General features: G+C 56.0%; 61 protein-coding genes (1 of these 61 cut by a window edge). 38 read left to right on the plus strand and 23 right to left on the minus strand.

What is annotated here, in order from left to right; all coding sequences use genetic code 11:
• A protein-coding gene (locus AUQ43_RS15530) for a YifB family Mg chelatase-like AAA ATPase (protein WP_062957361.1) crosses the window boundary here: on the plus strand, positions 1-14 show its final stretch. 1,498 nt of this gene lie to the left of the window's left edge; the window shows 14 of its 1,512 coding nt (coding positions 1,499-1,512); the start codon falls outside the window, past its left edge; its stop codon occupies positions 12-14.
• A gap of 44 nt (positions 15-58) precedes the next feature.
• Here the strand turns inward: AUQ43_RS15530 and AUQ43_RS15535 are convergent, their stop codons facing one another.
• Positions 59-973, minus strand: coding sequence for a LysR family transcriptional regulator (locus AUQ43_RS15535; protein ID WP_062957099.1), 915 nt, complete (start codon positions 971-973; stop codon positions 59-61).
• A gap of 112 nt (positions 974-1,085) precedes the next feature.
• Between AUQ43_RS15535 and AUQ43_RS15540 the strand changes: the two genes are divergently transcribed.
• Complete coding sequence (locus tag AUQ43_RS15540; protein ID WP_062957100.1) at positions 1,086-1,862, plus strand: SDR family NAD(P)-dependent oxidoreductase; 777 nt, start codon at positions 1,086-1,088, stop codon at positions 1,860-1,862.
• A gap of 12 nt (positions 1,863-1,874) precedes the next feature.
• Positions 1,875-2,861 (plus strand): aldo/keto reductase, encoded by a 987-nt coding sequence (locus AUQ43_RS15545; RefSeq protein WP_062957101.1) that lies wholly within the window; start codon positions 1,875-1,877, stop codon positions 2,859-2,861.
• A 95-nt stretch (positions 2,862-2,956) separates the two neighbouring features.
• On the opposite strand, the gene AUQ43_RS15550 is transcribed toward AUQ43_RS15545, so the two are convergent.
• The 5 genes from AUQ43_RS15550 to AUQ43_RS15575 form a co-directional block, all read right to left on the minus strand.
• The gene (locus AUQ43_RS15550; protein WP_062957102.1) at positions 2,957-3,556 is read right to left on the minus strand and encodes a class I SAM-dependent methyltransferase; all 600 of its coding nucleotides are present in this window, start codon (positions 3,554-3,556) and stop codon (positions 2,957-2,959) included.
• Positions 3,557-3,718: 162 nt separating this feature from the next.
• Positions 3,719-4,015: a hypothetical protein gene (locus AUQ43_RS15555; RefSeq protein WP_062957103.1), complete on the minus strand. Its 297-nt coding sequence runs from the start codon at positions 4,013-4,015 to the stop codon at positions 3,719-3,721.
• A 68-nt stretch (positions 4,016-4,083) separates the two neighbouring features.
• Positions 4,084-4,377, minus strand: coding sequence for a hypothetical protein (locus AUQ43_RS15560; protein ID WP_062957104.1), 294 nt, complete (start codon positions 4,375-4,377; stop codon positions 4,084-4,086).
• A gap of 116 nt (positions 4,378-4,493) precedes the next feature.
• Entirely contained in the window at positions 4,494-4,997 is a 504-nt protein-coding gene (locus tag AUQ43_RS15565; protein WP_084272121.1) for a GNAT family N-acetyltransferase, read from the minus strand.
• Between the two features lie 258 nt (positions 4,998-5,255).
• Positions 5,256-5,996, minus strand: coding sequence for an SDR family oxidoreductase (locus AUQ43_RS15575; protein ID WP_062957106.1), 741 nt, complete (start codon positions 5,994-5,996; stop codon positions 5,256-5,258).
• A gap of 126 nt (positions 5,997-6,122) precedes the next feature.
• Here AUQ43_RS15575 and AUQ43_RS15580 point away from each other — a divergent pair, with 126 nt between their 5' ends.
• On the plus strand, positions 6,123-7,040 hold the full coding sequence (locus tag AUQ43_RS15580) for a LysR family transcriptional regulator (RefSeq protein ID WP_062957107.1): 918 nt from the start codon (positions 6,123-6,125) through the stop codon (positions 7,038-7,040).
• On the opposite strand, the gene AUQ43_RS15585 is transcribed toward AUQ43_RS15580, so the two are convergent.
• From AUQ43_RS15585 to AUQ43_RS15595, 3 genes are all read right to left on the minus strand, one after another.
• Complete coding sequence (locus tag AUQ43_RS15585) at positions 7,026-7,532, minus strand: SRPBCC domain-containing protein (protein WP_062957108.1); 507 nt, start codon at positions 7,530-7,532, stop codon at positions 7,026-7,028. The genes AUQ43_RS15580 and AUQ43_RS15585 overlap by 15 nt on opposite strands.
• 149 nt (positions 7,533-7,681) lie before the next feature.
• Entirely contained in the window at positions 7,682-8,629 is a 948-nt protein-coding gene (locus AUQ43_RS15590; RefSeq protein ID WP_062957363.1) for a glyoxylate/hydroxypyruvate reductase A, read from the minus strand.
• Positions 8,630-8,797: 168 nt separating this feature from the next.
• On the minus strand, positions 8,798-9,226 hold the full coding sequence (locus AUQ43_RS15595; protein WP_062957109.1) for a VOC family protein: 429 nt from the start codon (positions 9,224-9,226) through the stop codon (positions 8,798-8,800).
• A gap of 119 nt (positions 9,227-9,345) precedes the next feature.
• Between AUQ43_RS15595 and AUQ43_RS15600 the strand changes: the two genes are divergently transcribed.
• Entirely contained in the window at positions 9,346-10,293 is a 948-nt protein-coding gene (locus tag AUQ43_RS15600) for a LysR substrate-binding domain-containing protein (RefSeq protein WP_062957110.1), read from the plus strand.
• 48 nt (positions 10,294-10,341) lie between these two features.
• Here AUQ43_RS15600 and AUQ43_RS15605 read toward each other — a convergent pair whose 3' ends face one another.
• The 10 genes from AUQ43_RS15605 to ade form a co-directional block, all read right to left on the minus strand.
• Positions 10,342-10,809 carry a DUF6314 family protein gene (locus AUQ43_RS15605; protein ID WP_220149756.1) on the minus strand — a complete coding sequence of 156 codons (468 nt, stop codon included), beginning with the start codon at positions 10,807-10,809 and terminating at the stop codon, positions 10,342-10,344.
• A gap of 83 nt (positions 10,810-10,892) precedes the next feature.
• A complete protein-coding gene (locus AUQ43_RS15610) occupies positions 10,893-11,264 on the minus strand; it encodes a histidine triad nucleotide-binding protein (protein WP_062957365.1) in 372 nt (123 codons plus the stop codon).
• 285 nt (positions 11,265-11,549) lie between these two features.
• Entirely contained in the window at positions 11,550-11,888 is a 339-nt protein-coding gene (locus tag AUQ43_RS15615; RefSeq protein WP_062957111.1) for a phosphoribosyl-ATP diphosphatase, read from the minus strand.
• Between the two features lie 4 nt (positions 11,889-11,892).
• Entirely contained in the window at positions 11,893-12,654 is a 762-nt protein-coding gene (gene hisF / locus AUQ43_RS15620) for an imidazole glycerol phosphate synthase subunit HisF (RefSeq protein ID WP_008888819.1), read from the minus strand.
• A 22-nt stretch (positions 12,655-12,676) separates the two neighbouring features.
• Positions 12,677-13,405 carry a 1-(5-phosphoribosyl)-5-[(5-phosphoribosylamino)methylideneamino]imidazole-4-carboxamide isomerase gene (hisA, locus tag AUQ43_RS15625; RefSeq protein WP_062957112.1) on the minus strand — a complete coding sequence of 243 codons (729 nt, stop codon included), beginning with the start codon at positions 13,403-13,405 and terminating at the stop codon, positions 12,677-12,679.
• The gene (locus tag AUQ43_RS15630) at positions 13,402-13,956 is read right to left on the minus strand and encodes a GNAT family N-acetyltransferase (RefSeq protein WP_062957113.1); all 555 of its coding nucleotides are present in this window, start codon (positions 13,954-13,956) and stop codon (positions 13,402-13,404) included. The genes hisA and AUQ43_RS15630 overlap by 4 nt, the downstream gene beginning before the upstream one ends.
• Positions 13,953-14,603, minus strand: a complete 651-nt coding sequence (hisH, locus tag AUQ43_RS15635) for an imidazole glycerol phosphate synthase subunit HisH (RefSeq protein WP_062957114.1) — start codon at positions 14,601-14,603, stop codon at positions 13,953-13,955. Before hisH ends, AUQ43_RS15630 begins: the two co-directional genes overlap by 4 nt.
• Positions 14,600-15,043, minus strand: coding sequence for a DUF2628 domain-containing protein (locus AUQ43_RS15640; protein WP_062957115.1), 444 nt, complete (start codon positions 15,041-15,043; stop codon positions 14,600-14,602). Before AUQ43_RS15640 ends, hisH begins: the two co-directional genes overlap by 4 nt.
• 82 nt (positions 15,044-15,125) lie before the next feature.
• Complete coding sequence (hisB, locus tag AUQ43_RS15645) at positions 15,126-15,725, minus strand: imidazoleglycerol-phosphate dehydratase HisB (RefSeq protein ID WP_062957116.1); 600 nt, start codon at positions 15,723-15,725, stop codon at positions 15,126-15,128.
• A gap of 167 nt (positions 15,726-15,892) precedes the next feature.
• Positions 15,893-17,620: an adenine deaminase gene (ade, locus tag AUQ43_RS15650; protein ID WP_062957117.1), complete on the minus strand. Its 1,728-nt coding sequence runs from the start codon at positions 17,618-17,620 to the stop codon at positions 15,893-15,895.
• Positions 17,621-17,866: 246 nt separating this feature from the next.
• Here ade and hslV point away from each other — a divergent pair, with 246 nt between their 5' ends.
• Complete coding sequence (hslV, locus tag AUQ43_RS15655) at positions 17,867-18,427, plus strand: ATP-dependent protease subunit HslV (RefSeq protein ID WP_062957118.1); 561 nt, start codon at positions 17,867-17,869, stop codon at positions 18,425-18,427.
• 59 nt (positions 18,428-18,486) lie between these two features.
• Positions 18,487-19,797, plus strand: a complete 1,311-nt coding sequence (gene hslU / locus AUQ43_RS15660) for an ATP-dependent protease ATPase subunit HslU (protein WP_062957119.1) — start codon at positions 18,487-18,489, stop codon at positions 19,795-19,797.
• Between the two features lie 82 nt (positions 19,798-19,879).
• On the opposite strand, the gene AUQ43_RS15665 is transcribed toward hslU, so the two are convergent.
• The gene (locus AUQ43_RS15665; protein ID WP_062957120.1) at positions 19,880-21,289 is read right to left on the minus strand and encodes an ATP-binding protein; all 1,410 of its coding nucleotides are present in this window, start codon (positions 21,287-21,289) and stop codon (positions 19,880-19,882) included.
• A 284-nt stretch (positions 21,290-21,573) separates the two neighbouring features.
• The gene (locus tag AUQ43_RS15670; RefSeq protein WP_062957366.1) at positions 21,574-22,155 is read right to left on the minus strand and encodes a malonic semialdehyde reductase; all 582 of its coding nucleotides are present in this window, start codon (positions 22,153-22,155) and stop codon (positions 21,574-21,576) included.
• 254 nt (positions 22,156-22,409) lie between these two features.
• Here AUQ43_RS15670 and AUQ43_RS15675 point away from each other — a divergent pair, with 254 nt between their 5' ends.
• The 9 genes from AUQ43_RS15675 to AUQ43_RS15715 all read left to right on the plus strand — a co-directional run bounded on the left by AUQ43_RS15675 (position 22,410) and on the right by AUQ43_RS15715 (position 30,274).
• Positions 22,410-23,555, plus strand: a complete 1,146-nt coding sequence (locus AUQ43_RS15675) for a polysaccharide deacetylase family protein (RefSeq protein WP_062957367.1) — start codon at positions 22,410-22,412, stop codon at positions 23,553-23,555.
• Between the two features lie 191 nt (positions 23,556-23,746).
• A complete protein-coding gene (gene coaBC, locus AUQ43_RS15680) occupies positions 23,747-24,973 on the plus strand; it encodes a bifunctional phosphopantothenoylcysteine decarboxylase/phosphopantothenate--cysteine ligase CoaBC (protein WP_062957121.1) in 1,227 nt (408 codons plus the stop codon).
• Between the two features lie 84 nt (positions 24,974-25,057).
• Complete coding sequence (dut, locus tag AUQ43_RS15685) at positions 25,058-25,522, plus strand: dUTP diphosphatase (protein WP_062957122.1); 465 nt, start codon at positions 25,058-25,060, stop codon at positions 25,520-25,522.
• Positions 25,523-25,615: 93 nt separating this feature from the next.
• Positions 25,616-26,071: an Rrf2 family transcriptional regulator gene (locus AUQ43_RS15690; RefSeq protein ID WP_008888834.1), complete on the plus strand. Its 456-nt coding sequence runs from the start codon at positions 25,616-25,618 to the stop codon at positions 26,069-26,071.
• Positions 26,072-26,274: 203 nt separating this feature from the next.
• Positions 26,275-27,225, plus strand: coding sequence for a cysteine synthase A (gene cysK / locus AUQ43_RS15695; RefSeq protein ID WP_062957368.1), 951 nt, complete (start codon positions 26,275-26,277; stop codon positions 27,223-27,225).
• A 129-nt stretch (positions 27,226-27,354) separates the two neighbouring features.
• Entirely contained in the window at positions 27,355-28,395 is a 1,041-nt protein-coding gene (locus tag AUQ43_RS15700) for a hypothetical protein (RefSeq protein ID WP_062957123.1), read from the plus strand.
• Positions 28,396-28,422: 27 nt separating this feature from the next.
• Entirely contained in the window at positions 28,423-29,226 is an 804-nt protein-coding gene (locus AUQ43_RS15705) for a molybdopterin-synthase adenylyltransferase MoeB (protein WP_062957124.1), read from the plus strand.
• Positions 29,216-29,647 carry a DsrE/DsrF/DrsH-like family protein gene (locus AUQ43_RS15710; protein ID WP_062957125.1) on the plus strand — a complete coding sequence of 144 codons (432 nt, stop codon included), beginning with the start codon at positions 29,216-29,218 and terminating at the stop codon, positions 29,645-29,647. The genes AUQ43_RS15705 and AUQ43_RS15710 overlap by 11 nt, the downstream gene beginning before the upstream one ends.
• A gap of 75 nt (positions 29,648-29,722) precedes the next feature.
• Positions 29,723-30,274: an MgtC/SapB family protein gene (locus tag AUQ43_RS15715; protein WP_062957126.1), complete on the plus strand. Its 552-nt coding sequence runs from the start codon at positions 29,723-29,725 to the stop codon at positions 30,272-30,274.
• A gap of 42 nt (positions 30,275-30,316) precedes the next feature.
• Here AUQ43_RS15715 and ddpX read toward each other — a convergent pair whose 3' ends face one another.
• The gene (gene ddpX, locus AUQ43_RS15720) at positions 30,317-30,877 is read right to left on the minus strand and encodes a D-alanyl-D-alanine dipeptidase (protein ID WP_062957127.1); all 561 of its coding nucleotides are present in this window, start codon (positions 30,875-30,877) and stop codon (positions 30,317-30,319) included.
• Positions 30,878-30,896: 19 nt separating this feature from the next.
• On the opposite strand from ddpX, the gene tsaB reads away from it, so the two are divergent.
• Positions 30,897-31,697, plus strand: coding sequence for a tRNA (adenosine(37)-N6)-threonylcarbamoyltransferase complex dimerization subunit type 1 TsaB (gene tsaB / locus AUQ43_RS15725; protein ID WP_062957128.1), 801 nt, complete (start codon positions 30,897-30,899; stop codon positions 31,695-31,697).
• Positions 31,694-32,212: a ribosomal protein S18-alanine N-acetyltransferase gene (gene rimI, locus AUQ43_RS15730; RefSeq protein ID WP_062957129.1), complete on the plus strand. Its 519-nt coding sequence runs from the start codon at positions 31,694-31,696 to the stop codon at positions 32,210-32,212. Before tsaB ends, rimI begins: the two co-directional genes overlap by 4 nt.
• Positions 32,213-32,379: 167 nt before the next feature.
• Here rimI and AUQ43_RS15735 read toward each other — a convergent pair whose 3' ends face one another.
• Positions 32,380-32,628, minus strand: coding sequence for a sulfurtransferase TusA family protein (locus tag AUQ43_RS15735; protein WP_062957130.1), 249 nt, complete (start codon positions 32,626-32,628; stop codon positions 32,380-32,382).
• A 252-nt stretch (positions 32,629-32,880) separates the two neighbouring features.
• On the opposite strand from AUQ43_RS15735, the gene AUQ43_RS15740 reads away from it, so the two are divergent.
• From AUQ43_RS15740 to AUQ43_RS15840, 20 genes are all read left to right on the plus strand, one after another.
• Positions 32,881-33,303: a Fur family transcriptional regulator gene (locus AUQ43_RS15740; protein WP_062957369.1), complete on the plus strand. Its 423-nt coding sequence runs from the start codon at positions 32,881-32,883 to the stop codon at positions 33,301-33,303.
• Positions 33,304-33,465: 162 nt separating this feature from the next.
• Complete coding sequence (locus AUQ43_RS15745; protein WP_062957370.1) at positions 33,466-34,260, plus strand: GNAT family N-acetyltransferase; 795 nt, start codon at positions 33,466-33,468, stop codon at positions 34,258-34,260.
• Positions 34,257-35,162: a 1-acyl-sn-glycerol-3-phosphate acyltransferase gene (locus tag AUQ43_RS15750; RefSeq protein ID WP_062957131.1), complete on the plus strand. Its 906-nt coding sequence runs from the start codon at positions 34,257-34,259 to the stop codon at positions 35,160-35,162. Before AUQ43_RS15745 ends, AUQ43_RS15750 begins: the two co-directional genes overlap by 4 nt.
• 169 nt (positions 35,163-35,331) lie before the next feature.
• Positions 35,332-36,723 carry a tRNA (N6-isopentenyl adenosine(37)-C2)-methylthiotransferase MiaB gene (miaB, locus tag AUQ43_RS15755; RefSeq protein ID WP_084272122.1) on the plus strand — a complete coding sequence of 464 codons (1,392 nt, stop codon included), beginning with the start codon at positions 35,332-35,334 and terminating at the stop codon, positions 36,721-36,723.
• Positions 36,720-37,823, plus strand: a complete 1,104-nt coding sequence (locus tag AUQ43_RS15760; RefSeq protein ID WP_084272123.1) for a PhoH family protein — start codon at positions 36,720-36,722, stop codon at positions 37,821-37,823. Before miaB ends, AUQ43_RS15760 begins: the two co-directional genes overlap by 4 nt.
• Positions 37,807-38,397, plus strand: coding sequence for an rRNA maturation RNase YbeY (gene ybeY, locus AUQ43_RS15765; protein ID WP_062957132.1), 591 nt, complete (start codon positions 37,807-37,809; stop codon positions 38,395-38,397). Before AUQ43_RS15760 ends, ybeY begins: the two co-directional genes overlap by 17 nt.
• Before the next feature lie 91 nt (positions 38,398-38,488).
• Positions 38,489-39,433, plus strand: coding sequence for a hemolysin family protein (locus AUQ43_RS15770; RefSeq protein ID WP_062957133.1), 945 nt, complete (start codon positions 38,489-38,491; stop codon positions 39,431-39,433).
• Positions 39,426-41,003, plus strand: a complete 1,578-nt coding sequence (gene lnt, locus AUQ43_RS15775; RefSeq protein ID WP_062957134.1) for an apolipoprotein N-acyltransferase — start codon at positions 39,426-39,428, stop codon at positions 41,001-41,003. The genes AUQ43_RS15770 and lnt overlap by 8 nt, the downstream gene beginning before the upstream one ends.
• A gap of 111 nt (positions 41,004-41,114) precedes the next feature.
• Positions 41,115-41,585, plus strand: a complete 471-nt coding sequence (locus AUQ43_RS15780) for a helix-turn-helix domain-containing protein (RefSeq protein ID WP_062957135.1) — start codon at positions 41,115-41,117, stop codon at positions 41,583-41,585.
• A 308-nt stretch (positions 41,586-41,893) separates the two neighbouring features.
• Complete coding sequence (metK, locus tag AUQ43_RS15785; protein WP_062957136.1) at positions 41,894-43,066, plus strand: methionine adenosyltransferase; 1,173 nt, start codon at positions 41,894-41,896, stop codon at positions 43,064-43,066.
• Between the two features lie 143 nt (positions 43,067-43,209).
• Positions 43,210-43,929 (plus strand): tRNA (guanosine(46)-N(7))-methyltransferase TrmB, encoded by a 720-nt coding sequence (locus tag AUQ43_RS15790; RefSeq protein WP_062957137.1) that lies wholly within the window; start codon positions 43,210-43,212, stop codon positions 43,927-43,929.
• Positions 43,930-44,437: 508 nt separating this feature from the next.
• Entirely contained in the window at positions 44,438-44,977 is a 540-nt protein-coding gene (rimP, locus tag AUQ43_RS15800; RefSeq protein WP_232310699.1) for a ribosome maturation factor RimP, read from the plus strand.
• A 9-nt stretch (positions 44,978-44,986) separates the two neighbouring features.
• Positions 44,987-46,543 carry a transcription termination factor NusA gene (gene nusA, locus AUQ43_RS15805; protein ID WP_062957139.1) on the plus strand — a complete coding sequence of 519 codons (1,557 nt, stop codon included), beginning with the start codon at positions 44,987-44,989 and terminating at the stop codon, positions 46,541-46,543.
• 18 nt (positions 46,544-46,561) lie between these two features.
• The gene (locus AUQ43_RS15810) at positions 46,562-47,152 is read left to right on the plus strand and encodes an RNA-binding protein (protein ID WP_062957140.1); all 591 of its coding nucleotides are present in this window, start codon (positions 46,562-46,564) and stop codon (positions 47,150-47,152) included.
• 93 nt (positions 47,153-47,245) lie between these two features.
• Complete coding sequence (infB, locus tag AUQ43_RS15815; RefSeq protein WP_062957141.1) at positions 47,246-49,915, plus strand: translation initiation factor IF-2; 2,670 nt, start codon at positions 47,246-47,248, stop codon at positions 49,913-49,915.
• A gap of 17 nt (positions 49,916-49,932) precedes the next feature.
• On the plus strand, positions 49,933-50,352 hold the full coding sequence (gene rbfA, locus AUQ43_RS15820; RefSeq protein WP_062957142.1) for a 30S ribosome-binding factor RbfA: 420 nt from the start codon (positions 49,933-49,935) through the stop codon (positions 50,350-50,352).
• A complete protein-coding gene (gene truB / locus AUQ43_RS15825) occupies positions 50,352-51,278 on the plus strand; it encodes a tRNA pseudouridine(55) synthase TruB (protein ID WP_062957143.1) in 927 nt (308 codons plus the stop codon). Before rbfA ends, truB begins: the two co-directional genes overlap by 1 nt.
• Positions 51,279-51,295: 17 nt before the next feature.
• The gene (gene rpsO, locus AUQ43_RS15830; RefSeq protein ID WP_062957144.1) at positions 51,296-51,565 is read left to right on the plus strand and encodes a 30S ribosomal protein S15; all 270 of its coding nucleotides are present in this window, start codon (positions 51,296-51,298) and stop codon (positions 51,563-51,565) included.
• Between the two features lie 210 nt (positions 51,566-51,775).
• Positions 51,776-53,899: a polyribonucleotide nucleotidyltransferase gene (pnp, locus tag AUQ43_RS15835; RefSeq protein WP_062957145.1), complete on the plus strand. Its 2,124-nt coding sequence runs from the start codon at positions 51,776-51,778 to the stop codon at positions 53,897-53,899.
• Positions 53,900-53,997: 98 nt separating this feature from the next.
• Complete coding sequence (locus AUQ43_RS15840) at positions 53,998-55,392, plus strand: nitronate monooxygenase family protein (protein WP_062957374.1); 1,395 nt, start codon at positions 53,998-54,000, stop codon at positions 55,390-55,392.
• The last annotated feature ends 42 nt before the right edge of the window (positions 55,393-55,434 follow it).

The raw sequence follows: 55,434 nt of genomic DNA on the forward strand, positions 1-55,434 counted from the left end.
TCTATCGGCGCTAGTCCATCGTCATTCATGCCTTCAATGCCGCTGACGTGACCTGTGATCATATGCGCGACAGGCCGTTCTGTTTGCGGATGATGTTGATCAGGCCGCGCAAGCCCGGATGATTGTTGTGGCGGCTGCTGTAATACATATGGAAGGGATCATCAGTTGATGCGTAGTCTTCCAGCACGATTTCCAGCTGTCCGTTGGCAAGCTCTTCGGCAATGCGCGATTCCAGCAGATAGGCCAGTCCAAGCCCGGCCTTGGCGGCGGAAATCGTCGTTGCCGTGTCCTGAATGGTGATATGGCCCGGCACGCGGTAGCTTTTCTGATCCGGGCCGGTGCCAAGTTCCCAGGGAAAACGCGAATTGTCGCCCAGAAGAAGTTGCAGGCATGTGTGATTGCCCAGATCTTCGGGGGTGTCGGGTTTTCCGTGCCGTGCAAGGTAGTTTGGTGCGCCTGCCACCACCCAGCGCTGGGGTCCGCTGAGTGCGACGGCAACCATGTCTTCCGGGACCAGATGCCCATACCGGATGCCGGCATCATATCCTTCTGCGACAATATCAATCGGTCGGTTTTCAACAACGATGCCGAGGTTGACGTCGGGAAAGGTTTCGGCAAATTCCGGCAGTGCGGGGGCGATCAGAAGGTGTGCGGCATCGGAAAAGGCGTTGATGCGGACCTCGCCAAAGCTGGCGGCACCGGGGGCATCAAGCGTCTGGAGCGCTTCATCAAGCTTGTCAAAGCCCTCGGCAAGCTTGTTGGCAAGGTCCTGGCCCAGCTCGGTTGCCATAATTGCGCGCGTCGTTCGATTGATCAGCTTTACGCCAAGGCGGCTTTCCAGACGGCGGATCGCGTGACTTGCTGCTGACGGCGAAAGTCCGAATTCAATGGCCGCAGCCTTGAAGCTCTGGCGGCGGACAATCGCCAGAAACAGGCGTAGATCAGCAAACTCTGCGCGGTCGATTCGAGCCAAGTTGATCTCTATTCACTTTGTGGATGATTTCAGTTCATGAAAAACCACACCACACGGATCGGTGCAACAAGTAATCTGGGCATAAGTCAGACAATTAAGCCGGAGGAATACGATGAGTGATATTCAGGCAATCAGGATTCCAGACCTGATGTCGCGGCGTGTTTTGGTAACCGGGGGCTCAACCGGGATCGGAGCCGAGATTGTCCGGGGGTTTGCCGCACAGGGTGCCAAGGTTGCCCTTCATTACAATGAAAGTCGTGAAGCAGCACTCGCCCTTCAGGCAGAGTTTCCCGAGCATGTCTTTCCTGTTCAGGGCGATATGAGTGACACCGGTACACCGACGAAAGTGGTCAGGGAAGCCGCCCGCATACTTGGTGGACTGGATGGCCTGATCAACAATGCTGGCGGCATGCTTGGGCGTGTGCCGACGACCGAGGTAGAGCCCGAGCATCTTGACCGTGTCTTTGCCCTGAACGGCAAATCGGTCTGGGAAGCCACGGTGGCGGCGTATCCCTACCTCAAAGAGTCGGAAAACGGTTTTGTCGTCAATACGACATCGATTGCCGCGCGCAATGGCGGCGGGGGTGGCGCTGTGCTGTATGCGGCGGCGAAATCCTTTGTCAGCAGCCTGACACGCGGACAGGCAAAGGAATTTGTGGCGGACGGCATTCGCGTGAACGCCGTTTCGCCGGGTCTTATCCAGACGCCGTTTCATGACCGCTATACACCGCCCGATGTGCTTGCCGCGCAAAGCGCAACAGTACCGATGGGCCGCGTGGGCCGCCCGGATGAATGTGTCGGGGCGTTCCTGTTTCTCGCCTCGAACGCCATGGCGGGCTACATCACAGGCCAGATCATCGAGGTCAATGGCGGCCAGTTAATGCCTTAGGAGCAAAGATATATGAACTACAGAAAATTTGGTAAGACAGGACGCACGGTTTCGGAAGTCGGTTTCGGAGCCTGGGCCATTGGTGGCGCCTGGGGCGATGTTTCAGAGGCTGACGCACGCGCGGCCTTGCATGCCGCCCTTGATAACGGCACGACATTCATTGATACCGCCGACGTTTACGGTGACGGCCGGTCGGAAAAAATCATCGCCGATGTCATGAGAGAACGCGGTGGTGAACGTCCGTTCATCGCAACCAAGGCCGGACGTCGCCTCGATCCGCATGTGTCCAAAGGCTACAACAAACAGAACCTGACGGCATTTGTTGAACGGAGCCTTAAGAACCTTGCGACGGATTGTCTTGATCTGGTGCAGCTTCATTGCCCGCCGACCGAGGTTTTCTATCGCCCGGACGTGTTCGAGGTGATGGAGGAAATGGTCACCGCCGGGAAAATCCGCAATTACGGTGTTTCGGTCGAGAAGGTCGAAGAAGGGCTGAAAGCCATCGAATATCCCGGGGTTGCGTCGGTTCAGATCATTTACAACATCTTCCGCCAACGCCCGTCCGGCTTGTTTTTCCGCGAGGCAAAAGCAAAAAATGTCGGGGTTATCGTGCGTGTACCGCTGGCGTCCGGCCTTCTGACTGGCAAGATGACCAAGGATACCGCCTTTGCCGCCGATGATCATCGTGCGTTTAACCGCAATGGCGAGGAATTTGACAAGGGCGAAACATTCGCCGGTGTGCCGTTTGATGTTGCGCTTGAGGCGGTCGAAGAAATCCGCCGCTTGGTTCCCGAGAACGTCACCATGGCGCAGTTTGCCCTGCGCTGGATTTTGATGGAAGAATCGGTGGGGGTTGTCATCCCCGGGGCAAAGAATGCCAAGCAGGCTGCGGCGAATGCAGCGGCAAGTGATGTTGCACCGCTGTCGCCAGAGGTGATCGGTGAACTGCGCAATATCTATGAGCAGCGCATCGCCCCGCACGTCCATCACTTGTGGTGATCAACCGTTTCCATCGGCCTTAAACGGCGATGATACAGATAAAGGGGTACCATGCCGTTGGTGCCCCTTTTTGTGTTACTAGGCTCACTGGCTAATCAGGCGGATTTGCGGACTTCGCTGACGATTTCCGGGCGGCGTTTGCGTTCGATCTTGTAGACCGACGAGGGCGGGACATTGCGGACCGTGGTGCCAATGCGCGTTGCCTGCAGGTCAAGGCGGGCAAGGATGGCCGCAGGCACCGGGCATCGGGGGCCATAAGTGAACTGATAAAACGCGCCGTCTTCGCGCAGATATTCAAAGCTGCCCGATAAAATCCCCATGATCTGGCGCGGTGTCATCGAAAGAAGCGGCAGACCACTGATTGCGCTTGCCAGCTCGCCGCGGCCAAACAGGCCATGGCGACCAAGGCGGCAGGCATCCATTTGCAGAATGCGGGCCTTTGGGTAGCGCTTTGACAAGAGGCGGGAAAAATCCGGTCCGGCTTCGATCAAGGTCAGGTCGTTCTGGTTGATCCCGCGATCCAGAAGCGCTCGGGTAAACACACCTGTCCCCGGTCCGAGTTCCAGAACCGGGGTGCGTTGGGCGGTGACTTCTGATGTGATCAACCGTGCAAGTGCCGGGCTTGAAGGCGAGATGGCTGATACTTTTCTGGGATCCGTGACCCAGGCACGAATGAACGGCAAAAGATCTGACATTGAGAGCCTTTTCCACTCAGGTTGCGATGGCGGCGAACAAAACCTGCCCGCTATTTATGTCGCTACAGGTGCATGTTTGTGTTCATTTTGCGAATTTCCACCCCGGTAGCGTCGATCTGCATCGCATTGCCAATCGGGCGGGGATCCCGGGCACCCGTCGGGTCAGGCCGCGCGCTTGCGGCGCAGGATATCAATGATTTCGGCCTTGTGCGGGTCAGCATGAAAGGCATCGGCCATGATCATGACACCCTTGGTGCCGTCATTGGCTTCGATCATGAACAGCGTTGCCTCATCACCCGGATCGGTGCCGTGATCGGTGCTGTTGGAATGAACAAGGCGCAATTCGTCCGGAGTATAAAGCTTGCCTGTGCCGTCACTGCGCACACCGTTTTCTTCAGCCATGAAATGGTGTTCAAAACCGTGGTCTTTGGCATTTTCCTGAAGATCAGCCAAGGTCATTGCGGCCTCCTTGATCAAAAAAGTGTCTGATAAGGGTAAAACGCAAGCCTTGGCCGCTTGTTCCGAATTCAGCCGTGCTTGCGGCGCAGATGGTCGATCAGGTCGGCCTTGTTGCGGTCGGTATCGAAACTGCTGGGCACAATCAGCATGCCGCGCGTGCCGTCATTGGCTTCGATCATGTACAACGTGGCGTCATCGCCCGGGTCGGTTCCGGCATCGACGGAACGGGAATCGATGATGGTCAGGTCATCAGGGCTGTATTTTGCCTGTTTGCCATCACATGTGACGTGGTTATCCGATGCACTGAACACATGCGAAAAGCCGCGTTCGCGGGCAAGGTCCTGCAACTCGATCAAATTCATGGAAGTCTCCGATCTTGTGCTGTGTGTTTCATAGCCCATCCTATCAGACTTTGACGCCGCTGTGGTTGCGTGTGCGAAAAATGACCGACCTGGGCCGCGCAATATTGCAAAAATCCCTAGGAAAGCTGAAGTTTCATGCCTTCGTGGCTGGCAATAAAACCAAGCCGTTCATAAAACCGATGGGCATCCTTGCGGGTCTTGTCGGTGGTGAACTGCACCAGGGCCGCACCAAGTGATTTCGAAATCGTAATGGACTGTGTGATCAGCTTTTCGCCAATCTTCTGACCGCGCGCGCTGCTGGCCACCCGGACCCCCTCGATCTGGGCGCGCAGTTGGCCGCGGCGCGACAAACCGGCAATCAGGGTCAGCTGCAAACAACCGACAATATCCGTGCCCTGAAGGGCAAGCAGGTATTTGTTGGGCAGGGCATCGGTTGATTGCGATTCCATGGCGTCAAACGCGGCGTAATAGGCGTCGGGCAGCGGAGTTGTGAATTCCTCGCGGGTTTTGCCTTTTTCATCATCGGCCAGAAGGGCGACAATGGCGGGCAGGTCATCGCGGGTGGCATAGCGAAACGTGATGTCAGCCGGGTGGTCCGATGTTTGGGTGGCGTTTGGCATGAATGTCCCTTTCCTGATGGCGGGACATGATGCGCAAAGCAAGGTATTTGCACAAGGTTTCAAAGCGCTATGCGCGTTCACCTTTGGTGCGCCGGGCAGATGCCAAATGGCAATGATGCCGCCTGTTTGCGTATCAGGCGGCATCATTGCGTGTCATGCAGGCATTATTGGCAGAAAACCGGCACGGGGATGGGGGATCACTGCCGATCACCGACCGATCAAGCCTGCAAATGCCCGGGATTGGGCCGTTTGGTCGATTTAGGCCAGGCCGCCATTGGCACGGATGGTCTGACCATCGACCCAACCGGAATCCGGCCCGGCCAGGAAGGACACAACACCCGCGATATCATCAGGTTCACCAAGGCGTTCAAGCGGTGGCATCTTTGCGAAATTGGCAACCTGTTCATCGGTCTTGCCATTGAGGAACAGTTCGGTTGCCACCGGCCCCGGGGCAACGGCATTGACCGTGATCTGGCGACCGCGCAGTTCCTTGGCGAAAACGCCCGTCATTGCCTCTACCGCGGCCTTGGTGGCGTTATAGACGGCGTAGCCCGGCAGTTTGAGGTGCAGGGCAGTGGTTGAAAAATTGATCACCCGGCCATGATCACGAAGATGTTTGGCACCTTCGCGCAGCATGTTGAATGTGCCGCGGACATTGATGTCCATCATCGCGTCATAGGTGGTGTCATCCATGTCGGCAATCGGGGTGGTCGTCATGACACCGGCATTGTTCACAATGACATCAACCCCGCCAAATTCGGTGATGGTCTTGTCAAACAGGGCGGTGACCGCATCGGGACGGGCGATATCGGCCTGAATGGCCAGCGCCTTGTGGCCCCGGGATTTCAGGGTTTCGGCCAGTTCTTCGGCAGGCCCGGCAGAGTTGGCATAGTTGATGACAACGGCAAAGCCATCTGCTGCCAGACGCTTGGCAAGGGCAACACCAATGCCGCGCGATGCGCCGGTGATGATGGCGGTTCTGTTTTGATTGGCAGACATGAAAAGTCTCCTTGGTGATTAAGGGGGCCGCAAGGGCATGGGCCGACTATGCCCAAGATGACTTTTCGGATAATTAGGTTATATTCGACATCATTATTCGAAATTGAATAACAATCAGGATGGCGAATGGACCGGTTTGAGGAAATGCGCAACTTTGTGCGCGTGGTGGAGCGCAAAAGCTTTACCAAGGCGGCCAGCGATCTCTTGATCCCGCGTGCGACCATGACCAATTCCATCCAGCGGCTTGAAGACCGGCTGGGCACCCGGTTGCTGGAACGCACGACACGCACGGTTAACCCCACCCATGACGGGGAGGCCTATTATCAGCGCTGTGTGCGGATTCTCGCCGATCTTGAAGAAGCCGATGGCAGCTTTACCAATGCCGATCCCAAGGGATTGCTACGCGTTAATTTGCAAGGCACGCTGGCGCGGACCTTTATCATCCCGGCCCTTGGTGATTTTCGGGGCCGATATCCGGGGATTGAACTGGTGCTGGCCGATGGCGATCGTTTTGTCGATCTGGTGCATGAAGGCTTTGATTGCGTCCTGCGCAGCGGTGATCTGGCCAATTCATCCATGATCGGGCGCAGGCTTGCCCTTTTGCACGAGGCCACTGTGGCAAGCCCGGATTATATTGCACGCATCGGCATGCCCAAAACCCTTGATGACCTTAAAAGTCAGGGCCATCAGATGGTTTGTTTCCTGTCAGGCGCGGATGATCAGCCAATCCCGCTTGATTTCACAATTGATGGCAAGGTGTGCGACGTCATGCTGCCCGCAAGCATTTCGGTGACCGGGGCGGACAGCTATGCCGCCTGTGCCGCGGCCGGATTGGGGATCGTGCAGATACCGCGTTATCGCGTGGCCGAGGACCTTGGATCGGGCAAGCTGGTCGAAATTCTGCCCGATTGCCCGCCTGACCCCATGCCGGTGTCGATCCTGTATCCGCAAAACCGCCAGCTTTCCGCTCGGGTACGGGTCTTTGTCGACTGGCTAAGCGCGTTGTTTGCGAAGATTGATTTTGCCGCATCAGGACGGGCTTGAGTCGTTTGAAAGTAGCTTGATCCGGTTTCGCAATGAAACCAGATGGGCCTGCCAGTAATGGGTCATCATCGGCTTGAAACGGTTGTCATTCAGGCCATTGCGGCCGGGATGGGCCATGGACAGCTTTTCAAGACCAAGATGTTCCAGCGTGATGCGGGTGTAATCGCCCTGCGCGCTAAATCGGATATCGACCAATGTTGCCGGTTCCTTGGGATCGGCCATCGGCCATTGCCATTCAAAGGCAAGGCGCTTGCCTGGTTCCCACCTGGTGACCTTACCTGCACGGACGATAAAATCGGCGCGGCGTTTATCGACTTCCTGCAAGTAGCGCACGCCGTCGCTTTCGCCAAATTCCATGACGCCCGGTCGATTGCCGATCAGGCGGTTGCGCGGCCCCTGCTTCCACCAGTGATCAATCTCATTGGTAAACTGATCAAAGGCGGTGGCGGCGTCACATTCAACGCGAAGCGCAACAAAGGTTTTGGCTGACATCAGAAATCCTGTTTAACAGCAACGCCACCGGTTTGGCGGGCAATCCTCCTTCTTTTGCAGAAAGCCGGCAGCTGGACAAGCAAAACCCGACCCGGCGGGACGTTTGCGCGGGGTCGGGTCTGACGGGTGTGTGTCCGCGATATAGCGGCTTAGTAGCCGGTTTCGCGATTGACCAAGCCGCGCGGGGTTTCGCCGCGTGCCAGACGATCCAGGTTTTCGGCAATCTGATCGACGGATTCCTCAAACCGGGTGGCAGCCGCAATATGCGGGGTGATGCGGATTTTCCCATGATCCCAGAACGGATGGCTTTCGGGCAGCGGTTCGGTCGCTGCGACATCCAGAAACGCCCCGCGCAGATGGCCGGTATCAATCGCGCGCAGCAAATCGGCCTCGTTGATCATGGCCCCACGGGCGGCATTGATGATTGCAGCCCCCTTGGGCAGGGAGGAAAGCGTGTCGCTGTTCAGGACATTTTCGGTCTCGGACGTGCGCGGCAGAAGGCAGATCAGGATATCGGACTGACCAAGAAACTCGGCAAGGGTTTCTTTCCCGGCATAGGTCGAAATACCTTCAATCGCCTTCATCGAGCGGCTCCAGCCCGATACGGTAAAGCCGAGATTGGAAAGCGATGTCGCAACCGCAGAGCCCAGCGCACCCAGCCCCATGACACCAACCCGGCATTGCGAAATACGCGCCACGTCATGCGGGGTCCAGTCGCAATTTGCCTGCTGGGCACTATAGACATCAAAGTCGCGCATGAAATGCAGGGCGGCATAAAGATGATACTGCACCATCTGATCCGCCATACCGGCATCCTCAAGCCGAATAACCGGCAAGTCGGTTGGCAGACTTGGCGATGAAATAACATGATCCACCCCCGCCCCAAGCGAGAAGATCGCCTTGAGCTTCGGAAGCGTCTTGATCAGGCCCTGTGGCTGTTTCCAGAACAGGGCATAATCAATTGTTTCAGGGTCGTAATTATCTTCTTCGGTTACGATATTGGCGTCCGGCAGGCGGTCAACCATCACGCTTTTCCACTTTTGATCATCGCCGACAGCGGAAATCAGAATGTTGAGCGGGGCGTTGGTGGTTGCCATCGGGGTCTCCTGGTCAATGCTTGGAAAGTCGGGACGATAAAAGGTTCTGTACATATCAAACGCGCCAGAGCGCAAAGCGTTCCGGCGCGTCAATTGGCGCGTCAATCACAGTCTGTCATGGACCGGCCCGCTTTCACAAGGCCGGTTACGTGCCATTAAATGCCCAACTCAGTGGGCAAAGATCATGGCCGGGTCGCGGAAGGTCTTGAATTCAAGACCATTTCCTGCCGGGTCTTCAACAAAGAAGGTGCCCTGCTCGCCCGGTTCGCCCTTAAAGCGGATCTTGGGTTCCAGCAGGAATTTGACATTGGCCGCCTTAAGCTTGTCGGCCAGTTCGTGCCATTTTTCCCATTCCAGAACCGCCCCGAAATGCGGGATTGGCACCGCATCGCCATCGACATCACCAGACCCCTTGTTCTGGCCGGCTTCGGGGCGGACATGGGCAGAAAGCTGATGGCCAAAGAAATCAAAATCAATCCAGGCTTCGGTCGAGCGGCCTTCATCACAGCCAAGAATGTCGATATAGAACGCACGCGTATCCGCAATCGATTTGATCGGGAAAGCAAGATGGAATGGCGGCAGGGATGGCGAAGACATGGTCAACCTCAAAGATTATCCAGATTATCTAACGATGTGTTGTTGGAACTACTCTAATACGTCAGAATGTGGCGGGTAAAATCAGAAGTTCTGGACTTTCCAATAGGAAAACTATTGCTATGGCGCTGCGCCCGACCACCCCGCCGCTCAATGCCCTGCGTGCGTTCGAAGCTGCCGCCCGGCTTGGCAGCTTTGCCCGCGCGGCTGCGGAACTTTCCGTCACCTCCGGTGCGATCAGCCAGCAGGTCGCCAATCTGGAAGCCAGCCTTGGCATGAGCTTGTTTGAGCGTAATGGCCCGAAACTGGCCCTGCGTGAAGCCGGTCGGGCCTATCTGCCCAGTCTGCGCCGGGCGCTCGACGAGATCGAGGCCGCCACCCTTGATCTGGTGACCCATGGCGCGGGGGAACGGAAACTGGTTATCGGTGCGCTGCATACCCTGGCCAGCAGCTGGCTTATTCCAAGATTAAATCGATTTCAAAACGAAAACCCCGATATCCGCCCGGTGATCGAAACCCTGGCACTTAATTTTGCCACCCCGGAACGCAGCCCGGACCTTGGCGCACGCCAGATGGATGTCGGGCTTTATTTCGGCGATGGTCGCTGGCCCGGCATGATGTGTGACAAGCTTTTTGATGAAATTCAAGTGGTTGTTGCCAAACCCGGATATGTTGCCTCAGGTGCCATGACGGACGAAAACAGCCCCAGGGACCCGGCAGAACTGCTTGGGCACTACCCGCGACTGGTCCATACCACCCGGCCCAAGGCATGGCATGACTGGGCGCAGGCCAACGAGATTGCCATCACCGGCGCGCCTGGACCGGCGTTTGAACACTTCTTCATGCTGATCGAAGCCGCCAAGGCAGGCATGGGAATCGCCCTGTTACCAAGGGTTTTGATCGAAGGACCCCTTGCCGAGGGCAGTCTTGAAATCGTCAGTGATGCGTGGCTGAAATCCAGCGGCGCATACTATCTGATCACGCCGGAAAGCCGTCAGGACGTGCCGGAAGTGCGCGCCTTTCGCGACTGGGTGCTTGGTTTGGCAAGTCAATCCGGTTTGTCAGAATGAAGCAGCAAGTATTTGAAATTATGGACGGGTGTCTCGTCCTTCGGGATGCTAGGCGCGGCGATAGATGCTGTGCAGCAGGTGATCCTTCTTGGGACCGGTGATTTTTATTTTTGTTTCGAAATGATCTGGCCCGTTCCAAATCATGCAATGGTGATAAAAGTCCTCCCCACAGGGATGAATGTCGCGGGCACAAACTCCCTCTTCTCCCTCTTCGCCAAATTGCAGCAGCACATAGCGATTGCCGAAACTCAAAGGGTCGCGAAACAGAAGCTCGATCGCGCCTAAGTCCTCGTGCAGGACAAAATCATATTCCCGATAGCCATCAAACCGCTTGCCATCCGGGCGGGTCAAAAACCCCTCTTCGCGATAGCGCAGCACATTGGGTTGGTCCGGGTCGGCAGCATGAAATGTGACATCGCCGGTAAACTGCCCGGCAGCCCCCAGATCGCGCACAAGCGTCCAGTTGCCTGCAAGGGCATGGAAAATCTCGGATGCGGTGGGGATGTTGGATGCCATCGGTAATTTCAGGTTCATGTTAGGACAAAAAAGGCAGGGCGCGGAATGCGGGGCCCTGCCTTTTGAATGGGGTTTCCAGTCGCTTAGGCGCCCGGCAGCATCCGCGGCAGTTTCTCGCCGCCCAGGATATGCACATGCAGGTGCGGGACGTCCTGGCGGCCGTGTTCGCGGGTATTGGCGATCAGGCGGTAGCCGTCTTCAACGACGCCAGCTTCCCTGGAGATTTTGCCGATTGCGCGGGTATAGGCGATGATTTCGGCGTCAGAGGCATTCTGCGCAAAGTCGTCATAGCTGGTGTAGGCACCCTTGGGGATGACCAGCACATGGGTCGGGGCCTGCGGCGCGATATCGTTAAACGCCAGCACGTGGTCATCTTCATAGACCTTGGTGCACGGGATTTCGCCGCGCAGGATTTTGGCAAAGATGTTTTCCGGATCGTAGGGCTGAACGGCCATCTTGGGGCTCCTGATCAATCTATTCTGACTATGAGTGCCATATTGGACAGGCTTGGCGTCCGGTGCAATTTCGATTTTGGAATAACGGGTGGATTTATGCTTTTCGTCATTCCGGGCGGAGCCATGCTGCGGCCCGGAATCCATGGTAGCGGTAGTCCGATATGGATGCCCGCCTGCGCGGGCATGACGGATAAAGAGGGTTGCCTCTACACATCGTCACCCCCGCGCAGGCGGGGGGCCATTGTAGGGATGTCGGGCGCGTGGCCGTGCTAATCGTCGCCTATCTTAGTCGGTTTTGCGCGATGCCTTTTCGGCAATACCTGAAATGCCCTGGCGTTCGGCCAGAATCTTCCAGACATCTTCGGGTTTCACACCCTGATCGGCCCAAAGGACGGTCAGGTGATACAGCAGGTCGGCACTTTCCGATGCGACCTTTTCCGGGCTTTCGGCAAGGGCGGCGATCACGGTTTCAACGCCCTCTTCGCCAACTTTCTGGGCGATTTTGGGCGTGCCCTTGGCAAGCAGCTTTGCGGTATAGCTGGTTTCCGGGTCTGCACCCTTGCGGGCAGAAACGGTTGCGTAAAGCGCATCAAGGATATGTTGGCTTTTATCCGTATCGGGCATGATTTCAGTCCTCGCGCACCGGAATACCGGCAGCTTTCATGTGGTCCTTGACCTCGCGAATGCGATAGGTGCCGAAATGGAAGATCGAGGCGGCCAGAACCGCTGATGCATGGGCGTCACGCACGCCTTCGACCATATGGTCGAGCGTGCCCACACCACCGGAGGCAATGACCGGCACATGGACAGCATCGGCAATGGTACGGGTCAGCGGAATGTTAAAGCCCGACTGGGTGCCATCGCGATCCATCGAGGTGACAAGAAGTTCCCCCGCGCCATATTCGACCATTTGTTTTGCAAACGAAACGGCATCAATTCCGGTGGGCTCACGCCCGCCATGGGTGAAGATTTCGAACTTGTCCGGGCCGGTTGATTTGGCGTCAATCGAGACCACAATGCATTGCGATCCGAACTTGCGCGCGGCTTCGCGCACGAAATCGGGGTTTTTGACGGCGGCAGTATTGATCGAAACCTTGTCCGCGCCAGCCAGAAGCAGCTTTCGGATGTCTTCAAGGGTGCGCACGCCACCACCAACGGTGACCGGCATAAAGCAGGCCTCGGCCGTGCGGGCAACCACATCAAAGATGGTATCGCGGTTATCGGATGAGGCGGTGATATCAAGGAAGCAGAGTTCATCCGCACCCTCTGCATCGTAGATGCGCGCCTGTTCGACCGGGTCGCCGGCATCGATCAGATCAACAAAATTGACCCCTTTGACGACGCGACCGTCCTTGACGTCAAGACAGGGAATGACACGGGTTTTCAGCATGGTCTGTTTCCTGTTGGGTCGGTTACGAAAGGGCCGCGATGGCCTCTGCCAGATCGATGCGGCCATCATAAAGCGCACGACCGGAAATCGCGCCATCAATGCCAGCAGCTGTGTGTTTCTTGACCGCGATCAGATCATCAAGCGATGAAACCCCGCCCGATACGATTACCGGGGTCGAGATTTCCGATGCCAGTGCAACGGTGGACTCGATATTCGGGCCACCCATCGCACCATCACGGTCGATATCGGTAAAGATGATCGCCGCCACACCGCAATCTTCAAATTTCCTGGCCAGTTCCAGCGCGGTGACCTCGGACGTTTCCGCCCAGCCTTCAACCGCGACATAGCCATCGCGGGCATCAATGCCAACCGCGATCCGGCCCGGCCATTTGGCACAGGCTTCCTTGACGAAGTCCGGATTGCGAAGCGCCACGGTGCCAAGGATCACACGGGTAATGCCCTTGTTCAGCCAATAATCAACCGTTTCCATGGTGCGGATGCCGCCACCAAGCTGCGTCTGGGCCTTGCCCGACACGGCGGCAAGGATGGAGTCCACAGCCGCACCATTGACCGGTTCACCGGCAAAGGCGCCGTTCAGATCAACGATATGCACCCAATGGCAGCCCGCTTGGACAAATTCACCGGCCTGTGCGCCCGGATCGTCGTTAAACACGGTTGCCTTGTCCATGTCGCCGCGAAGCAAGCGCACACATGCGCCATCTTTCAGGTCAATTGCGGGATAAAGGTTCACTGATCGGTGTCCTGTATTTTCTTGGTGTAGTAATAGCCTTCGACCATCTTGCCATCGACCATCGCGTAATAGGGATTGATACCCCAACGGACATATCCAAGCCCGTTATAAAGCGCGATGGCGGCCTGCTGGGTTTCGCGAAGGTCGAGTTTCAAAACGCTATAGCCCGCTTCACGGGCGAAATATTCAATCGAACGCACGATCGCCTTGCCGTTGCCGCGCCCGCGCGCCCAAGGGGCGACGAAATGGCCGGAAATCTGGGCGGAATGGCGCTGTGCTTCAAGGTTGGCCGGTGTTTCGATCAACTGGGCGGCACCGGAAATGATGCCATCCACGCGCGACACAAACAGATGACGACCGGGCATCAGCAACACACCGCGCCAGTATTTTTCCATGTCCGGGCGGTCTGGCGGTGTCAGCCAGCCAAAGCCGCCACCTTCGACAATCGCCTGCGTACAGGCATCGACGATATCGGAAATGTCGCCTGCGGTCAGTTCGGTCACGCGTTCGGCAATGACGCCCGGCTGAATGGTATCAGATGGTGCGATCATGGCTTCCACCCCAGGAAGTTCCCGATGATGGTCAGCCCCGTTTTCTGGCTTTTTTCCGGGTGGAACTGGGTGCCGATCATGTTGTCACGCCCGATCATCGCGGTCAGTTCCCCGCCATAGGAAACGGATGCCAGTCGCTGATCGGGGTTGGAGACATGCATGTGATAGCTATGCACGAAATAGGCGTGGTCGCCATCGGAAATGCCGTTGAGCACCGGGTGCGTCTTGCCCGCCGGATCAAGCACCAGTTCGTTCCAGCCCATATGCGGGATCTTAAGGCTTGGGTCGCTGGGCTCAATCGCAACAACTTCACCGGCGATCCAGTCAAGGCCGTCGGTGACGGCAAATTCACGACCGACGGTCGACATCAACTGCATGCCAACACAGATGCCAAAGAACGGCTTGCCGCCTTTGATCACCTGTTCGGTGAGGACATCAACCATGCCGGTAACAGCATCAAGGCCCGCACGGCAATCGGCATAGGCACCAACGCCCGGAAGCACGATATGGCTGGCGTTGCGGACCTTTTCCGGGTCATCGGTGACAATGATCTCGTCAGAAAAGCCGGTTTCACGCGCAGCCCGCTCGAACGCCTTGGCGGCAGAGCGCAGATTGCCGGAACCGTAATCAATAATCGCAACACTCATGGGTAGGATGGGCTCCCGGTTGAGGGGGTGGAGGTAAGGGCAGCTGCGGAGTGTGGGACGCGCAGCCGTGAATTCTTCGAACGCTCAAAGCAGCGATGTTCGGCATCGGTTTCATCGTGGCCCGCAACGATATCAACCATCTGCCAGCCGGATGCGGCCAGTTTGCGACGGCGAAGGTCATTGGCAATCAGGCCAAAACCGATGCCGGTCACAAGCGCCAGGGCAAAGTCCATTTCCGGCCCGCCGTTAAACAGCTCGACCGCAAAGGTGCAGAGAAATGAAACCGCGACAAGGCCGAAAAAGCCCAGCCAAAGCCGATGGTACAACGCCCAAAGGCCCGAGAGCAGAAAGGCCCAGAAATTGAAGCCTTCGCGGATCAGGATGGCGTTTTCCATCGGGTCGGCATCGCCGGGATGGGTATGGACTGTGTAAACCTTCATCGAAAACCGGTTTTCTGGACCGGTGGCAGAGTGTTGTCTGCTGTGCCACCGGTGTATTTTCGATCAGATCGAACTGACCTGCTTACAAGGAGCCGCCAAGCGTGCCCTTGGTCGAGGGGATGGCATCGGACTTGCGCGGATCAATTTCAATCGCGGTGCGCAGGGACCGTGCAAGCGCCTTAAAGGCACTTTCGATGATATGGTGGTTGTTCTCACCATACAGGTTCTCGACATGCAGCGTGATGCCAGCCGCCTGGGCAAAGCCCTGGAACCATTCACGGAATAGCTCGGTATCCATATCGCCCAGCTTGTCGCGGGTGAATTCGACATTCCAGATCAGATAGGGACGGCTTGAAATATCAAGTGCGACACGGGTCAGGGCCTCGTCCATCGGCAGCAGGCAGCTGCCATAGCGCGTGATACCCTTTTTATCGCCAAGCGCCTTGGCAAAGGCTTCGCCGATTGCGATGCCGCTATCTTCGGTGGTGTGGTGGAAATCAATATGCAGGTCGCCCTTGGCCCGGACTTTAAGGTCCATCAGGCTGTGACGCGAAAGCTGTTCGAGCATGTGATCAAGGAACCCGACCCCGGTCTCGACGTCATAAACGCCGGTCCCGTCAAGGTTCAGTTCGACCATGATCTGGGTTTCGTTTGTGTTACGCTCAACGCGGGCCTTGCGCATGCAAAGCTCCTTTCCTGCAGATATTGATGCATATGACGGGTCGTATGTAGCAATAAAGCTGTGGAAAAGCCAGTTTTAGGTGCCTACGTATTGGCCGCATAATCACATGAATTCATGCATCCGGTCGGCAAACCGTCTTCTACCCGCCATTGAAGGCTGTTTTGGCCCTATACAAAGTCGAACTTATCGACATCAAACAGGCCGCGGTCCGTCATTTTCAGGTGCGGGATAACTGGCAGGGCCAGGAAGGCGACCTGCAGGAACGGTTCGGGCAGAACACATCCCAGATCCTTGGCTGCCTTGCGCAGATCGATCAGGTGTTCCTCGACGGTTTCAAACGGCTCAAGGCTCATAAGGCCCGCAACCGGCAGGGCCAGTTCGGCGGTGACCTTGCCGCCATCGGCGACCGCAAAACCGCCGCCCATTTCAATCAGGCGATTAACCGCTGCTGCCATGTCGGCGTCGCTTGCGCCGACCACGGTGATGTTGTGGCTGTCATGGCCGACGGATGAGGCAATCGCCCCGCGTTTCAGGCCAAAGCCACGCACGAAGCTGCGTCCGATATTGCCATTGATGCCGTGGCGTTCGACGACGGCGACCTTGATCACGTCATTGTCGAGATCGGGTTTCAGGCCATTATTGCCGATTTCAAGCGTCGCCTCATCGCGGAAGGTCAGGATAAGGCCCGGTTTGACCTTGATCACCGGCGTCTGGTTCTGACCCGGTTTGGGATCGCAGGCAAAGGCTTCTGCCGAGACCGGGGTGGCCTTCATCGAGCTTAGACCGACCGGGTCGATGGTTTTGCGTTTGGCAAACAGATCCTTGGTGACAAGACGACCACCGGAAATGACATCGGTGACGTGGCAGGCATCGAGATCATCAAGGATGGCGATATCAGCCCGCCAGCCGGGCCCGATCAAACCGCGATCACGCAGGCCGAAAATGCGGGCCGCGGAATGCGATGCCGCGCGATAGGCATGATGGATCGGGCAGCTACGCGCCTTCAAATGACCGATGAGGCGCGCAACAAGACTATCAAGATGACCTTCTTCGCCGATATCAAGCGGGTTGCGGTCATCGGTGCAGAGCGCGACGAAGCTTGAGCTATTTTCATCGAGGATTTCAGCCAGTGCTTCAAGGTCCTTGGACACCGATCCTTCGCGGATCAGGATCGCCATGCCCTTGGCAAGTTTTTCGCGGGCTTCCTCGGCCGAGGTGGCCTCGTGATCGGTACGAATGCCGGCAGCCATATAACCATTGAGGTCCGACCCGCGCACCAGCGGCGCGTGACCATCAATATGACCATCCTGAAAGGCTTCGAGCTTGGCCATGATGCCCGGATCAAGGTTGAGCACGCCGGGATAGTTCATCATTTCCGCCAGCCCGACGACCTTTTCGTGCGACCGGAACGGCAGAAGGTCTTCGATTTCAAGCCGTGCGCCAGCGGTTTCAAAGGCGGTGGCCGGAACGCAGGATGACAGATTGACCCGCACATCCATCACGGTCTGTTCTGCGCAATCAAGGAAGTACTTGATGCCCTCGGCCCCCAGAACATTGGCGATTTCGTGCGGGTCGCACAGGACCGTGGTGACGCCATGGGGCAACACACAACGATCAAACTCCAGCGGGGTCACAAGCGAGCTTTCGATATGCAGGTGGGTATCGATAAAGCCCGGCACGGCGAATTTTCCGGTGCAATCAATTTCGGTCTCGCCAGCATAGCTGTCATGGGTGCCGACAATCCGGTCGCCAACAATGGCGATATCGGTTTCGGTGACTGTGCCGGTGATGACGTCAAGCAAGCCGATATTACGCAGTACCAGATCGGCCTTGATTTTGCCCTGACCGGCAAGAATGCATTTGCCAAGCTGGGTTTGGGTAAGATCGCTGCTCATGGGCTCTGGTCCTGTCTTCTTGAAATTCTTTTAGCATCAAATTCTTTTACCATCCCCAAGGGTAAAGCATGTGGCGCGGGTATGCCTTGAATTTTTTGGGTATCTTTGCGTTGAAACTGTGTTTGGGTCGACATGAAGGTCGCGCGGTCAGCGGAAGCGGCGGTTGCGGGTGGCTTCTGCCCTTGACCGGGGCGTCTGCCGTGCTAACTCTTGGGCGAAGCAATCGATGAGATTCAAGGATAATTCATGAGCGAACAACAAAGCTGGCATGGCACGACAATTCTGTCCGTGCGCAAGGGCAATGAAGTCGTGGTGGCCGGTGATGGTCAGGTCTCGCTTGGTCCGACGGTGATCAAGGGCAATGCGCGCAAGGTGCGCCGGATCGGCCAGAAGGGCGAGATCATGGTGGGCTTTGCCGGGGCAACGGCGGATGCCTTTACCCTGCTGGAGCGGCTTGAAGCCAAGCTGGACCGTCATCCGGGTCAGACGATGCGCGCCTGTGTTGAACTGGCCAAGGACTGGCGGACAGATCGGTATCTGCGCAAGCTTGAAGCCATGATGGCGGTGGCCGACAAGGATGTGTCGCTGGTTCTGACCGGCCAGGGGGATGTTCTTGAACCCGAAGATGGCATTATTGCCATTGGTTCGGGTGGCAACTATGCGCTTGCCGCGGCACGGGCCCTGATTGATCAGGATCTTGGTGCCGAGGAAATCGCCCGCAAGGCCATGGCAATTGCCGGTGAGATTTGCGTTTATACCAACGGCAATGTCCTTTTGGAAAAGATTGATATCGAGGAAGCAAAGTAGGGCGCTGGTTTATCCGGGCCTTCGCAATGCCTCCGTCGCAAAAAGATACGGAATAAATCATGACCCAACATTACAGCCCGCGCGAAATTGTTTCCGAACTGGACCGTCACATTATCGGTCAGAAGGATGCCAAGCGCGCGGTCGCCATTGCGCTGCGCAACCGGTGGCGCCGTCAGCAGCTTGACGAAACCATGCGCAATGAAGTTCTGCCGAAAAACATCCTGATGATCGGGCCGACGGGTGTCGGTAAAACCGAAATCGCGCGCCGCCTTGCCAAACTGGCAGAAGCGCCGTTCATCAAGATCGAAGCGACCAAATTTACTGAAGTCGGCTATGTGGGGCGCGATGTCGAACAGATCGTGCGTGATCTGGTGGAAGTTTCCATCGACCTGACACGCGAAAGCATGCGCAAGAAAGTCCATGCCAAGGCGGAAATGCAGGCCGAGGAACGTATTCTTGATGGTCTGGTCGGTGAGAATGCCTCGCCGGAAACCCGTCAGAAGTTCCGCAAGATGCTGCGCGAGGGCGAGCTTCAGCAAAAAGAGATCGAAATCAACGTTCAGGAAAGCAGTTCGGCGTCGATGCCGACCATCGATATCCCGGGCATGCCCGGTGCGCAGATGGGCATGATGAACCTGAACGACATGTTCGGCAAAGCGTTTGGCAACAATACCAAGCCAAAGCGCATGACGGTCGAAGAAGCCTTTGAGCGCCTGATCGATGAAGAGGGTGACAAGCTTCTCGATAATGACAAGGTCACCGCCGAGGCGATTGAAAATGTCGAACAGAACGGCATTGTCTTCCTCGACGAGATCGACAAGATCACTGCACGCCAAGAACGTGGCGGCGACGTATCACGCGAAGGTGTGCAGCGTGACTTGCTGCCGCTGATTGAAGGCACGAACGTTTCAACCAAGCACGGCACGGTTAAAACCGACCATATTCTGTTTATCTGCTCGGGCGCGTTCCATCTGGCCAAGCCATCCGACCTTTTGCCGGAATTGCAGGGTCGCCTGCCGATCCGCGTTGAGCTTAAGGCACTGACCGAGGGTGACTTCCGCCGTATCCTGATGGAACCGGAAGCATCATTGATCAAACAATATATCGCCCTGATGCAGACCGAGCACGTCAAGCTCGACTTCACTGACGATGCGGTTGATGAGATTGCCCGCATTTCGGCCAACGTAAATGAAACGGTCGAAAACATTGGCGCGCGTCGCCTGCATACGGTGCTTGAAAAGCTGCTCGATGACATCAGCTTTACCGCCACCGACCGGGGTGGCGAGACCTTCAAGGTTGATGCGGCATATGTGCGCGAGCAGGTCGAGGATCTGGCCAAGGATGCCGATCTTTCGAAGTTCATTCTGTAATCGAAACATTCGATCAGATCAGACATGCAAAAGGCCAGCACATTGTTGCTGGCCTTTTTTTGTTTGTGCTGGTTTTGATCGTTTAGGCGCTGTGGAGCTTTCGGACATTGTCGCCGGTTTTGGCCGGGAGATAGACCGTAAAGACCGATCCGACGCCCTGTTCGCTTTCGATCTGCATGGTGCCGCGGTGGCGTTGCACCAGATGTTTGACGATGGCCAGCCCAAGGCCTGTGCCGCCAACCGCGCGGGAGCGGGCGGTATCGACACGATAGAAGCGTTCGGTCAGGCGCGGCAGGTGTTCACGTGCGATGCCATCGGAATGATCGCGGATGGCCACCGCCATGATCCGGTCATGGCGGAAACGCGCCAGAGCACCCGGCGGGTTTTGGGCCAGACTGATCGAGACTTCGACATCGGAATTGGTATGGCCATATTTGATGGCGTTTTCGACCAGATTGACAAAGACCTGGGTCAGTTCCTTTTCCTCGCCAACCATGTCGGTGTCATCAAGCGTGCTGGTGACACGGATGTTCATGCCCTTGTCCTGCGCCTTCATGGCAAGGCTTTCGGCGACTTTGCCAATGATTTTTCCGACATTGCAGTTTTCGGAGGGCGGGGTGTGTTCGTTCAATTCAATCCGGGCAAGTGACAACAGGTCTTCGATCAGATGTTGCATGCGCTGGGCCTGATCACGCATGACCGGCAGGAACTGGTTTAACGCATCCGGGTCATCCTTGGCCGGGCCTTCAAGCGTTTCGATAAAGCCAAGCAGAACCGAAAGCGGGGTGCGCAGTTCGTGCCCGGCGTCCGTTGCGAAGTCCGCGCGCATCTGTTCGAGTTTGCGAAGCTCGGTCAGGTCGGAAAATGTCAGAACGAAGTTCCGGTCCCCGGCAGCGGCAGGCAGGCGGGCGGTCAGCACGTCAAAATGACGGTGGGCATCGGATGCCAGCACGAATTCCGCGTGCTTCATGATTTCGCGGTTGTTGGCGACATCGTCAAAGGCATCAAGCAGGATCGGGTCGCGAATGAAGCGGGTCAGATCACGGCCGGTTTCAAGGTTGTGAAACAGGCCATTTGCCGCACGGTTAAAACCGGTCACCACGCGCTGACGATTGACCATAACCACCGGATTGGGCAGGTGATCGAGGATTTCGGCATCCGTGCTGGTTTGTGCTTCCAGAAGGGCAATTCGATCCCGAAAGGCTGCGGCAATCTGGGTATAGAGCGATGACAGTTCCGACGCGGCCGAAAAGGAAATGTGTTGTGGCGGGGTGCCCTTATATTGATCGCGCAGGTCGGTGGCATAGCGGGCCACCCGACGCAGGTCCCCAAAATAAATGCGCAACATCGCTGCCACACCGACAAAGGACAGGACTGCCGACAGGATCGCCGTTCCCACGCCAAGCTGTCCCATCGACGCAAGGACGATGAAAACAATGGCGACCGGAAAGGCAACGGCCAAAGCCGTAAGTATCAATTGGCGGAAACCCAATTAACGCTCCTGTTTAAACGGGGTGACGGCGGTTTATCACGCGCGTGATCAAAAGTGGACCTAAAATGGTTATGGGCCAGTAAAGATCAAATAAAACTTTGATGACAGTTTTCTAAGTCCTGAAGTGATTGAAAAAAACTGTCGCAAGCGTTGCAAACGCGCCGTCTGCCAGAACGTGCCTGACAGCTGTTTCAGGTGGGGAGCGGATTGGACTCCGCCAACCAGCGGACCAGTGATTAATGGTCCGCCGGTTGGGACTGTATTTGTTGTTATTGCGTCTGTGATCAGATGATTTCAGCACCCTGATCGAAGCTCAGACGCGGTTGGCGTTCAAACAGTTTGCTGCCATCGCCATAACCGATATTGAGCAGGAAGTTGCTTTTATACGGGGTGCCAGCAAAGAATTCTGCATCGACCTTGGCGTTATCAAAGCCCGACATCCCGCCGCTATCAAGGCCAAGGGCGCGTAGGGCTAGGATGAAATAGCCTGCCTGAAGCGTGCCGTTGCGGAATGCGGTGGCTTTTATCGCCTCTTCCTTGCCGGCAAACCATGACCGGGCGTCGGTATGGGGGAACAGATCGGGCAGCTTTTCGTAAAATTCCATGTCATGGGCGATGATCGCGGTGACGGGGGCTGTCATGGTTTTTTCGACATTGCCCTCTGCCAGGCAGGGTTTCAGACGTGCCCGCGCCTCATCGGTGGTGACAAAGACAATACGCATCGGTTCGCAATTGGCGCTTGTCGGTCCCAGTACGGCCAGGTCCCACGCCTGTTTGAGCAGGTCCGGATCAACCGGTTTGTCCTGCCAGACATTGTGCGTTCGGCCATTGTGGAAAAGAAGGTCAAGTCCCTTGGAATCAAGCATGATGCCTCGTTGGTTGAATTGGGTGGATGAAGCTTCGATATAGTGATCCCGATGCTGGTCACGCAATGTGGGCTTGGCAGGGGTGCCATATGAACTGTGGAAAAACAAACAGTTCACTGGTATTTTCGGAGTCAAAATGACCCTGCGAAATGTAAAGCGTGGGGCAGAATGCGGGTTTTCTACTGTGGGGTAGATCCGAGGCGCAAATGGGTTGCGTCCCGGCGTGGGTGAATCGCAAGATACTGGAATCAGATATGGCAATTGAGACCAAAGGGCACAGCGCGATTTCTGCATTCATGCAAGTGATGCCGTTACGCAGATTGCAGGGCCTTATTCTTGGTGTCTCGTTCGTGGCTGGAATTACGCTTGGTGCGACAGCGGGCTTTGCCCAGACTGGTACGGACGAAGCACCCGCAACCGAAGAAAATGCGCAAAGCCATGATGAACAAGACGTCGCGATGAGCGGTGATGCGACATCGGCTGTGGTCTTTATGTATCATCGCTTTGGCGAAGGCGACTATCCGTCGACCAACATCGCGATGGAACAGTTCACCGCCCATGTCCAGGAGCTGACAAGCGGCCCCTATACCGTGATGGGTGTTCCCCAGATCGTGAGCGCCCTTTCCGATGGCAAGGGGCTGCCAGACCGTACGATCGGTATCACGATTGATGACGCTTATCGCTCTGTCTATGAGAAAGCCTGGCCGGTATTTCGCGAACATGAATTGCCTTTCACGGTATTTGTTTCCACCGAACAACTTGATTCCGGCTATGCCAACTACATGACCTGGGACATGGTGCGGGACTTGTCCGAGGCGGGCGTGACCATTGGTGGCCACAGCCAGCACCATTCACATCTGCCGGATCTTGATATCGAACAGGTCAAGGCAGAGCTTGCCCATTCCGCCAAGCGGTTCGAGGAAGAACTGGGCTATGTACCTGAAATCTTTGCCTATCCCTATGGCGAAGCCAATTCAGAGGTCATCGCAGCGGTTAAAGAAGCCGGCTACCGCGCGTCCTTTGGGCAGCAAAGCGGTGCGATGCATACCGGATCGGATTTCATGTATCTGCCGCGCTTTGCACTGAACGAACATTACGGGGCAATGGACCGGTTTAATCTGGCGGCGAATTCCCTGCCGCTTGTGGTCAGCGATGTTACGCCAAGTGATTACACCCTGACCCGCAATCCGCCAGCCTTTGGCTTTACGCTGGCGGAACCGGCCCCGTCGATGAATTGTTATCCGTCCGAAGGTGAACCCACCATGTCCCGGCTTGGTGAAGAGCGGGTTGAAATCCGCCTTGATGGCCCGGTTTCAAGCGGGCGTTGGCGGATCAATTGCACCGCCATGGGTGCGGAGTCACGGTGGCGCTGGTTCGGGATGCTTTACACCGTTCCATAACAACGGGACGGGTGCTGGAAAATCCCATGACGGATCATGGCCCGTGAAATCATAACTAAGTCAACGCCATGTCCGGATATCGGGCATGGCGTTTTTCGAAGATTGCGGCGGGCTTTATTGGGTTCTTGCGTGCGCTTGGGGGACAATGTAGGTTAACCACACTTCTTAACCGTAATTAATTGGTAATCACAGTGTCGGGTGACTTAAATCGAAAAACTGTCCTGCTGATCATCTCGGGCGGCATTGCCGCCTATAAGGTGCTTGAGGTGATCCGTCGGCTGCGTGATCGCGGTGTAAATATCCGCGCCATCCTGACCAAGGGCGGGGCAGAATTTGTTACACCGCTTTCGGTCGCGGCACTGACCGAAAACAAGGTTTATCAGGATCTGTTTTCCCTGACCGATGAAGCCGAAATGGGCCATATCCGCCTTTCGCGTGAGGCTGACCTTGTTCTGGTCGCCCCGGCAAGTGCCGATATTCTGGCCAAGATGGCCACCGGACAGGCCGGTGATCTGGCGACCACGGCCCTTTTGGCGACGGACAAGCCGGTGATGATTGCACCGGCAATGAATGTCGAGATGTGGAACCACCCGGCGACACAAGCCAATATCGCAACCCTTGAAAGCCGCGGTGTGCTGCGCGTTGGCCCGTCATCTGGTGACCTTGCCTGTGGCGAATTCGGATCGGGCCGTTTGGCCGAACCGGCCGAGATCATCGCAAGCGTGGTTGATTTCCTTGCGGCACAGGACGCGCCCAAGCCGCTTTCGGGAAAAAAGGCAGTCGTGACCAGCGGTCCGACCCATGAGCCGATTGATCCGGTGCGCTATATCGCCAACCGTTCCTCGGGCAAGCAGGGGCACGCGATTGCCGAGGCACTGGCACAGGCGGGGGCTGATGTGACGCTGGTGAGTGGCCCGGTGACCCTGCCCGATCCCGCTGGCGTGAAGGTCGTGCACATCGAAACCGCGCGCGAGATGCTGGGTGCCGTGCAGGCCGCCCTTCCCGCCGATATCGCGGTTTGTGCTGCTGCGGTGGCCGATTGGCGAACGGCTGATGAAGCGGGTCAGAAGCTTAAGAAAGACGGGTCGGGTGTGATCCCGGACCTGAAGCTTTCGGAAAATCCCGACATTCTGGCGACCATCAGCAAGGCCGGGCCACAGCGTCCGGGACTTGTCATTGGATTTGCCGCTGAAACCGAAAATGTCACCGCCCATGCGCGCGCCAAACGCTTGCGCAAGGGGTGTGACTGGATCCTGGCCAATGATGTGGCGGCCTCAACCGGGACCTTTGGCGGGGATGATAACGAGATTTGCCTGATTTCAGGCGCGGATGAAACGGCTGATGAACGCTGGGAACGCCAAAGCAAAACCGGGGTTGCCCGTGCATTAAGTGCGCGCATCATCAAACACTTTTCCTGACGGGTGTGGCCAGACCATGGTCCGGACGGCAAACAACAGACAAGACCGGCAGCCGAACCTGCCGGGAGAAGACAAGGATAAAGGATGTCGCTTTTAAGCGTTGATTTAAAAAAGCTTCCCCACGGGGCAGATTTGCCATTGCCGGAATACGCAACCGCGCAGTCGGCAGCCGTTGATTTGCAGGCCGCAATTGACGGGACGCTGGTTCTGGAACCGGGCAAGCGTGCCATGGTTGAAACCGGCATTGCGATTGCCCTGCCCGCCGGGTTTGAAGCACAGGTCCGCCCCAGATCGGGCCTTGCGGCGAAAAACGGGGTTACGGTTCTGAACAGTCCGGGCACGATTGACGCCGATTATCGCGGCGAGATCAAAGTCATCCTGATCAATCATGGTGACGAAGCCTTTGAAATCGAGCGCGGCATGCGCATTGCCCAGCTGGTCGTCGCACCGGTGACGCAAGTGCAGTGGAACGCCGTAGAAGAGTTGAATGAAACTGCGCGCGGTGCGGGTGGTTTCGGTTCGACCGGAACAGCAAGCCCGGCCAGATAGGCCGGTGAAACAGTGCTGGTCAATCAGGTTTGACGCTATCTGGTTGTGTCGTCTGGGGGGATGGCAGAACCGCAAGGGGAGTTGAGTGAAAAGATGCTAAAGCTTTCTAAGAAGATGCTGTTTGCGATCGAGGCGGTCGTGGATATTGCCTACAACGCGGCGGGTGAACCGGTCCAGAGCCGGGATATCACTGCGCGTCAGGGCATTCCGAAACGCTATCTTGAACAGACCCTGCAGCAATTGGTGCGCGCAGACATACTGGTCGGCGTGCGTGGCCCGCGCGGGGGCTATCGTCTGGCGCGTGAACGCCGTCGCATTACGCTGGCCGATATTGTGTCGGTGATCCGGTCGATGGAAACATCCGATGACCCGATCGAGGATCCGGCAGGATCGCCATTGGGCAAGGAAGTCGTCCGTCCGCTGTGGCGGGAATTGCAGGACGAAATGATGAAGCAGCTTGAAAAGATCACGGTCGAAGACCTGTGCAATCGCGCGCGTGATGCGGGTCTGCGCAGCGGGATTGAAGAGTCCCCCGATTTCATCATTTGATCTTATCGGGGTGCAGCGGTTTGGTGTATCGTCATTCAACAAGAAACTGCTGCTATTGAGGATAAAACTACAAGTCTATGGAACGATGCCGGGCACCGGGCATGTAAAAATTTCTTCTATCCATTTGACCTGGATGAATAGCGAGATAAATACATGTGAAACATGTGCTTGATGGCAAAAATACAGAAACGTGCGAGGAAAACATGACTGAGTTTCGCGGCAAGATTTACGACAGCATCATCGACACCATTGGCGCAACGCCGCTGGTACGTCTTTCGCGCCTGGCAGAGGCCGAAGGTGTCAAAGCCGACCTGATCGGCAAGCTTGAATTCTTTAACCCGCTGGCCTCGGTCAAGGACCGCATCGGGCTTGCGATGATCGAAAATGCCGAGAAATCGGGCAAGCTTAAGCCGGGTGCAACCCTGGTGGAGCCGACCTCGGGCAATACCGGTATTGCGCTGGCCTTCGTCGCAGCGGCAAAGGGATACAAGCTGATCCTGACCATGCCGGAAAGCATGTCGCTGGAACGTCGCAAGATGCTGATGCTTCTGGGCGCGCAGATTGATCTGACCCCCGCGGCCAAGGGCATGAAGGGTGCGGTTGCCCGTGCCGAGGAACTGGTTTCCGAAATTGACGGTGCCGTCATGCTTCAGCAGTTTGACAACCCGGCCAACCCGGAAATTCACCGTAACACCACGGCCGAGGAAATCATCAAGGATACCGCTGGCAAGGTAGATATCTTTGTTTCCGGTGTTGGTACCGGCGGGACCCTGACCGGTGTTGGTGAGGTGCTGAAAAAGCACAACCCGAACATCCAGATCGTTGCGGTCGAACCGGAAGACAGCCCGGTTATTTCCGGTGGCGCACCGGGCCCGCACAAAATTCAGGGCATTGGCGCCGGGTTCATTCCGGGCAACCTGAATACCGATGTGATCGACACCGTGATGACCATCGGCAATGAAACGGCCTTTGCCACCGCACGCAAGCTGGCCAGCATCGAAGGTCTGCCGACCGGCATTTCTTCGGGTGCTGCGGTCGCGGCAGGTATCGAGCTTGGTCAAAAGCCAGAGAACGAAGGCAAGCGCATCGTGGTGATCGTGCCGAGCTTTGCCGAGCGGTATCTGTCGACCCCGCTGTTTGAAGGTCTGCAGTAAGCGCCATCCAGTCGAGTTCATGATCAAGGGCCCGGTTTCGACCGGGCCTTTTTTCGTACGCATCGCCTGCTTGCCTCTGGATGTCGGGCGCTATGGTCCCAATGTGATAGAGGCAGAAGGGAGTAGTCCATGGCATGTGCGCGACAAATAGACCGTGAAACCGGCGGTGTGAATTGGCTTTGCATCGCGCTGTCAGTGATTATTCTTTTTTGTTTCGGAATCAAAACATCCAGTGCAGACCATGGAAAACACAATCTGCGCATCCTTGTCGCCGACGATGTGCTGGTTGATTACAAGCGGTTCGTTGATGGGCGTGATCCGCTTGAGATTGAGGTGTTTGACGGCAAACATAGCCGTCGCGACGTTGTCGAGGTTGTCTTGCTTCAGCAGGCATTGCGCCGTGGTGGCTGGCTTGGTGCGTTCGAGCTGCTGCCCGGGGGAAACTATGCCCGTATGATGCATATGCTTGCCAATGGCGAAGCTGACATCACCGGTTCATCGACCTGGCTTCGTGATATTGAGCACAAGGCGGATCGCATTGCATCTTCAACGGCGCTTATTCCCGAAGGCCGGTTTGAGGCAGGTTTTTACATGCTTGCGGACAACCCAAATCGGTTGAAGGTCAAGAACCTCAGGGGTATTCGTTTGCTGCGCGCTGCGTCCAATCGTCACTGGATCCCCGATTGGCAAGCGTTGGCCAAGCTTCACCCTGTCGATCTTATTCATGTGCCATCGTGGGAATTGATGGTCCAGTTCGTTGCCGAGGGCCGTGCCGATTTTCTGTTGGCCCCGTTTCAACCCGGCCCGGAGATGGAACTGGTGGTCAATGGGAACCGCTTATTGCCCATTCCGGACTATAAGATTGCCCTTGATGGCAGTCGCCATTTTGCCGTCACACGCGCCACACCTTACAGTCAGGACCTGTTGGTCGCACTTGATCAGGGGATTGTCGAGCTTGAGCGGATCGGCCGGATTGAACAGGCTTATCGCGAGTCAGGCTTTTTCCACCCGGATGTTACCGACTGGAATATGATCGGTTCAGATGGGTTCGGGCAGTCGCATTTGATGCCTGATCATCTGGCTGACGACCCTGATAATTCCATGCAAAACCAAATCTTTTCCTTGAGCGATATCACCAGCAGGCTATATCCAGAAACAACCGACTTTTAATCCGGCCTGACAGGATAATTTGACCGCGTGAGTGATTTCGAATTCAGCGAAAATGAAGTGCAACGTTATGCCCGCCACATTGTCCTTCGGGAAGTTGGCGGCACGGGGCAGATGAAACTTAAGCGCGGTCGGGTTCTGATCGTGGGCGCCGGTGGGCTTGGCTCGCCGCTTGCCATGTATCTGGCGGCAGCCGGGGTTGGCACGATCGGGATCGTTGATGCCGACACGGTCGAACTTTCCAATCTGCAACGCCAGATCGCACATGGCATGAAGGATATCGGAACGCCCAAGGTCGACAGTGCCAAGGCGACCATGACCGATATGAACCCCGAAGTCACCGTGCACGCCCATAACACCCGACTTGATGCATCAAACGTCATGGATCTGATTGCCGATTATGATGTAATTGCCGACGGGTCGGATAATTTCGATACGCGCTTTTTACTCAACGATGCCTGCTATCTGGCCGGCAAAACGCTGGTTTCCGGGGCTGCCCTTCGCTTTGACGGGCAGGTTTCAACCTTCAAGGCCCATCTGGGGGCGCCACATCCCTGTTATCGCTGCATTTATCATGCGCCACCACCCGAAGACGCCATTCCGTCCTGTGCGCAGGGTGGTGTTTTGGGATCGGTTGTGGGCATGGTCGGTGGTGTTCAGGCGACAGAGGTGCTCAAGGAACTCATGGGCATCGGTGATAGCTTGTCGGGGCATCTTTTGATTATGGATGCGCTTTCGGCATCTTTCCGCAAGATCAAGGTGCCGCGCGATCCGGGTTGCCCGACCTGTTCAGATAACGCCACAATCAAGGACCTGTCTATTCATGAGCACTGAGTCTGATACGCCCAAAAAGCTCTCCCTGGTGGTGTTTTCCGGGACCTATGAGAAGGTTCATTACGCACTCGTAATGGCGTCTGCGGCACTTGCATCTGGCCGTGACGTGACCTTGTTCTTCACCATGGATGCCAGCCGGGCGCTGTTTGCGCCGTCGGGTTGGCGTCATCTGCGCACCGAGGTTGACGGGGCAACGGCGACCTCGATTGATCTCAGCTATTCGACGCGCGGAATTGGCAGCTTTGAAGAATTGCTTTCGGCGTGCGTCAGCCTGAATGCCAAGTTTATGGTCTGCGAGATGGGCCTGCGCGCCCTTGGTCTTGAGAACGAGGCAAAACGTGATGACCTGTCGATTGAGACCGGCGGTGTTGTGACGTTTCTTAATGACGCCAAGCAAAACGGCGAGATGCTGTTTATCTAAGGATTAAACGTAAAACGGGAACAAGTGCTGCCGGACCAACGTTTTAGGGGTTCCTGAAACCAGACAGGCCCGGACATGTTGACCGACCTTCCCTATTTTGCGACGGCGGAAAAATATTTCGATATTGGCGTGATCGACATGATCGCACGGCTGGTTGCTGCGACGGTCATTGGCATGTTGATCGGGCTGAACCGCGACGTGAATGGCAAGCCGACCGGCATGCGCACCCTTGCCCTTGTGTCACTTGGTGCGGCAGTGGTGTCGGTCGTGGCGGTCCATTTCCAGGATCTGATTGATTATCCAGATGCGCTTTCGCGCGTTGTTCAGGGGATTTTGCAAGGTGTTCTGACCGGTATCGGCTTTATCGGCGCGGGCGTGATCCTGCGCCAGCCGCAAAGCATGTCGGTTTCCGGCCTGACCACGGCGGCGACCGTTTGGATTACCGCCGCCCTTGGTATTGCCTGTGCCCTTGCGGCGTGGCACATCGTCGTAATCGCGACTGTCCTGACATTTATTGTCCTGATCGCGCTTAAGCCGATCGAGACACTTCTGGTGCGCTGGGTCGGCGATGGTGATCAGGAAAATGCCGACAACCCCGAACAACAGAAATCAAACACGAATGGCTAATATCGGTTGGTCGCACCAGTACGGTGTTTGAGGCGCGGCTGGTTATTTCGCCATCAGTGGTTTGGCAAGAGCAGTGTCAGAAAAGACGGGATATTTGCTGCGTGCGTTGGGCAACTGATAGTGCCACCATTCGTGATCGTAATATTCGAACCCTGAACTGACCATGATGCCGAGCAGCAAAAAACGGTTGGCTTCGGCCTGTTTGGAGATCAAATCCGATCCGTGATAGGACCGGATATGCATTTCATCAAACCCTGCCCCCATATCCAGTTCCTTGCCGTTTTGATCAATCAGGGTTAGATCAATGGCCACACCACGACCATGTGGCGATCCGAAATCGGGGTTGGCGACGAAATCGGGGTTGGGTGAATGGTTCCACAGCGCGCGTTGCGCTTCCTGGGGCCGAAACGCATCCAGAATGCGAAGTTTCACCCCCTGACGACGTGCCATGGCAGAGGCCTTTTTGAGGCATTTGGCCGCATCCGCATGAAGATAGCACGCAGGTCGTGTATAAATCGGTGCCCCGGTGAAATTGCGATCCGTGGCATAGACGATATCAATTTCGACATCATATTCTTGTGGCGTAATTTCGACCAGCGCCATCGCCGGAGGCCCCCTGTTCTTGTCGTTCACCGATTACATAAAGAAGATGCTGACTGGACAGTCGCGCTCATCAGATAGCGCAGACCTTAACGCATCGCAAACCGCATCCGCAAAGACGGAAAAGTCCGGACCGACGATTTTGGCGATTGATACCGCCTCAACGTCGCTGTCGACCGCTGTTTTGATTGATGGCGAAGTCAAGGGCGAGCTTTATGAGGACATGGAACGCGGTCAGGCAGAACATCTGATGGGCTTTATTGCCAAAAGCCTTGAGCTGGCAAAAGTCGATTTTGCCGATCTTGATGGCATCGCCGTAACCGTCGGACCGGGCGCGTTTACCGGTATGCGCATTGGTCTTTCGACCGCGCGTGCCCTTGGTTTGGCACGCAAGATCCCGGTAGTTGGTGTCAGTTCGCTTGAAGCAGTCGTCTATGGTGTGTCCGAGCGTGACCAGCAGGGGCGCAATATCCTTGTTGCGCTTGATAGCAAACGAAATGAGATTTTTGCACAGGCCTTTGATGGCAAAAAACGCCCGCTTAGCGCCGCAGAATGTGTGGCGCCGCGCCAAGCCCTTATGATGGCACCCCCGGGGGACACGTTGCTTGCCGGCGATGCGACCCCGCGGCTTTTGACGGCGGCGGCCCATGCCCCCGATGCCTTTTATGATTGTACCGCGCCGGGTCTCCCGCGGGCGGGAAATGTGGCACGGATTGCGGCAGAGCGTTGGGAAAGTGGTGAAAACCTGGCCCCGGTGCCGCTTTACCTGCGTGCGCCAGATGCGCGGCGCATCGAAGATCAGGGACCGAAGAAAAAGAAATGACCCCGCCCAATCCCAGCGATGGCAGCTCCGATAGCGACGCCCCGAACATTGAGGTGGTGCCACTCACCGCAGCCTTTGCATCGGTGGCCAGTGCGTTGCATGCCAAGGGGTTTGACGATGCTTGGGATTCGGATGCCATCATCCGGCTTCTCGATGTGCCCGGTGCCTTTGGCATTCTGGCCTATCGCCCCGGCGATACTTCTAAAAACGCTGAAGACCAACCGCTTGGCTTTGTTCTGGTACAGGCTGTTCTGGATGAAGCCGAAATCAATACCATCACGGTTGCCCCGGATGCGCGGCGCATGGGTGTTGGTCGCGCCTTGCTTAAGGCTGTCGAGGAACGTCTGCAACAGGCAGATGTTAACCGCATTTTGCTGGAAGTGGCCGTGGATAACGACGCAGCGATTGCGCTTTATCAGCAACACGGTTTTGCCGAGGTGGGGCGCCGCAAGGGGTATTATGCACGCCAGGGCGGCGACAAAATTGACGCACTGGTTCTTGAACGTTTGCTCTAGAAGATTTTCCGCAACATGGATGTGCAGAGCAAACCACGACAAGAAGTTTGGTTTCCCAACATGGTCTTAGGCAATTTGGAGCGATTTTAATCGGCTATATCCACATAAATAGTGTGGTTTTGAGCGCCAACCTGTTGTAGTGTAAGCCTGCATTGGAACCGGCAGTTTCACGAGCCCTTGCGGATTGTAAGCCTGTAGGTTCCGGGTGTATCAGCGATTTCGACCAGTTCGATGACTTCGTCGCCCATCTCGGTTACCGAGCGCGGAACGTTTTTTAACGGTTCACCAGCGCCAAGTGTTACTTCAAGAACCTGACCCGGTGTCATGGTTTCAAGTTTGAGGCGGGTACGTACAAACGTCATCGGGCAGACGTCCGTGGTGATGTCTATTTTCTGGTCCGGGGTCGCGGTGGCCATGCGGTCTCCTGTCTTGATGCGTGACTTTGAAGTAGCGTCCTTCATCGCAGGTGGCAAGTGGGCACTGGAATGCCGATATGATTGTGATTGCGGGTGATTGAAACCGGCGATTTGCATGAAGCGGAATATATCGCGAATTCGACCTTGCGATATGTGGCGGATTTTTCAATATTTAGCCACAAGAGATCGACGCCTGAGATACGTCTCGGCTGGGGACAGGTGGAACCGGAAACGGAAACGAGAAACAAGACAATGCTTGCAGAATCAACTATCGAGCAGAAATGCATCGACGCGGGCCTGAAAATGACGGGCCAACGCCGGGTGATTGCCCGTGTGCTCTCTGAGTCCGAAGACCACCCGGACGTCGAACTGGTTTATCGTCGGGCGACCGATATTGATCCGAAGATTTCGATTGCGACCGTATATCGCACCGTCCGCCTGTTTGAAGAGGCCGACATCCTTGAAAAACACGATTTCGGTGATGGTCGCGCCCGTTACGAGGAACTGACCGAAGAACATCATGATCACCTGATCGACATGCGTTCGGGTGACGTGATCGAGTTTTCGAACGAAAAAATCGAAAAGCTTCAGGAAGAGATTGCCAACGAGCTGGGCTTCCGTCTGGTTGGTCATCGTCTTGAGCTTTATGGTGTTCCTTTGAAAGACGGCAAGTAAATCTGCCCTTCAACCGAACGCTGGACTTAAGGTTTTCAAGGCCACTTGCTGAAACAGGCAAGTGGCCTTCATATATCTGTTACCTGTTCTTCACAAAGCCTTCACTCGCTCTTCACCCAATTCTTGCGCAAAATCCGTGCAGTTGAACGAAAGGGTGTTGTCATGCGTGACGAAAAAAAGCTTCAGCGGCTTGAGGTGCGACTCGCCGAGAATCAGGATGAAATTCTCGCCAGCCAGAAGCTTCGCTACAAAGTGTTCTATGAAGAACGCGGCGCCATACCAAGCGACGAAATGGCCGCCGAAAAGCGCGATTTCGATCACTACGATCCGCTCTGCGACCATCTTCTTGTTCTTGACCATACTCGTGGTGCCGGTGCTGATGCGGTGGTCGGGACCTATCGTTTGCTGCGCCAGTCGGTTGCCAACGAACATGGCGGCTTTTACAGCGCGGACGAGTACCACATCGAAATCATGCTTAATGCGGTAAAGGAAACCGGCGAGATCATGGAACTGGGCCGTTCCTGTGTTGAGGCCGAATACCGCACCATGCCGACCTTGCAGCTTCTGTGGCAGGGGATCGCAGCATACGTTTTCAAATACGACATCAAACTGATGTTTGGCTGTGCGTCCTTTCACGGGACTGACCCGGATGCCTTCAAGGATGTTCTGACCTATCTGCATCACAATCACCTTGCACCTGAAGACATGCGCCCGCGTGCGATCGCTGATCGCTACGAGCCGATGATGCGCGCCGAGATCGATGGCATCGATCAGCGTCAGGCGTTGCGTGACTTACCACCGCTTATCAAAGGCTATCTGCGGCTGGGCGGTTTTGTTGGCGACGGGGCGGTGATTGATCATCAGTTCAACACCACGGACATCTTCATCGTGTTGCCGACCGAAAAGGTGACGGATCGCTATTACAAGCATTACGAACGCACCGCGAGGGTATCGTGAACTGCTATGTGTGTGCTGCCATCCGCCTGATGGCTTATGTGCTTCTGACACTGGTGTTGTTGCCGGTCCAGATGGTCGCAATTGCCGCGAGATTGAAACTGGCTGATGAATTGCCGCGTTTCTATCACGCCCTGTGTCTGCGCATTTTGCATATCGAGGTCCGGGTTTCGGGCGTTGATATGATGGATGGTCCGGGGGTCATTGTGGCCAACCACGCATCCTATCTTGATATCCCGGTGCTCGGTGCCTTGACCCGTGGCAGTTTCATTGCCAAGACCGAAGTTGCTGACTGGCCTGTCTTTGGGTTGCTTGCCAAACTTTCGCGCACCACCTTTATCGAACGCCGTGCGGTCCGGTCCCGCGAACAGAATGATCAACTGAGCCAGCGTTTGGGTGATGGCGACAAGCTGATCCTGTTTCCGGAGGGCACAAGCAACGATGGCAACCGTGTGTTGCCGTTCAAGTCGACTTTGTTTGCGTCGGCTGAACGGGTGATGCCCGATGGATCGCCGGTGCGCTTCCAGCCGATTTCGATTGCCGCCACCCGCCTTGACGGGGCGCCGATTGGCCGCGATTTGCGGGCATTTTATTCCTGGTACGGGGATATGGACTTGGCCCCGCATTTGTGGCAGTTTCTCGCGCTCGGCAAGGTGACGGTGGAGATTGTTGTCCATCCGCCCGTGACGCTGGCAGACGCAGCCGGATCACGCAAGGAGCTTGCCCGGATGTGTGAAGCCCGCGTTGCCCAGGGACATCAGGCAGCTTTGCGTGGCCTGCATCAGGGTGTGCCGGTTCAGTTGATTGACAGCGATCTGTCCGGTGAGCTTATTGGCAGTTCGCCGCTTGCGATCATTTCGGAAGATTTTCGACTGTTTGGCCCGGATCGACAGTTCGGCTCCTGATCGTTTTGCCGTATAATGCACCGGTTGATGTGAAATTCGGTTTCACCTGACCGGGTTTTCAGATAACGAGATGTCCGACGGGTTCCAATCACCGATTGTACGGAACCCAGGCGCGGTGTGAGCGATCACACCGCTTTTCGGCGTTTTGAAAAAGCGAAACGGATCTGGCGTGACGGAAGCGAAGAAACTTTTTGTAAAAACCTATGGCTGTCAGATGAATGTCTATGACAGTCAGCGCATGCAGGATGTTCTGGCGCCACTGGGTTACCAGTCGGTCGACAGCGCCGAGGGGGCCGATATGGTCATCCTTAATACCTGCCATATTCGCGAAAAGGCCGCCGAAAAGGTGTTTTCGGATCTGGGGCGCGTGCGCAAGCACAAGGAAGCCAAGGAAGCCAGTGGCGGCGACAAGATGATCGTTGCGGTGGCGGGTTGTGTTGCGCAGGCCGAAGGTGCCGAACTGATGAAGCGCGAACCCATGGTCGACATGGTGTTTGGCCCGCAGACCTATCATCGCCTGCCGGAAATGGTTGCGCGCGCCAATCGCGCAGTTGGCCGCAATCGTATCGTCGATACCGATTTCCCGGCCGAGGAAAAGTTTGATCATCTGCCAGAGCAGGTTTCAAAACAGGGCTATTCCGCATTTCTGGCCATTCAGGAAGGCTGCGACAAGTTCTGCACTTTCTGTGTGGTGCCCTATACCCGCGGCGCGGAATATTCCCGCCCCGGTGCGGATGTTATTCGCGAAGCCAAGCAACTTGTCGCACAGGGCACGCGTGAGCTGACCCTTTTGGGGCAGAATGTGAATGCCTATCACGGCGAAGCCCCCAATGGCGGGGAATGGACACTTGGCCGGTTGTTGCGCGAGCTGGCTGAAATCGACGGGCTGGATCGCATTCGTTACACCACCTCGCATCCGCGCGATGTCGATGAGGACCTGATTTCCGCCCATCGCGATATCAAGAAACTGATGCCGTTCCTGCATTTGCCGGTACAGGCCGGGGGTGACCGTGTTTTGCAGGCGATGAACCGCAAGCATACCAATGCGGATTACCGTGACATTGCCAAACGCCTGAAGGATGCCTGCCCGGACCTTGCGTTGTCATCGGACTTTATCGTCGGATTCCCCGGTGAATCGGACAAGGATTTCGAAGACACCATGGAAATCGTGCGCGACATCACGTTCATTCAGGCCTTTAGCTTTAAATACAGTCCGCGCCCGGGTACCCCCGCATCGGCAATGGAATTGCAGGTGCCTGAAAAGGTCAAAACCGAACGGATCATGCGTTTGCAGGCACTGCTGGCCGAACAGCAATTGACCTTCAACCAGAACAGTGTCGGTAAGGAAATGGATGTTTTGCTGGAACGTCACGGCAAGTATGAAGGCCAGCTGGTGGGCAAAAGCCCCTATATGCAGCCAGTCCATGTCAGCGGGTTGCCGGAATCGGCACTTGGACAGATCGTGCGCTTGAAAATCACCGAGGCGCTGCCTAATTCCCTTGGCGGCGAACTGGTCGACGCCACCCAAAGCGACCAGAAATCTGAAAGGAACGTTGCGTGAGCGGCACCCCCACGAAAAGCAAGACCAACACCAAGACCAAACATGCCCCCAAGGATTCCGATCAGATCGAGTTTCAGGACAATGCGCTTGCGCAGGTTTTGTACGGCCCGCAGGCCGAGAACCTGACGCGCCTGTCCGAGCGTACCGGGGTTCAGGTTTCAAGCCGTGGGCTGGTTGTGATGCTGGCCGGTGATCCGGCCAAGGTCGCACAGGTCAAAAAGGTGCTTTCCCAGCTTTATGCGCGTCTGCGTGATAAGGAAATAGATAATATCGATGTCGAAACGGTTGATGGTGCTGTGCGCCTGTCCGAACCGGACGACGCCGATCCGTGGAGCGGCCAGACCAAGGACATGTTTGGCGGTTCGCGCCTGACCATCCAGACCAAGAAGCGCCGTATCTCGCCGCGTTCCAAACGCCAGAAAGACTATGTCGAGGCGATCCTTGATAACGAACTGATCTTTGGCATTGGCCCGGCCGGTACCGGCAAGACCTATCTTGCAGTTGCCATGGCCGTACAGGCCTTCATTCTGGGGCAGGTGGATCGCATCATCCTGTCGCGCCCCGCGGTCGAGGCCGGCGAGCGCCTTGGGTTCCTGCCGGGCGATCTGAAAGACAAGGTCGATCCGTATCTGCGCCCGCTGTATGACGCGTTGCATGACACGCTTCCGGGGGATGTCGTGATAAAACGCATGGAAAGCGGCGAAATCGAAGTTGCCCCGCTGGCCTTTATGCGTGGTCGGACGCTTTCGCATGCCTTTGTCATTCTTGATGAAGCCCAAAACACCACGCCCATGCAGATGAAAATGTTCCTGACCCGTCTGGGTGAAGGGTCGCGCATGGTGGTGACGGGGGACATGACCCAGATTGATTTGCCCGATGGCACCAAATCCGGGTTGCGTGATGCACTTGAAACCATTGGTGATGTCAAAGGCGTTGCCACGGTCAAGTTTGATCAGCGCGACGTTGTGCGCCATCACCTTGTGACCAAGATCGTGCAGGCCTATGACGCGGCCGATGCCCTGCGTGACCGCCTGAAAAAAGGCTATCGCGGCGAAAAGGATGGCATTGGCAAGGGTGCGGACGATGACAGCACCGCTTGATCTTGAGCTTGAAGTCGAGGCGGGTGATTGGCAACGCGATGAAATCGCCGCGATCGAGGCTGCTGTGATTGCCGCCCTTGATGGTGCGCTTGGCGATGGTGCCCTTTGGGATGATAACGCGGTTCCGACGGATGGTACGCAAGACGAAGGTGACGGTGCGTCGCTTTTGTCTGTTGCGCCAGTGATCGAACTTGGGGTGCGGCTTTCTGATGATGCATCGGTTCGGATGCTGAACCGGGATTACCGGGAAAAAGACAAGCCGACCAATGTGTTGTCCTTTGCCGCCCTTGAAAGTGCCGAGGATGCCGAGGCCTTTATGATGGCGCCTGATATGCCCCTGATGCTGGGCGATATCGTGATTGCGCGCGAAACCTGTGCCCGTGAAGCCATCGACCAGCAAAAGACCTTGAAAAATCATCTGGTTCATCTTGCGGTTCATGGCACGCTACATCTTGTCGGCTACGATCATATGGTTGATGATGAAGCCGAAGAGATGGAAGAACTTGAACGTCAAATTCTTGCCGGTCTCGGGATTGATGATCCCTATGCGCCGATTGAAGATGAACCCAACTAGACCCTGATCCACTAACCGGTTTGTTTGAACAAAAGGATGTCGAAACCGACCCATGAACGACTCTAGTCAACACGACGACGACCACGAGAGTATGCGCCCTCGCACTGGCGAGGATACAATTCAGGACGCCGAAAATGGCTCCTTATGGGACAATGTGGCCTCTGCATTGGGGCTGAAGCGTGGCAAGTCACGCAATGGCGAAGCATCGCTTTCTGATACGCTCGAAGAACTTGCCGAGCGGACTGAGGAAGACGACGAGCCGGTCTCGCTGCACGAACGTTCCCTTTTTGAAAACATTATTGCCCTGCGTGACATGACGGCAGAAGACGTCATGATCCCGCGCGCCGATATTGTGGCTGTTCCAAAAAATATCGAATTGCAGGAACTGGTCGAGGTGATGGTCAAGAAGGCCCATTCACGTTTGCCGGTTTATGGCGATACGCTTGATGACATTGCCGGCATGGTGCACATCAAGGACGTGCTGGGCTGTGTTGCGGCTGGTCGTGAATTCAGCCTGCAATCATTGCTGCGCCGCGTGCTGTTCGTGTCGCCCGCCATTCGGGTGCTTGATCTGCTGTCGGAAATGCGGTTGTCGCGTACGCATATGGCGCTGGTGGTTGATGAGTTCGGCGGCATTGACGGCCTGATCACGATCGAGGATCTGGTTGAGGAAATTGTCGGTGAAATCGATGACGAACATGACATAGACCAGACACCGAAACTGATCCGTCTTTCGGACGGTTGCTATATTGCCGATGCCCGCTTTGAGGTCGAGGACCTTGAAGAAAAGCTGTCCTTTGGCTTGCTGGACGAGGACGAGGATGAAGACATCGACACGCTTGGCGGTCTTGTCTTTTCGCTTGCCGGGCGTGTTCCGGCCCGCGGCGAGTTGATCGAACATCCCAGCGGCATTCAGTTTGAAGTCCTTGATGCCGATCCACGGCGCATCCGTCGCCTGCGGATCCATATGGTACGCCGCGATGAGGACCAAACCCCTGCCGTGGCGGCAGAAACGCAGGAAAAAACGGATGATTGAAGCCATGGCGCGCCGACTTGCCGGTCTTTCAGGCTGGCGCAGGCGGTTTGTCTGGTTGTTGTCCGGGGCAGTGGCAGTTTTGGCTCTGCCCCCCTTCTTTGTGATTCCGGTTCTGCCCGTGTGCTTCGCGGTTCTGCTCTGGAGCCTTGAAGGTGTTCGCTGCAACAAGGGCGCCCTTTCTGCCGGATGGTGGTTTGGCACCGGCCATTTTGCGGCAGGCTTTTACTGGGTCAGTCATGCCTTTCTGGTGCAGCCCGAAATCTATGGCTGGATGATCCCGTTTGCCCTGCTTGGGCTTGGTGGCGGACTTGCAATTTTCCCCATGTTGGCGGTCTGGGCAAGCTGGCGTCTGGGCAATGGTCTTGTGCGGCGTGCGATATTGCTCGCGGTGTTTTGGGCCATTGTAGAGTATTTACGCGGTCATTTGCTGACCGGTTTCCCCTGGAACCTTTTGGGGCATGTTTGGGCGATTGATGCCGCACCGATGCAATTTGCCTCGGTCGTCGGGATCTATGGTCTGTCCTTTGTTACCGCACTATTTGCAACCTTGCCTGCAGCTTTTGTTGCCGGGAAACGCGGTAAGTTGGCGGCAATTGGCGGTGTGATGATTGCGGTCGCACTGTGGGGTGGCGGCGCGGTACGCCTGATGATGGCGGGTCCTGACACATCGGATGTTGTAATATCCGACCTGCCGGCAGATGTGCCCATCTTGCAGATTGTGCAGCCCAATATCCCTCAGCGTGACAAATGGCGTCCTGAACTGCAAAACCAGCATTTTTCCTTGCTGCTGGAAATGTCACGTCGCCCCGAAGACCTGCGGCCCGATCAAAAGCGCATTGTTATCTGGCCTGAAACAGCTGCGACCTTTTTTGTCGAAACCCAGACGCAGGCGCGCATGGAAATGGCAGAAGTGCTTGGGCCCGATGATATCCTGATCACCGGGGCGCCGCGGACCTATCCGCGCGACACCGATGCGTACAAAGTTTGGAACGCCATTCAGGTCATTGATGCCAGCGGGTCTATTGTTGCCAGCTTTGACAAGTTTCATCTGGTGCCGTTCGGGGAATATGTGCCGTTCCGTTCTATTTTGCCCTTCCCGAAGTTGACGGAAGGACGGACTGATTTTTCGTCCGGACCGGGCCCCCAAACGCTTTCGGTTAGCGGAATCCCGAGCTTTTCACCGCTGATTTGTTACGAAGTGATCTTCCCCGGTGCGGTTATTGATGACGCCAAGCAGCCCGACTGGTTGTTAAATGTGACCAATGACGGGTGGTTTGGCCGCAGCGCAGGCCCATATCAACATATGGCGGCAGCCCGATTCAGGACTGTTGAGGAAGGGCGTCCGTTAGTCAGGGCGGCCTATACGGGAGTATCGGTAGTGTTCGATTCCTACGGGCGCAAGGTTGCAAACCTGTCCTTAGGGGAGAGGGCTACCCTTTTGCACCCCCTTTTGAGTGATAAAAACCATACAACAGTATATTATTTGTGGCGTGACTTTCTATTTTACGGTATTGTGACCTTCTTCGCCGTTCTCGCTATGGGATATAAACGCCGATTAAAATCCCTCTAGACGGCTGACAAAATTGCCGAACCGTCCGGAAATTGTCCCACAAAAACACGGATGGGTAGGTCGGAGTGAGAGAAGGAACTACCTTAAATGTCGCCTAGGGAAGAAAGTACGATGGTAAAGAACACACGTGGACGTGGTCGTGGCCGGACCGCAAGCGGCGCCCCGAATCCTGTGGATATTCACGTTGGCGCACGTGTTCGCCTGCGCAGAACACTCCTTGGTATGAGTCAGGAAAAGCTGGGTGAGGCGATTGGCCTGACATTCCAGCAAGTGCAGAAATATGAACGGGGAGCCAACCGTGTTGGTGCGTCGCGTTTGTACGATCTGTCACGCGTTCTTGACGTGCCTGTATCATTCTTCTTCGACGATATGCCTGACGAGATTTCCTCGAAATCGGTGCATGAACGTCGCGAAATGTCTGAAAGCCCGGATCCGTTCGACAACGATCCGATGAACCGTCGTGAAACGCTTGAACTGGTGCGTGCCTACTACCGGATTACCGATCCGAACCAGCGCAAGAAAATTTTTGAGCTCGTTAAATCAATGGGCGCATTGCAGAGCACTGATTCCGATCAAAAATAATCGGTTTGACCGATAGATATTTGTCGAAAGGCGTGGTTCGCAAATTGTGAATCACGCCTTTGTCTGTTCGGTATAGTTGCCCTTGGTCAGGCGTTTGTCGGATTACCGTTTTGCGGCAATGATGCTTGACCTTCACATAGCGATAAGGCACAACCGACAGGACAGTTCGACCCAGAACTGATCAATGTGGACGGATTTGGACCGCTTGCCACCACACAAAAAAAGGCTAAGTGGGCGCTATCGATACAGCCCTGTATCGGGAGCCCTCCGGTCCAGTTTTGGAAACCCATTACCGGAGAAGGTCTTATATGTCTCTTTCCGATTATCTATTTACCAGTGAATCCGTCTCGGAAGGTCATCCGGACAAAGTGTGTGACCGCATTTCCGATTCCATCGTTGATGCCTTTCTTTCTGCGGATGAAGATTCGCGCGTTGCCGTTGAAACGCTTGCAACCACCAACCGTGTGGTTCTGGCCGGTGAAGTTCGTGGCCCTGAAAGCGTGACCACCGAGGTCATGATCGAAAAGGCCCGTCAGGCAATCCGTGACATTGGCTACGAGCAGGAAGGCTTCCACTGGAAGACGGCCCAGATCGACTGCCATGTGCATGAACAGTCTGTTGATATTGCTCAGGGCGTTGATTCTGCTGGTGAAAAAGACCTTGGCGCTGGTGACCAGGGGATCATGTTTGGTTACGCATGTAACGAAACCGATGAACTGATGCCGGCACCGATCCAGTTTTCGCATCGTATCCTGCGTGCCATGGCAGCTGACCGTCACTCGGGCAAAGCCCCGCAGTTCGGCCCGGATGCCAAAAGCCAGGTAACCCTGCGCTATGCTGGTGGCAAGCCGGTTGCAGCGACCTCTGTGGTTGTTTCGACCCAGCATGCCGAAGGCCTGACTCAGGACGCTGTTCGCGAACTGGTTCTGCCCTATGTCGAAGCGGCCCTTCCGGAAGGTTGGATGCCGCCTGCTGATGAAATCTATATCAACCCGACGGGTCGTTTTGTGATTGGTGGTCCTGACGGTGATGCCGGCCTTACCGGCCGTAAGATCATCGTTGATACCTATGGTGGCGCTGCACCGCATGGCGGTGGTGCGTTCTCGGGCAAGGACCCGACCAAGGTTGACCGTTCGGCGGCTTATGCTGCGCGTTATCTTGCGAAAAACGTGGTTGCAGCAGGTCTTGCAGAAAAATGCACCATTCAGCTGGCCTATGCGATTGGCGTGTCCAAGCCGCTGGCACTTTATGTCAACAACCACGACACCGGTAATGTTGATGAGCTGAAGCTGGGTGGCGTTCTGCGTCAGCTGATGGATCTCAGCCCGCGTGGTATCCGCGAACATCTGTCGCTGTGCCGCCCGATCTACACGCCGTCTTCTGCATATGGTCACTTTGGCCGTCAGCCGACCGACGATGGTGGCTTCTCCTGGGAGCGCACCGATCTGGTTGGTGAACTGAAATCGGCATTCGGTGCCTGATTGGCAGAAAGCGCGTTGAAAAGTGCGATTTGCCAAAATCGCATGACGTGATAAGAGGCGGGCGGCCCGAGTTTTCCGGGCCGCCCGTTTTGATTTTCTGACGACCCGAACCTTCATTCCGACCCTGATTAACAGAAACGACCATGCGCAACAAAGACCGTCCGATCCCGACCGCTGATCGTCCAAACTTCTATGGCCGTCGCGGCAGCCGTCCGCTCAAGGATTCTCGCAAGGCCCTTGTGGATGCGATGTTGCCTGAAATTGGCATCACCTATCCGGATGAAGCCGGGGTCGACCCGAACAGCTATTTTGCTGCAAAGCCCAAACAGCTCTGGCTGGAAATCGGTTTTGGCGGTGGAGAGCATCTGGCCGGCCAGGCCGAAGCAAACCCGGATGTCGGAATTATCGGTGCAGAACCGTTTATGGACGGGGTTGGCAGCCTGCTGCGCCATCTTGATGAGCGAAAACTATCCAATGTACGCGTCGTTGCCGATGATTCGCGCCCGCTGCTTTATAAGCTGGTGGATGCATGTTTTGATCGGGCCTTTTTGCTGTTTCCCGATCCGTGGCCCAAGAAACGCCATGCCGAGCGTCGCTTTATCGGTCCGAAAAATCTGGCGTTGCTCGCACGTCTTCTGAAAGACGGTGCTGAGTTCCGGGTTGCCAGCGATGACATGCAGTATATTTCCTGGACCTTGCAGCATATGCATAACCATCCGGATTTCGAATGGCTGGCAGAGAGCCCCGATGACTGGCGCACGCCGCCGTCCGACTGGGTGCGGACCCGTTATGAGCAAAAGGCACTGCGTCAGGGCAAAAAGTGCAACTATCTGCGATTCCGTCGCAAGCCGCGCCAATCCTGAGTCGTGCTTGGTCAGGCGGGTGGCGACCCTGTGTTGGGAGTCGCTGCGTCTGATGCATGGTGCCATGGTGCTTGCGTGTCTGGATGGATCACGGTGGATCAGGGCAGGGCTGCGTTTGCAGCATGTCGCCGGGCACAGACTTTATTCTTTGATGAAAAATGGCCAGATCGGCGTTCTGTCGGGTCTGGCAGATAACTGTGCCGAAAACAGTCTCCTGTGGCAGGGTTCCGGACACTGCAAAAGGCAGGCACTGCAAGCGTTTGCGGGGGTGGCCGCGTTTAAGGCCGTTTGATTGAATATCGTTGCTGTATCTGGTCGCAGATCGGCGAGGTTGCCCGGTTTGCCGATATGCCCGGAAATCCTTGGGTTGAATGGCGTTGTGTGCCGGTATCCTGACTTGATTTCTGCGCAAACCGGCTGTATAAAGCCGCCAAGCTTTTTGTAAATTCTGACAAAGAGTGGGCCCCGCGCCCGCTCTTTTGTGCTTTTTGGGGTATGGCATCGCTTTATGGCTGAGCTGATTGGACAACAGTTAAAAGACCCGTTGATGGCGAAAATCGTAGAGATTATCGAGCCGTCAATCAACGCGCTGGGCTTTGAGCTGGTTCGGGTTTCGATGACCGGGCAGGACCACAATATCCTGCAGATCATGGCAGATCGACCGGACGCCACAGGCAGCATCAATGTCGAAGATTGCGCCGAGATCAGCCGTACAGTTTCCGCCCTGATGGATGTCGAGGATCCGATTTCGGGTGCCTATCACCTTGAAGTCAGTTCCCCGGGTATCGACCGCCCGCTGACCCGCGCCGCACATTTTGATGTGTGGAAGGGATTTGAGGCAAAGGTCGAACTGGTGATGGCCGTGAATGGTCGTCGCCGTTTCAGCGGTGTGCTGGATGGGATTGAAGATAATGCGGTCGCTCTGATTGTGGATGGCGAACGTGTCTTGTTGCCGTTGGCCGATATCGCAAAAGCGAAATTGGTGCTGACAGATGAATTGATCGCGCACGTCACCGGTAATCGCCGGACTGACGAAAACGCAGAATAGAGGTTGGATATGGAAGCAACTTCGGGAATGCCGCGGCCGGAACTTTTGCAGGTCGCAGATGCCGTTGCCCGTGAAAAGGGCATTGATCGTGACGAGGTTCTCGGTGCGATGGAACAGGCCATTCAAAAGGCCGGTCGTTCCAGATATGGCCATGAGCATGACATTCGTGCCCATATTGACCGTAAAACCGGCGAAATCAAACTCGCCCGTTACATCGAGGTCACTGATGAAATCGAAAACGATTTCACCCAGATGTCGCTTGAGCAGGCACGCATCCGTGACGAGAACATCAATCTTGGTGAATTCCTGGTTGATCCGCTTCCGCCGATCGATTTTGGCCGTATCGCTGCCCAGACCGCAAAACAGGTCATCGTGCAGAAAGTGCGCGACGCAGAGCGCGAACGCCAGTTCGAGGAATACAAGGACCGTGCAGACGAAGTCATCAACGGCGTCGTCAAGCGTGTCGAATTTGGCAATGTTCTTGTCGATATCGGTCGCGCCGAAGCCATTCTGCGCCGTGAAGAACTGATCCCGCGCGAAACCGTGCGTCAGGGTGACCGGGTACGTGCCCTGATTCTTGATGTTCGTCGTGAACAGCGTGGTCCGCAGATCTTCCTGTCGCGTACCCACCCGACCTTCATGGCAAAACTGTTTGCCCAGGAAGTTCCGGAAATCTACGACGGCATCATCGAGATCAAGTCGGTTGCCCGTGATCCGGGTTCGCGCGCGAAAATCTCGGTTCTGTCCTCGGACAACTCGATTGACCCGGTCGGTGCCTGTGTCGGTATGCGCGGTTCGCGCGTACAGGCCGTTGTTGCCGAACTTCAGGGTGAAAAAATCGACATCATCCAGTGGTCCGAAGACCCGGCGACCTTTGTTGTGAACGCTTTGGCCCCGGCCGAAGTCACCAAGGTTGTTATTGATGAAGAAACCAACCGTATCGAAGTTGTCGTTCCGGACGATCAGCTCAGCCTCGCCATCGGCCGTCGCGGTCAGAACGTGCGCCTGGCATCCCAGCTGACCGGTTGGGATATCGACATTCTCACCGAGGAAGACGAAAGCGAACGTCGTCAGGAAGAAGCACGCAAGCGTGCGGAAATGTTCATCAAGGCCCTTGATGTTGACGAAGTGATCGCCCATCTCCTCGTTGCCGAAGGTTTCACCTCGATCGAGGAAGTCGGTTATGTGCCGTTGGCAGAGCTGGCCGAGATCGAAGGGTTCGAAGAAGAAATCGCTGAAGAGTTGCGCAACCGCGCACGCACCTTCCTTTCCGAAGAGGCAGAGCGTCTTCAGAAGCGTCGTGAAGAGCTCAAGGTTGCCGATGATCTGGTAGAATTCCCGGGTCTGTCGCTTGCTGTTGTTGTTCGCCTTGGCGAAAACGATGTCAAAAACCTTGAAGACTTTGCTGATCTCGCCAGTGACGAGCTGATCGAATATGTCGGGGATGCTGATACCATGACCATGGATCAGGCCAACGACATGATCATGGAAGCCCGCCGCAAGCTTGGCTGGTTCGACGGTCTTGAAGAAGAGACCGAAGAAACTGCCGAAGGCGAAGAGGCGTAAGCCTGATCGGAGGATGCCATGTCGCATCGTAAAGGCGGCAAGGTAGCCGAGGTTCCGGAACGCCGGTGCATTGTCACCGGCGAAGTCCGGAACAAAGAAGATCTTCTCAGGGTTGTAATCGGGCCGGATGGTTCGGTGGTGCCAGACCTTGAGGAACGGCTACCGGGACGGGGATTATGGTTGTGCCCGTCGCGGGATGTGATAAATACCGCCTGTGCAAAGAACGCCTTTGCCCGGGCGGCCCGGCAAAAAGTCGTGGTCGACACCGCACTTGCAGACCGGATCGAAGAATTGCTGACGCGCAAATGTATCGATCTGTTGTCGCTGGCGCGACGTGCCGGACAGGCTGTTGCAGGATTTGAAAAGGCCCGTGCCCAGATTGCCGAGGGCGCAGCCTTGATATTGGCGGCACGCGATGGTGCCGCAGACGGAAAATCCAAGATCGAGGCCAAGGCCCGGGATCTGCCGATTTATTCCGTTCTGGATGCTGCTGAAATCGGCGCGGCTTTTGGTCGCGAAAAAGCAGTACATGTGGCCGTTGCGCCAGGAGGCCTTGCCACGCGGTTGGGTCGTTCATGCAAGCGGCTTGAAGGATTTCGCGCTGTCTGAGATCAGACTCTGTGACCAGATAAGCGCCAGACGGACAGGACAGGATCGGCAGATGTGCCCGATCCCGCAGGAAATGAGGAAGTTGGACGGATTATGAGTGATCGCGAACAGGAGAAGAAACCGCTGAGCCTCAACAGATCGAAGCTTGAATTGAGCAAGACGATCGAGGCTGGGCAGGTTCGTCAGAACTTCTCGCATGGACGGTCAAAATCTGTGACCGTCGAAGTGCGTAAGAAGCGTACATTCGAAAAAAACGAATCCGGTCGCTTCCGTGAAGTGAAGAAGGATCTTGTTGAAGAGCAGGCACCGGCGGCAGAAAAGCCGGCACCGGAAGCCAAGAAGGAACCGGTAGAAGAGCCGAAATCGCGTCAGACCGTTGATGATCACGGCAATCTGACCGATAGCGAGCGCGCTGCCCGTATGGCTGCTTTGAAGGCTGCTGAAGAGCGCCGCAAGCAAGAAGAAGCGGATGCGGAAATTCGTGCGCGCGAAGAAGCTGCGCGCAAGGCCGAGGAAGAAGCGCGCAAGGCAGAAGAAGCCAAGGCAGCTGCTGAGGCCAAGCAGGAAGAAGAAAAGCCGGCTGCTTCTGAAAACGACTCCCCGTCTGTGGAAGAAGTCGAAAAGCAACTTGCCGCTTCGACCGCGAAAGGCAAGACCTCCAAGCCGAAACCGGCTGGCAAGCCGAAGGCTGAGGAAAACGTCATGCAGGGTGAGCCGGCAGAACCGCTGGTGCCTGAAGAACGTCGCCGTGCGGCCCCGGCAGATGCCAAGTCCAAAAGCCGCAAGGAAATTGACGAGGAAAATGCCCGTCAGGCTGCACGCAAGCGTGCCGAAGAAGAAGCCGGTCGCGCCGCGCGCGGCAAGGGTGACGATGGCCGCCGTCGTGGCAAGCTTTCGATCAATAATGCAATGAGCGGTGACGAAGGTGGTCGCCGTCGTTCCATGGCATCGATCAAGCGCCAGCAGGCCAAAGCAAAAGCGCGTGCCCAAGGCCCGCAGAAACCAAAGGAAAAAGTCGTGCGTGATGTGGTTATCCCGGACGTTATTACCGTTCAGGAACTGGCCAACCGTATGGCTGAACGTGCGGCAGACGTTATCAAGACCCTGATGAGCATGGGGGTCATGGCGACCATCAACCAGAGCCTTGATCCTGATACCGCGCAGCTGGTTGTCGAGGAATTCGGCCATAACATGCGCCGTGTTTCCGATGCTGACGTTGAAGAGGCACTGGTTGCTGCCGATGACAACGAAGAACAACTGATCGGCCGTCCGCCGGTCGTGACCGTGATGGGTCACGTTGACCATGGTAAAACCTCTTTGCTTGATGCCCTGCGCGCAACAGACGTTGCCGGTGGCGAGGCTGGCGGTATTACCCAGCATATCGGTGCCTATCAGGTCACCATGGCAACCGGTTCGAAGATCACCTTCATCGATACTCCGGGCCACGCAGCGTTTACCGAAATGCGTTCGCGCGGTGCGAAGGTTACCGATATCGTGGTTCTGGTGGTTGCTGCCGATGACTCGGTCATGCCGCAAACCATCGAGGCGATCAGCCACGCCAAGGCAGCTGACGTTCCGATGATTGTCGCTATCAACAAGATCGACAAGCCGGGCGCAAATCCGAGCAAGGTGAAAACCGAACTTCTTCAGCATGAAGTTGTGGTCGAGGAAATGGGCGGTGATGTTCAGGCGGTTGAAGTATCCGCCAAACAGCGCACCGGCCTGACCGAACTGGAAGAAGCCATTCTGCTGCAGTCCGAGGTGCTTGACCTTAAAGCCAACCCGGAACGTGTTGCCGATGGTGTTGTCGTTGAAGCCCGTATGGAAAAAGGCCGCGGTCCGGTCGCGACCGTTCTGGTGCAGCGCGGTACGCTGCGCACCGGTGATATCTTTGTCACGGGTCCGGAATGGGGTCGCGTCCGTGCGTTGATCGACGATCACGGCAACCGTGTCGCAGAAGCCATTCCGGGTATGCCAGTCGAGGTAACCGGTCTGAACGGTGTGCCGTCTGCCGGTGACGACTTTGTGGTTGTTGAAAACGAAGCCAAGGCGCGTGAAGTTTCCGACTTCCGTCAGCGCCGCATTCGTGAGACCCAGGCCGCTGCGATGAAGAAATCCGCGCTTGAGAACATGTTCTCGCAGAGCGGTGATGTCAAAGAACTCCCGATCGTCATCAAGGGTGACGTGCAGGGTTCTGTCGAAGCCCTTATCGGCACCTTGCAGAAACTCGGGAACGAGGAAGTCTCGGTCCGTGTCCTGCATAGCGGTGTGGGTGGTATTAACGAATCCGACGTGACGCTGGCGCGTGCATCCAATGCCCTGATCATTGGCTTTAACGTGCGTGCAAACCAGCAGGCCCGTGAACAGTCACGCCGCGACAACGTTGATATTCGTTACTACTCGATCATTTACGATGTTGCTGATGACATCAAAAAGATGCTGTCGGGCATGCTGTCTCCGGAAGTTCGCGAGAAGTTCCTGGGATATGCAGAAATCCGCGACATCTTCACCATCTCTGGCAACAAGATTGCCGGTTGTATGGTCACCGAGGGTATCGTCAAACGTGGCGCAGGCGTTCGCCTGCTGCGCGACAACGTCGTTATTCATTCCGGCGAACTTTCGACGCTTCGTCGCTTCAAGGACGAAGTCAAGGAAGTCCGTGAGGGCTATGAATGCGGTATGTCGTTTGCCAAATACAACGATATTCAGGCTGGCGATGTCATCGAGTGCTTCGAGAACGAGGAAATTGCCGTCGAACTGTAAGACGGCGAGGAACTGACATGGCGAAGCAACCAGCCAAAGCACCAAGTCAGCGACAGCTCCGTGTGGCGGAAGAAATCCGTCAGGCGCTGTCGCAGGCATTGGAGCGCGGAGACATTTACGACCCGGAACTGACCCGGCGCCCGGTAACCATCACGGGTGTCAATCTGTCACCGGATATGCGCAATGCAATGGTATCCTTTACCCCGCTTGGCGGCGGAGAAGCAGAAACGTCGATGAAAGCGTTGATGCGTCAGAAGGGACATCTGCGCAGTCATGTGGCCAACACGGTTCATATGAAATATGTGCCTGCATTGCGATTTGTCGAAGACAAGAGTTTTGATGTCGCTGACCATATAGGCGCCCTCCTTCGCGACCCGCACGTCGCGCAGGATCTTGTGGATGACCGGTCGGGTGACCCGGAAGATGAGGACGACTGATGGCGCGTCGCCGTCGCGGTAAGAGCATTAATGGCTGGCTGGCGGTCGACAAGCCCCTGGAGATCACATCATCAACTGTGGTCAATCAGGTGCGTCGTCTGCTGGATGCCAACAAGGCCGGACATGGCGGGACACTTGACCCGCTGGCGTCTGGCGTTCTGCCGATTGCCTTTGGCGAAGCAACCAAAACGGTTGCCTATGTCATGGACGGCAGCAAGAGTTATCGGGTAACGCTGAAATTCGGCGAAGCGCGCAGCACGGATGATGCCGAAGGCGAGGTTATCGAGACCTCTGATCATCGTCCGAGCGAAGACGAAATCAAGGCCGTGCTGGGTGAGTTCATCGGTGAAATCCAGCAGGTGCCGCCAAAGTTTTCGGCGATCAAGGTGAATGGCAAACGTGCCTATGACCTTGCACGCCGCGATGAAGATGTGGTTTTGCAGCCACGTCCGATTCTGATCAAGGATCTTCGACTGGTCGACATGCCAGATCGCGATCATGCCGTGCTCGACGTTGTGTCGGGTAAAGGTGCGTATATGCGATCTTTGGCGCGCGATATCGCGCTGCGCCTTGGCACTGTTGGCTATATCGCCGCGCTTCGCCGGACATCGGCGGGGCCGTTTTCGGAAGGGAACGCCATTCCCCTGCAGGATCTGCTGGATATGGACCCGGACGAGGTGATGAAGAAACTGCTTCCGGTTGAGACCGCGCTGGACGACATCCCGGCGCTGGCCCTGACCGAAGTCGAGGCGCAACGCCTTTCCTCTGGCCAGCCTGTCGGGCTGTTGCCGGTGGCAAAGCGCAATGCCCTTGAAAACCCCGTCGTGCAGGACGAAATCGTCTGTGCCATGCTCAATGACCGCGCGATTGCGTTGGCTGAGATCAATGGTGGCGAAATTCGGCCTGTGCGTGTTTTTAATCTCTAAAGGCGAAAGGATGCCTGATGTCGATTACTGCTGAACGCAAAGCTGAGCTGATCAAGGAATACGCTCAGAAAGACGGTGACACCGGTTCCCCCGAAGTCCAGGTTGCTATCCTGACTGAACGGATCAAGAACCTCACCGAGCACATGAAAGAACATAACCACGACTTCCACAGCCGTCGTGGTCTTCTCATGATGGTTGGTCAGCGTCGCCGCCTGCTGAAGTACCTGCAGCGCAAAGACCAGTCGCGTTACGAGAGCGTTATTGAACGCCTCGGTATTCGCCGCTGATATCGAACTCCGGCGGAGGGTGACCTCCGCCGTCGTTTTTTTTATTGTTCCGGTGGATCGGAACACGAGAAGCAGGGTCGGATGGGCCGACCCGATGCTTGCGCCGGACCCATTACTCATGATGCTGTCATGCAAGCCTCATGAGTAATGTGTTCGGAACTCGTGTATACTTTCGGGTCCGCCAGAGGTTTGTAAGAGGAAGAGAAAATAATGTTTAATGTCGTCCGTAAGGAAATGCAGTGGGGCAATGCCAAACTGGTTCTTGAAACCGGTAAAATTGCCCGTCAGGCGGATGGTGCCGTCAAGGTTACCTACGGTGAAACCGTTGTCCTGTGTACTGCTGTTGGCGCAAAACAGCCGCGCCCGGATGTCGACTTTTTCCCGCTGACGGTTAACTACCAGGAAAAAGCATTTGCCGCTGGCAAAATCCCGGGTGGTTTCTTCAAGCGTGAAGGCCGCCCGTCTGAAAAAGAAACCCTTGTTTCGCGTCTGATCGACCGTCCGATCCGTCCGCTGTTCCACCCGCAGTATCGTAACGACACCCAGATCGTTTGTACCGTTCTGTCGCATGACATGGAAAACGACCCGGACGTGGTTGCGATGATCGGTACGTCGGCTGCGCTGACCATTTCCGGTCTGCCGTTCCTCGGCCCGATCGGTGCAGCCCGCGTTGGTTACAAGGATGGTGAATACCTGCTGAACCCGTCGACCGAAGCGGTCAAGGAAAGCGATCTTGATCTTGTTGTTGCGGGTACCCGTGATGGCGTGATGATGGTTGAATCCGAAGCATCCGAACTGTCCGAAGACATCATGCTGGGTGCTGTCAAATTCGGTCACGAACAGTTCCAGGGCGTTCTCGACCTGATCATCGAACTGGCCGAAGAAGCTGCCAAAGAGCCGCGTGAAGTTGCCGGTCTTCCGGATGGCTATGACGCGCTGGTCGAAAAAGTTGCTGCACTGGGCACCGAAAGCCTGACCGCAGCTTACGCAAACGTTGTCAAGCAGGAGCGTTCGGCTGCTGTTGCTGCAGCGAAAGCCGAGATCGTTGAAAAACTTGGTGATGAAGTTCCGGACGAACTCAAAGGCAAGGTTTCCTCGATCATCAAGGATCTGGAAAAAGACATCGTTCGCGGTGCGATCCTGAAAACCGGCAAGCGTATCGATGGCCGTACAGGTGCTGACGTTCGCCCGATCCTTGGCGAAGTTTCGGTTCTGCCGCGTTCGCACGGTTCGTCGATCTTTACCCGTGGTGAAACCCAGGCACTGGCTGTTGTTACCCTTGGTACCGGTCAGGACGAGCAGATCGTTGACGCCCTTGACGGTGAATACCGTGAAGGCTTCATGCTGCATTACAACTTCCCGCCCTACTCGGTTGGCGAAGCAGGCCGCATGGGTTCGCCGGGCCGTCGTGAAATCGGTCACGGTAAACTGGCATGGCGTGCCCTGCATCCGCTGATGCCGAGCAAGGAAGCCTTCCCGTACACGACCCGTATCGTTTCGGAAGTCACCGAATCAAACGGTTCGTCCTCGATGGCCACCGTTTGCGCAAGTTCGCTTGCGATGATGGATGCCGGTGTTCCGCTGGCACGTCCGGTTGCTGGTATCGCCATGGGCCTGATCAAGGAAGCTGAGGACTTTGCCGTCCTGTCCGACATCATGGGTGACGAAGATCACCTTGGCGACATGGACTTCAAGGTTGCCGGTACCGAGAACGGTATCACCTCGCTGCAGATGGACATCAAGATCACCTCGGTGACCGCGGAAATCATGCAGATTGCTCTGAAACAGGCACGTGATGGCCGCCTGCACATCCTGGGCGAAATGTCCAAGGCGCTGCCGGAAGCACGCGGTGAAGTTTCGGGCAATGCACCGACCATTACCCAGTTCTCGATCCCGAAAGACAAAATTCGTGACGTCATCGGTTCGGGCGGCAAGGTCATTCGCGAAATCTGCGAAGAGACCGGTGCAAAGGTCGACATCGAAGACGATGGTTCGATCACCGTCGCACATACAGACGGTGCAAAAGGCAAGCAAGCTGTCGATTGGATCAAATCGATCGTTGCGGAACCTGAATTGAATCATATCTATGATGGTAAGGTCGTTAAGGCTGTCGATTTCGGCGCATTCGTAAACTTCTTCGGTGCGCGCGACGGTCTTGTTCACATTTCCGAACTGGCACCCGAGCGTGTCAAACAGGTTTCGGACATCGTGAAAGAAGGCGATCAGGTTAAAGTCAAAGTCATCGGTTTCGATGATCGCGGTAAAATCAAGCTGTCGATGAAACGTGTTGACCAGGAAACCGGTGCTGACCTGGATGCAGGCGACGCCGAATAAGCTATTGAGATGCCGGACGGCGATAAAAACGCGACGTCGTCCGGCACTCTGCACGATACCTTGGTGTCGTGGGCAAATGCCGAATGGGAGAGACGAATTTGAAAGCCCTTAAACCGCTCGTCATGTCGGGTAAAGAAGTCTTGCCAGTTATCGAAGGTGGCAAAGGCGTTGCTGTATCGACGGGTAAAAGTTCCGGCGCATGGGCTGCTGCCGGTGGTATCGGGACTTTTTCCGCTGTGAATGCCGATTCTTATGACGAGAATGGCAATCTGGTCCCGATCGAATATGCAGGAAAAACCCGTAGTGACCGTCATCAGGAACTGATTGCTTACGGTATTCGTGGCGGGATCGCACAAGCACAAATTGCACATGAAATGCGCAATGGCGAAGGCCGTTTGCATATGAATGTGTTGTGGGAAATGGGCGGTGCTGAACCCATTCTCCACGGTGTTCTTGAAGGTGCCAAAGGTCTGATCCATGGCGTGACCTGTGGCGCAGGTATGCCTTACAAGATTGCGCAGATTTCTGCGCAGTATGGCGTACATTATTATCCGATCGTGTCTTCGGCGCGCGCGTTTCGTGCGCTGTGGCTGCGGTCCTATAAAAAAATTCCGGAATGGCTGGGCGGCGTGGTCTATGAAGATCCGTGGCGTGCCGGCGGCCATAACGGTTTGTCGAATTCCGAAGATCCGCTGGTGCCCGAAGATCCGTTCCCGCGAGTCGCGGCCCTGCGTGAATTCATGAATTCCGTTGGCTTGAATGATGTTCCGATCATCATGGCCGGTGGAGTCTGGTTCCTGCGCGATTTCGAAGACTGGATCGACAATCCGGAAGTTGCCCCGGTGGCCTTCCAGTTTGGTACGCGTCCGCTTCTGACGCAGGAAAGCGAGATTTCCGATGAATGGAAATCCCGTCTGACCAGCCTTCAGAACGGCGATGTTTCGTTGCACAAATTCAGCCCGACGGGCTTCTATAGCTCGGCTGTGCGCAACGAATTCCTTGAAGATCTTCATCAGCGCTCTGACCGTCAGGTACGCTATTCGCGTACTGCCGAGGCAGACCTTCATGTTGGTATTCCGCTTGGCCGTCGTGGACGCCCGATCTATGTGCGTGAAGACGATGCCGACAAGGTCAAGGCATGGCTTGAGGCCGGTTATACCGAAGGTATGCCGACCCCGGATGACACCATGGTATTTGTCACCCCGGAAAGCGCGCTGACGATCAAAAAAGACCAGATTGATTGTATGGGCTGTCTGTCACAGTGCCAGTTCTCCAACTGGGAACAGCACGAAGGCACCACAGGCAAGCGTGCCGATCCGCGGTCCTTCTGCATTCAGAAGACGCTTCAGAGCATCGCACATGGTGCCGATGTCGAACATGAACTGATGTTTGCCGGTCACAATGCCTATAAGTTTGGCGAAGATCCGTTCTATGCCAACGGCAATATTCCGACTGTGAAGGAACTGGTCGACCGCATCATGACGGGCGACTGATTCGGATCTCAGATCAAATAAAAAGGCCGGTTTTTACCGGCC

Origin of the sequence: Thalassospira sp. MCCC 1A01148, from assembly GCF_001613795.1 — a bacterium.
Classification (GTDB): Bacteria; Pseudomonadota; Alphaproteobacteria; order Rhodospirillales; family Thalassospiraceae; genus Thalassospira.

Bases quoted from the DNA above. Each gene is read 5' to 3' on its own strand.
- truB (WP_062957143.1), top strand. From the start codon at position 50,352: ATGGCGCGTCGCCGTCGCGGTAAGAGCATTAATGGCTGGCTGGCGGTC.
- infB (WP_062957141.1), top strand. From the start codon at position 47,246: ATGAGTGATCGCGAACAGGAGAAGAAACCGCTGAGCCTCAACAGATCG.
- AUQ43_RS15605 (WP_220149756.1), bottom strand. From the start codon at position 10,809: ATGGCATCCAACATCCCCACCGCATCCGAGATTTTCCATGCCCTTGCA.
- AUQ43_RS15545 (WP_062957101.1), top strand. From the start codon at position 1,875: ATGAACTACAGAAAATTTGGTAAGACAGGACGCACGGTTTCGGAAGTC.
- ade (WP_062957117.1), bottom strand. From the start codon at position 17,620: ATGAGCAGCGATCTTACCCAAACCCAGCTTGGCAAATGCATTCTTGCC.
- AUQ43_RS15610 (WP_062957365.1), bottom strand. From the start codon at position 11,264: ATGGCCGTTCAGCCCTACGATCCGGAAAACATCTTTGCCAAAATCCTG.
- hisB (WP_062957116.1), bottom strand. From the start codon at position 15,725: ATGCGCAAGGCCCGCGTTGAGCGTAACACAAACGAAACCCAGATCATG.
- AUQ43_RS15810 (WP_062957140.1), top strand. From the start codon at position 46,562: ATGTCGCATCGTAAAGGCGGCAAGGTAGCCGAGGTTCCGGAACGCCGG.
- AUQ43_RS15780 (WP_062957135.1), top strand. From the start codon at position 41,115: ATGGTAAAGAACACACGTGGACGTGGTCGTGGCCGGACCGCAAGCGGC.
- AUQ43_RS15600 (WP_062957110.1), top strand. From the start codon at position 9,346: ATGGCGCTGCGCCCGACCACCCCGCCGCTCAATGCCCTGCGTGCGTTC.
- AUQ43_RS15590 (WP_062957363.1), bottom strand. From the start codon at position 8,629: ATGGCAACCACCAACGCCCCGCTCAACATTCTGATTTCCGCTGTCGGC.
- AUQ43_RS15690 (WP_008888834.1), top strand. From the start codon at position 25,616: ATGCTAAAGCTTTCTAAGAAGATGCTGTTTGCGATCGAGGCGGTCGTG.
- rbfA (WP_062957142.1), top strand. From the start codon at position 49,933: ATGGCGAAGCAACCAGCCAAAGCACCAAGTCAGCGACAGCTCCGTGTG.
- AUQ43_RS15575 (WP_062957106.1), bottom strand. From the start codon at position 5,996: ATGTCTGCCAATCAAAACAGAACCGCCATCATCACCGGCGCATCGCGC.
- lnt (WP_062957134.1), top strand. From the start codon at position 39,426: ATGATTGAAGCCATGGCGCGCCGACTTGCCGGTCTTTCAGGCTGGCGC.
- AUQ43_RS15560 (WP_062957104.1), bottom strand. From the start codon at position 4,377: ATGAATTTGATCGAGTTGCAGGACCTTGCCCGCGAACGCGGCTTTTCG.
- pnp (WP_062957145.1), top strand. From the start codon at position 51,776: ATGTTTAATGTCGTCCGTAAGGAAATGCAGTGGGGCAATGCCAAACTG.
- metK (WP_062957136.1), top strand. From the start codon at position 41,894: ATGTCTCTTTCCGATTATCTATTTACCAGTGAATCCGTCTCGGAAGGT.
- AUQ43_RS15790 (WP_062957137.1), top strand. From the start codon at position 43,210: ATGCGCAACAAAGACCGTCCGATCCCGACCGCTGATCGTCCAAACTTC.
- ybeY (WP_062957132.1), top strand. From the start codon at position 37,807: ATGACAGCACCGCTTGATCTTGAGCTTGAAGTCGAGGCGGGTGATTGG.
- AUQ43_RS15540 (WP_062957100.1), top strand. From the start codon at position 1,086: ATGAGTGATATTCAGGCAATCAGGATTCCAGACCTGATGTCGCGGCGT.
- hslV (WP_062957118.1), top strand. From the start codon at position 17,867: ATGAGCGAACAACAAAGCTGGCATGGCACGACAATTCTGTCCGTGCGC.
- rimP (WP_232310699.1), top strand. From the start codon at position 44,438: ATGGCTGAGCTGATTGGACAACAGTTAAAAGACCCGTTGATGGCGAAA.
- rimI (WP_062957129.1), top strand. From the start codon at position 31,694: ATGACCCCGCCCAATCCCAGCGATGGCAGCTCCGATAGCGACGCCCCG.
- AUQ43_RS15615 (WP_062957111.1), bottom strand. From the start codon at position 11,888: ATGCCCGATACGGATAAAAGCCAACATATCCTTGATGCGCTTTACGCA.
- AUQ43_RS15675 (WP_062957367.1), top strand. From the start codon at position 22,410: ATGGCAATTGAGACCAAAGGGCACAGCGCGATTTCTGCATTCATGCAA.
- AUQ43_RS15565 (WP_084272121.1), bottom strand. From the start codon at position 4,997: ATGCCAAACGCCACCCAAACATCGGACCACCCGGCTGACATCACGTTT.
- AUQ43_RS15640 (WP_062957115.1), bottom strand. From the start codon at position 15,043: ATGAAGGTTTACACAGTCCATACCCATCCCGGCGATGCCGACCCGATG.
- AUQ43_RS15555 (WP_062957103.1), bottom strand. From the start codon at position 4,015: ATGACCTTGGCTGATCTTCAGGAAAATGCCAAAGACCACGGTTTTGAA.
- AUQ43_RS15735 (WP_062957130.1), bottom strand. From the start codon at position 32,628: ATGGCCACCGCGACCCCGGACCAGAAAATAGACATCACCACGGACGTC.
- hisH (WP_062957114.1), bottom strand. From the start codon at position 14,603: ATGAGTGTTGCGATTATTGATTACGGTTCCGGCAATCTGCGCTCTGCC.
- rpsO (WP_062957144.1), top strand. From the start codon at position 51,296: ATGTCGATTACTGCTGAACGCAAAGCTGAGCTGATCAAGGAATACGCT.
- AUQ43_RS15670 (WP_062957366.1), bottom strand. From the start codon at position 22,155: ATGCTTGATTCCAAGGGACTTGACCTTCTTTTCCACAATGGCCGAACG.
- AUQ43_RS15550 (WP_062957102.1), bottom strand. From the start codon at position 3,556: ATGTCAGATCTTTTGCCGTTCATTCGTGCCTGGGTCACGGATCCCAGA.
- hslU (WP_062957119.1), top strand. From the start codon at position 18,487: ATGACCCAACATTACAGCCCGCGCGAAATTGTTTCCGAACTGGACCGT.
- ddpX (WP_062957127.1), bottom strand. From the start codon at position 30,877: ATGGCGCTGGTCGAAATTACGCCACAAGAATATGATGTCGAAATTGAT.
- AUQ43_RS15740 (WP_062957369.1), top strand. From the start codon at position 32,881: ATGCTTGCAGAATCAACTATCGAGCAGAAATGCATCGACGCGGGCCTG.
- AUQ43_RS15745 (WP_062957370.1), top strand. From the start codon at position 33,466: ATGCGTGACGAAAAAAAGCTTCAGCGGCTTGAGGTGCGACTCGCCGAG.
- AUQ43_RS15770 (WP_062957133.1), top strand. From the start codon at position 38,489: ATGCGCCCTCGCACTGGCGAGGATACAATTCAGGACGCCGAAAATGGC.
- AUQ43_RS15630 (WP_062957113.1), bottom strand. From the start codon at position 13,956: ATGATCGCACCATCTGATACCATTCAGCCGGGCGTCATTGCCGAACGC.
- AUQ43_RS15595 (WP_062957109.1), bottom strand. From the start codon at position 9,226: ATGTCTTCGCCATCCCTGCCGCCATTCCATCTTGCTTTCCCGATCAAA.
- nusA (WP_062957139.1), top strand. From the start codon at position 44,987: ATGGAAGCAACTTCGGGAATGCCGCGGCCGGAACTTTTGCAGGTCGCA.
- AUQ43_RS15580 (WP_062957107.1), top strand. From the start codon at position 6,123: ATGGACCGGTTTGAGGAAATGCGCAACTTTGTGCGCGTGGTGGAGCGC.
- cysK (WP_062957368.1), top strand. From the start codon at position 26,275: ATGACTGAGTTTCGCGGCAAGATTTACGACAGCATCATCGACACCATT.
- AUQ43_RS15585 (WP_062957108.1), bottom strand. From the start codon at position 7,532: ATGTCAGCCAAAACCTTTGTTGCGCTTCGCGTTGAATGTGACGCCGCC.
- hisF (WP_008888819.1), bottom strand. From the start codon at position 12,654: ATGCTGAAAACCCGTGTCATTCCCTGTCTTGACGTCAAGGACGGTCGC.
- dut (WP_062957122.1), top strand. From the start codon at position 25,058: ATGTCGCTTTTAAGCGTTGATTTAAAAAAGCTTCCCCACGGGGCAGAT.
- AUQ43_RS15710 (WP_062957125.1), top strand. From the start codon at position 29,216: ATGAGCACTGAGTCTGATACGCCCAAAAAGCTCTCCCTGGTGGTGTTT.
- AUQ43_RS15700 (WP_062957123.1), top strand. From the start codon at position 27,355: ATGGCATGTGCGCGACAAATAGACCGTGAAACCGGCGGTGTGAATTGG.
- AUQ43_RS15715 (WP_062957126.1), top strand. From the start codon at position 29,723: ATGTTGACCGACCTTCCCTATTTTGCGACGGCGGAAAAATATTTCGAT.